Origin of the sequence: Streptomyces sp. NPDC048185 (genome assembly GCF_043202495.1) — a bacterium.
Lineage (GTDB): Bacteria > Actinomycetota > Actinomycetes > Streptomycetales > Streptomycetaceae > Streptomyces.
The window spans coordinates 335,342-392,021 of the sequence record NZ_JBIDAN010000003.1; the positions used below are offsets into that span (position 1 = coordinate 335,342).

50 protein-coding genes and 1 pseudogene (1 of these 51 only partly in view) are annotated in these 56,680 nt (G+C 72.5%); 33 read left to right on the forward strand and 18 right to left on the reverse strand.

Annotated features, from left to right (window positions below; translation table 11 throughout):
- Window positions 1-13: 13 nt before the first annotated feature.
- From ACGF3H_RS12070 to ACGF3H_RS12125, 12 genes are all read left to right on the forward strand, one after another.
- Window positions 14-115, forward strand: coding sequence for a daptide-type RiPP (locus ACGF3H_RS12070; RefSeq protein WP_382551630.1), 102 nt, complete (start codon window positions 14-16; stop codon window positions 113-115).
- Window positions 116-284: 169 nt separating this feature from the next.
- Complete coding sequence (mpaP, locus tag ACGF3H_RS12075) at window positions 285-1,919, forward strand: daptide biosynthesis intramembrane metalloprotease (RefSeq protein WP_362486291.1); 1,635 nt, start codon at window positions 285-287, stop codon at window positions 1,917-1,919.
- 71 nt (window positions 1,920-1,990) lie between these two features.
- Window positions 1,991-4,516, forward strand: a complete 2,526-nt coding sequence (gene lanKC, locus ACGF3H_RS12080) for a class III lanthionine synthetase LanKC (RefSeq protein WP_362486294.1) — start codon at window positions 1,991-1,993, stop codon at window positions 4,514-4,516.
- Window positions 4,516-5,790 carry a YcaO-like family protein gene (locus tag ACGF3H_RS12085; protein ID WP_393816477.1) on the forward strand — a complete coding sequence of 425 codons (1,275 nt, stop codon included), beginning with the start codon at window positions 4,516-4,518 and terminating at the stop codon, window positions 5,788-5,790. Before lanKC ends, ACGF3H_RS12085 begins: the two co-directional genes overlap by 1 nt.
- Window positions 5,791-5,845: 55 nt before the next feature.
- Entirely contained in the window at window positions 5,846-6,730 is an 885-nt protein-coding gene (locus ACGF3H_RS12090) for an ATP-binding cassette domain-containing protein (protein ID WP_362486300.1), read from the forward strand.
- Complete coding sequence (locus ACGF3H_RS12095; protein ID WP_362486303.1) at window positions 6,727-8,022, forward strand: ABC transporter permease; 1,296 nt, start codon at window positions 6,727-6,729, stop codon at window positions 8,020-8,022. Before ACGF3H_RS12090 ends, ACGF3H_RS12095 begins: the two co-directional genes overlap by 4 nt.
- A gap of 175 nt (window positions 8,023-8,197) precedes the next feature.
- Window positions 8,198-8,386, forward strand: coding sequence for a hypothetical protein (locus ACGF3H_RS12100; protein WP_362486306.1), 189 nt, complete (start codon window positions 8,198-8,200; stop codon window positions 8,384-8,386).
- Between the two features lie 84 nt (window positions 8,387-8,470).
- A complete protein-coding gene (locus ACGF3H_RS12105; RefSeq protein WP_362486309.1) occupies window positions 8,471-8,707 on the forward strand; it encodes a hypothetical protein in 237 nt (78 codons plus the stop codon).
- Window positions 8,708-8,810: 103 nt separating this feature from the next.
- The gene (locus ACGF3H_RS12110; RefSeq protein ID WP_161166738.1) at window positions 8,811-9,140 is read left to right on the forward strand and encodes a rhodanese-like domain-containing protein; all 330 of its coding nucleotides are present in this window, start codon (window positions 8,811-8,813) and stop codon (window positions 9,138-9,140) included.
- 202 nt (window positions 9,141-9,342) lie between these two features.
- On the forward strand, window positions 9,343-10,356 hold the full coding sequence (locus ACGF3H_RS12115; RefSeq protein ID WP_362486312.1) for a DUF5819 family protein: 1,014 nt from the start codon (window positions 9,343-9,345) through the stop codon (window positions 10,354-10,356).
- Window positions 10,353-11,570, forward strand: coding sequence for an HTTM domain-containing protein (locus tag ACGF3H_RS12120; RefSeq protein WP_362486315.1), 1,218 nt, complete (start codon window positions 10,353-10,355; stop codon window positions 11,568-11,570). Before ACGF3H_RS12115 ends, ACGF3H_RS12120 begins: the two co-directional genes overlap by 4 nt.
- A complete protein-coding gene (locus tag ACGF3H_RS12125) occupies window positions 11,567-12,346 on the forward strand; it encodes a TrmH family RNA methyltransferase (RefSeq protein WP_362486318.1) in 780 nt (259 codons plus the stop codon). Before ACGF3H_RS12120 ends, ACGF3H_RS12125 begins: the two co-directional genes overlap by 4 nt.
- Window position 12,347: 1 nt before the next feature.
- Here the strand turns inward: ACGF3H_RS12125 and paaN are convergent, their stop codons facing one another.
- Window positions 12,348-14,039, reverse strand: coding sequence for a phenylacetic acid degradation protein PaaN (gene paaN, locus ACGF3H_RS12130; protein WP_362486321.1), 1,692 nt, complete (start codon window positions 14,037-14,039; stop codon window positions 12,348-12,350).
- A gap of 160 nt (window positions 14,040-14,199) precedes the next feature.
- Here paaN and ACGF3H_RS12135 point away from each other — a divergent pair, with 160 nt between their 5' ends.
- Window positions 14,200-15,717 carry a 3-hydroxyacyl-CoA dehydrogenase gene (locus tag ACGF3H_RS12135; RefSeq protein ID WP_362486324.1) on the forward strand — a complete coding sequence of 506 codons (1,518 nt, stop codon included), beginning with the start codon at window positions 14,200-14,202 and terminating at the stop codon, window positions 15,715-15,717.
- On the forward strand, window positions 15,714-16,316 hold the full coding sequence (locus tag ACGF3H_RS12140) for a TetR/AcrR family transcriptional regulator (RefSeq protein ID WP_362486326.1): 603 nt from the start codon (window positions 15,714-15,716) through the stop codon (window positions 16,314-16,316). Before ACGF3H_RS12135 ends, ACGF3H_RS12140 begins: the two co-directional genes overlap by 4 nt.
- A gap of 24 nt (window positions 16,317-16,340) precedes the next feature.
- On the opposite strand, the gene ACGF3H_RS12145 is transcribed toward ACGF3H_RS12140, so the two are convergent.
- On the reverse strand, window positions 16,341-16,844 hold the full coding sequence (locus tag ACGF3H_RS12145; RefSeq protein ID WP_362486648.1) for an Lrp/AsnC family transcriptional regulator: 504 nt from the start codon (window positions 16,842-16,844) through the stop codon (window positions 16,341-16,343).
- Window positions 16,845-17,033: 189 nt separating this feature from the next.
- On the opposite strand from ACGF3H_RS12145, the gene pdhA (ACGF3H_RS12150) reads away from it, so the two are divergent.
- The 6 genes from pdhA (ACGF3H_RS12150) (at window position 17,034) to ACGF3H_RS12175 (ending at window position 24,244) form a co-directional block, all read left to right on the forward strand.
- Window positions 17,034-18,188: a pyruvate dehydrogenase (acetyl-transferring) E1 component subunit alpha gene (pdhA, locus tag ACGF3H_RS12150; RefSeq protein ID WP_362486328.1), complete on the forward strand. Its 1,155-nt coding sequence runs from the start codon at window positions 17,034-17,036 to the stop codon at window positions 18,186-18,188.
- Entirely contained in the window at window positions 18,185-19,189 is a 1,005-nt protein-coding gene (locus tag ACGF3H_RS12155) for an alpha-ketoacid dehydrogenase subunit beta (protein ID WP_362486331.1), read from the forward strand. The genes pdhA (ACGF3H_RS12150) and ACGF3H_RS12155 overlap by 4 nt, the downstream gene beginning before the upstream one ends.
- Window positions 19,189-20,598, forward strand: a complete 1,410-nt coding sequence (locus ACGF3H_RS12160; RefSeq protein WP_362486334.1) for a dihydrolipoamide acetyltransferase family protein — start codon at window positions 19,189-19,191, stop codon at window positions 20,596-20,598. The genes ACGF3H_RS12155 and ACGF3H_RS12160 overlap by 1 nt, the downstream gene beginning before the upstream one ends.
- Before the next feature lie 78 nt (window positions 20,599-20,676).
- Window positions 20,677-21,633, forward strand: a complete 957-nt coding sequence (locus ACGF3H_RS12165) for an NTP transferase domain-containing protein (RefSeq protein ID WP_362486336.1) — start codon at window positions 20,677-20,679, stop codon at window positions 21,631-21,633.
- Entirely contained in the window at window positions 21,633-23,150 is a 1,518-nt protein-coding gene (locus ACGF3H_RS12170; RefSeq protein WP_362486339.1) for a molybdopterin molybdotransferase MoeA, read from the forward strand. The genes ACGF3H_RS12165 and ACGF3H_RS12170 overlap by 1 nt, the downstream gene beginning before the upstream one ends.
- Entirely contained in the window at window positions 23,147-24,244 is a 1,098-nt protein-coding gene (locus ACGF3H_RS12175; protein WP_362486342.1) for a potassium channel family protein, read from the forward strand. The genes ACGF3H_RS12170 and ACGF3H_RS12175 overlap by 4 nt, the downstream gene beginning before the upstream one ends.
- 68 nt (window positions 24,245-24,312) lie before the next feature.
- On the opposite strand, the gene ACGF3H_RS12180 is transcribed toward ACGF3H_RS12175, so the two are convergent.
- Together ACGF3H_RS12180 and ACGF3H_RS12185 are read right to left on the reverse strand one after the other, a co-directional pair.
- A complete protein-coding gene (locus tag ACGF3H_RS12180; protein ID WP_362486345.1) occupies window positions 24,313-25,164 on the reverse strand; it encodes an ABC transporter permease in 852 nt (283 codons plus the stop codon).
- The gene (locus tag ACGF3H_RS12185; protein WP_362486349.1) at window positions 25,161-26,177 is read right to left on the reverse strand and encodes an ATP-binding cassette domain-containing protein; all 1,017 of its coding nucleotides are present in this window, start codon (window positions 26,175-26,177) and stop codon (window positions 25,161-25,163) included. The genes ACGF3H_RS12180 and ACGF3H_RS12185 overlap by 4 nt, the downstream gene beginning before the upstream one ends.
- Before the next feature lie 173 nt (window positions 26,178-26,350).
- Between ACGF3H_RS12185 and ACGF3H_RS12190 the strand changes: the two genes are divergently transcribed.
- On the forward strand, window positions 26,351-27,334 hold the full coding sequence (locus tag ACGF3H_RS12190; RefSeq protein ID WP_362486351.1) for an NAD(P)H-quinone oxidoreductase: 984 nt from the start codon (window positions 26,351-26,353) through the stop codon (window positions 27,332-27,334).
- A gap of 23 nt (window positions 27,335-27,357) precedes the next feature.
- On the opposite strand, the gene ACGF3H_RS12195 is transcribed toward ACGF3H_RS12190, so the two are convergent.
- Window positions 27,358-28,017 (reverse strand): hypothetical protein, encoded by a 660-nt coding sequence (locus tag ACGF3H_RS12195; protein WP_362486354.1) that lies wholly within the window; start codon window positions 28,015-28,017, stop codon window positions 27,358-27,360.
- Between the two features lie 562 nt (window positions 28,018-28,579).
- Here ACGF3H_RS12195 and ACGF3H_RS12200 point away from each other — a divergent pair.
- Window positions 28,580-29,122, forward strand: coding sequence for a bacterial proteasome activator family protein (locus ACGF3H_RS12200; RefSeq protein ID WP_362486357.1), 543 nt, complete (start codon window positions 28,580-28,582; stop codon window positions 29,120-29,122).
- 72 nt (window positions 29,123-29,194) lie between these two features.
- Here ACGF3H_RS12200 and ACGF3H_RS12205 read toward each other — a convergent pair whose 3' ends face one another.
- Window positions 29,195-30,847, reverse strand: coding sequence for a protein kinase (locus ACGF3H_RS12205; RefSeq protein ID WP_362486360.1), 1,653 nt, complete (start codon window positions 30,845-30,847; stop codon window positions 29,195-29,197).
- A 340-nt stretch (window positions 30,848-31,187) separates the two neighbouring features.
- On the opposite strand from ACGF3H_RS12205, the gene ACGF3H_RS12210 reads away from it, so the two are divergent.
- Window positions 31,188-32,792 carry a protein kinase gene (locus ACGF3H_RS12210; RefSeq protein WP_393816478.1) on the forward strand — a complete coding sequence of 535 codons (1,605 nt, stop codon included), beginning with the start codon at window positions 31,188-31,190 and terminating at the stop codon, window positions 32,790-32,792.
- A gap of 136 nt (window positions 32,793-32,928) precedes the next feature.
- Here the strand turns inward: ACGF3H_RS12210 and ACGF3H_RS12215 are convergent, their stop codons facing one another.
- Entirely contained in the window at window positions 32,929-33,585 is a 657-nt protein-coding gene (locus ACGF3H_RS12215) for a response regulator transcription factor (protein WP_362486366.1), read from the reverse strand.
- Window positions 33,586-33,908: 323 nt separating this feature from the next.
- On the opposite strand from ACGF3H_RS12215, the gene pdhA (ACGF3H_RS12220) reads away from it, so the two are divergent.
- Genes pdhA (ACGF3H_RS12220) through ACGF3H_RS12230 form a run of 3 tightly spaced genes read left to right on the forward strand, consistent with a single transcriptional unit; the run spans window position 33,909 to window position 37,546 of the window.
- On the forward strand, window positions 33,909-35,129 hold the full coding sequence (gene pdhA, locus ACGF3H_RS12220) for a pyruvate dehydrogenase (acetyl-transferring) E1 component subunit alpha (RefSeq protein ID WP_362486369.1): 1,221 nt from the start codon (window positions 33,909-33,911) through the stop codon (window positions 35,127-35,129).
- Window position 35,130: 1 nt separating this feature from the next.
- Window positions 35,131-36,111 carry an alpha-ketoacid dehydrogenase subunit beta gene (locus tag ACGF3H_RS12225; protein ID WP_239765041.1) on the forward strand — a complete coding sequence of 327 codons (981 nt, stop codon included), beginning with the start codon at window positions 35,131-35,133 and terminating at the stop codon, window positions 36,109-36,111.
- 19 nt (window positions 36,112-36,130) lie between these two features.
- Complete coding sequence (locus tag ACGF3H_RS12230) at window positions 36,131-37,546, forward strand: dihydrolipoamide acetyltransferase family protein (RefSeq protein WP_362486650.1); 1,416 nt, start codon at window positions 36,131-36,133, stop codon at window positions 37,544-37,546.
- A gap of 67 nt (window positions 37,547-37,613) precedes the next feature.
- Here the strand turns inward: ACGF3H_RS12230 and ACGF3H_RS12235 are convergent, their stop codons facing one another.
- Complete coding sequence (locus ACGF3H_RS12235; protein WP_362486372.1) at window positions 37,614-38,549, reverse strand: D-alanyl-D-alanine carboxypeptidase; 936 nt, start codon at window positions 38,547-38,549, stop codon at window positions 37,614-37,616.
- Between the two features lie 196 nt (window positions 38,550-38,745).
- Between ACGF3H_RS12235 and ACGF3H_RS12240 the strand changes: the two genes are divergently transcribed.
- Both ACGF3H_RS12240 and ACGF3H_RS12245 read left to right on the forward strand, forming a co-directional pair.
- Window positions 38,746-39,396 carry a GntR family transcriptional regulator gene (locus ACGF3H_RS12240; RefSeq protein WP_362486375.1) on the forward strand — a complete coding sequence of 217 codons (651 nt, stop codon included), beginning with the start codon at window positions 38,746-38,748 and terminating at the stop codon, window positions 39,394-39,396.
- Window positions 39,393-40,703, forward strand: a complete 1,311-nt coding sequence (locus ACGF3H_RS12245) for an MFS transporter (protein ID WP_362486377.1) — start codon at window positions 39,393-39,395, stop codon at window positions 40,701-40,703. The genes ACGF3H_RS12240 and ACGF3H_RS12245 overlap by 4 nt, the downstream gene beginning before the upstream one ends.
- Before the next feature lie 130 nt (window positions 40,704-40,833).
- On the opposite strand, the gene ACGF3H_RS12250 is transcribed toward ACGF3H_RS12245, so the two are convergent.
- A complete protein-coding gene (locus ACGF3H_RS12250; protein ID WP_362486380.1) occupies window positions 40,834-41,658 on the reverse strand; it encodes a maleylpyruvate isomerase family mycothiol-dependent enzyme in 825 nt (274 codons plus the stop codon).
- 182 nt (window positions 41,659-41,840) lie between these two features.
- Here ACGF3H_RS12250 and ACGF3H_RS12255 point away from each other — a divergent pair, with 182 nt between their 5' ends.
- Complete coding sequence (locus ACGF3H_RS12255; RefSeq protein WP_362486383.1) at window positions 41,841-42,635, forward strand: carbon-nitrogen family hydrolase; 795 nt, start codon at window positions 41,841-41,843, stop codon at window positions 42,633-42,635.
- 15 nt (window positions 42,636-42,650) lie between these two features.
- On the opposite strand, the gene ACGF3H_RS12260 is transcribed toward ACGF3H_RS12255, so the two are convergent.
- From ACGF3H_RS12260 to ACGF3H_RS12275, 4 genes are all read right to left on the reverse strand, one after another.
- A complete protein-coding gene (locus tag ACGF3H_RS12260) occupies window positions 42,651-43,157 on the reverse strand; it encodes an LURP-one-related/scramblase family protein (RefSeq protein WP_362486385.1) in 507 nt (168 codons plus the stop codon).
- Window positions 43,158-43,237: 80 nt separating this feature from the next.
- Window positions 43,238-43,489 (reverse strand): DUF6458 family protein, encoded by a 252-nt coding sequence (locus tag ACGF3H_RS12265; RefSeq protein ID WP_189230114.1) that lies wholly within the window; start codon window positions 43,487-43,489, stop codon window positions 43,238-43,240.
- Window positions 43,490-43,613: 124 nt separating this feature from the next.
- Window positions 43,614-44,912 carry a M18 family aminopeptidase gene (locus tag ACGF3H_RS12270; protein ID WP_362486388.1) on the reverse strand — a complete coding sequence of 433 codons (1,299 nt, stop codon included), beginning with the start codon at window positions 44,910-44,912 and terminating at the stop codon, window positions 43,614-43,616.
- A gap of 109 nt (window positions 44,913-45,021) precedes the next feature.
- Window positions 45,022-46,848: an acyl-CoA dehydrogenase gene (locus tag ACGF3H_RS12275; protein ID WP_362486391.1), complete on the reverse strand. Its 1,827-nt coding sequence runs from the start codon at window positions 46,846-46,848 to the stop codon at window positions 45,022-45,024.
- 150 nt (window positions 46,849-46,998) lie between these two features.
- On the opposite strand from ACGF3H_RS12275, the gene ACGF3H_RS12280 reads away from it, so the two are divergent.
- The 3 genes from ACGF3H_RS12280 to ACGF3H_RS12290 all read left to right on the forward strand — a co-directional run bounded on the left by ACGF3H_RS12280 (window position 46,999) and on the right by ACGF3H_RS12290 (window position 49,749).
- Entirely contained in the window at window positions 46,999-47,466 is a 468-nt protein-coding gene (locus ACGF3H_RS12280; RefSeq protein WP_362486394.1) for an SseB family protein, read from the forward strand.
- A 124-nt stretch (window positions 47,467-47,590) separates the two neighbouring features.
- Window positions 47,591-48,568 (forward strand): pirin family protein, encoded by a 978-nt coding sequence (locus ACGF3H_RS12285; RefSeq protein WP_362486397.1) that lies wholly within the window; start codon window positions 47,591-47,593, stop codon window positions 48,566-48,568.
- A 71-nt stretch (window positions 48,569-48,639) separates the two neighbouring features.
- Window positions 48,640-49,749, forward strand: a complete 1,110-nt coding sequence (locus ACGF3H_RS12290) for an AI-2E family transporter (RefSeq protein WP_362486400.1) — start codon at window positions 48,640-48,642, stop codon at window positions 49,747-49,749.
- Here the strand turns inward: ACGF3H_RS12290 and ACGF3H_RS12295 are convergent.
- Window positions 49,656-51,845, reverse strand: coding sequence for a SpoIIE family protein phosphatase (locus ACGF3H_RS12295; RefSeq protein ID WP_362486402.1), 2,190 nt, complete (start codon window positions 51,843-51,845; stop codon window positions 49,656-49,658). The two genes, ACGF3H_RS12290 and ACGF3H_RS12295, sit on opposite strands and share 94 nt — an antisense overlap.
- Window positions 51,846-52,037: 192 nt before the next feature.
- Here ACGF3H_RS12295 and aspS point away from each other — a divergent pair, with 192 nt between their 5' ends.
- Window positions 52,038-53,801, forward strand: coding sequence for an aspartate--tRNA ligase (gene aspS, locus ACGF3H_RS12300; protein WP_362486405.1), 1,764 nt, complete (start codon window positions 52,038-52,040; stop codon window positions 53,799-53,801).
- Window positions 53,802-53,858: 57 nt separating this feature from the next.
- On the opposite strand, the pseudogene ACGF3H_RS12305 reads toward aspS, so the two are convergent.
- The 4 genes and pseudogenes from ACGF3H_RS12305 to ACGF3H_RS12320 all read right to left on the reverse strand — a co-directional run.
- Window positions 53,859-54,450 (reverse strand): annotated as a pseudogene (locus ACGF3H_RS12305) (Uma2 family endonuclease).
- A gap of 208 nt (window positions 54,451-54,658) precedes the next feature.
- Window positions 54,659-55,594 (reverse strand): hypothetical protein, encoded by a 936-nt coding sequence (locus ACGF3H_RS12310; protein ID WP_362486408.1) that lies wholly within the window; start codon window positions 55,592-55,594, stop codon window positions 54,659-54,661.
- Complete coding sequence (locus tag ACGF3H_RS12315) at window positions 55,591-56,175, reverse strand: DUF6932 family protein (protein ID WP_362486411.1); 585 nt, start codon at window positions 56,173-56,175, stop codon at window positions 55,591-55,593. The genes ACGF3H_RS12310 and ACGF3H_RS12315 overlap by 4 nt, the downstream gene beginning before the upstream one ends.
- Window positions 56,176-56,246: 71 nt before the next feature.
- Window positions 56,247-56,680 carry the final stretch of a helix-turn-helix domain-containing protein gene (locus ACGF3H_RS12320; RefSeq protein WP_362486414.1) on the reverse strand. Its footprint extends 469 nt past the window's final position, so the window shows 434 of its 903 coding nt (coding positions 470-903); its start codon lies beyond the right edge, outside the window — the gene reads right to left on this strand; it ends in the stop codon at window positions 56,247-56,249.

A 56,680-nucleotide genomic window follows, 5' to 3' on the forward strand; every position in this document is an offset into this window, starting at 1 on the left:
CGTGGAGCTGGAGATGCAGGAGCTGGAGGCGCTGGAGGCCCCCGGTTTCTGGACCGGTGTCTCCATCGGTGCCACGGTCTCGTCGGCCGTCGCCACCTCGATCGCCCTCACCTGATCGAGGAACCGCGACGAGGGACGCGACCCCCAGTGAGTAGTCCTCACTAGGTCTTCGGCACCAACCGCAGATCCTGCCTCGGCCCTGCTTCCGGCAAACGAATGAGCTGGGCCGAGGCGGGGGGCGCCCCACCCACCGACCGATTCCCTCCCGCCGTAAGGACACCACCGTGAGCGCCACCACCGCGTCACCCGCTGCGCCCGCCGCGCACACGCAGCGGCCGAACCGCGCACCGGGCACCGAGATCCACCCGCCCATGGGCGACGGCGGCACGTGGGTGCTGCAGCGTGGCCCGCGCTACATCCGGGTGAGCCCCGAAGTCGCCGCCCTCGCCGGCCACTTCGACGGCAGCCGCGACCACGAGGAGCTGGCCCGCCTGATGGGCGGTGGCTGGAACACCGAGATGGTCGGCTTCGCCGTCCGGCGCCTGGACGACCTCGCCCTGATCGACAACGGCGAGATGAAGGCGCCCCGCCGTCAGGGCCGCTTCAAGATGGTCCCGCCGTTCACCTTCCAGTTCACCCTGCTGCGGCCGGGCCGCACCATGCAGTCCCTGCAGCCCCTCTTCGCCCGCATGGGCAACCGGTACCTGGTCGGCGGCGCCCTGCTGATCGCCCTGACCGGGCTGATCGCCCTCGCCGTCCAGAACGCCTACGTCACGGCCTCGCTGTCCGGCCCGCTGTCGCCCCTGACCTACCTGGGCATCCTCGCCGGACTCATCGTCGGCACCTCGATCCACGAGCTCGGCCACGCCGCCACGCTCATCCGCTACGGCGGCAAGCCCTCGCGCATCGGGATCATGCTCTTCTACCTGATGCCGGCGTTCTTCTGCGACGTGTCCGACGCCTGGCGCCTGCCGCAGCGCCGCCAGCGGGTCCACGTCGCCCTCGCCGGCCCCGCCGTGCAGACCTTCCTCGCCGGTGCCTCCGCCCTCGCGGCCTGGCCGCTGGCCGACTCCGGGGCCAAGACCGCCCTGGTCTTCTTCGCCCTCGGCAGCTACATCACCGGCCTGCTGAACCTGCTGCCCTTCATCAAGCTCGACGGCTACATCGCCCTGATGAGCCACGTCGACATCCCCTACCTGCGCGACCGCGCCATCACCGACGCCCGCCGCTCCCTGGCCCGCCTGCTGTTCGGCGGCACCTACGAGCGCGAGCTCAAGCAGCGCTGGACCACCGTCTACGGACTGGCCTGCATGATCTTCCCGCTGTACCTGCTCTCCACCGCGCTCCAGCTCTGGATCGACCTGCTGCGCCGCGGCGGCGTCATCGGCATCTGCCTGGCCGCCTGCGGGGTGTCGTACGGGCTGTACTTCCTGGGGCGCGGAGTCCGCAGGCTGGCGGGGGAGGTGCGCGCGGCCGGTGCCGGGCGGCCCCGCATCGCCCTGGTCACGACGGCGGTGACCGCCGCGGTGGGCGCGCTGATGTTCCTGCCCGTTCCGCACACGGTGTCCGCCGCGTACGTGAGCCGGCCCGGCGGGGTCGACCTGGTCCTCCTCGACGGCGCCGACACCGATCGCATCGGGCCCGGCCAGAAGGTCACCCTCACCACCAACGGCCCCGTGCTGCATCCCACCACGGGCACCGCGACCATCGGCGACGCCCCCGCCGGGACCGGTGACGCACCGCTCGACGCCTTCTTCCCGATCGATCTGGACGGCGCCCTGAAGATGCCGGTCACCACCTACCGGCTCGACCTCGACGGCACCCCGGACGAGCCCGCCGGGGCCGCCCAGGTGGACACCGGCCGGCTGCCGCTGTGGGAGGTCGGCTACCGCACCTACATCAGCCCCTTCCTCCCGTAGCCCCCAGCCCGCCCCCACCCGCCGCGCGGCCACCGCCGCGCCCACCCGAACCCACGGTCAGGAGACGTATCGTGCTCGACTTCCGCTTCCTCGACTTCTGCCGCGAGGACTCCCTCTTCTACGACGCCCCCGATCACGACGGCGCCACGGACCAGGACTTCCACGCGGGCCGCGTCCCCGGAACCGGCTGGACGGTGACCCGGGGCAGAGAGTGGACGTTCTGCACACCACCGGACCTGGACGTCCCCGACCAGGGCTGGAAGATCCACGTCTCCGCCTCGCCGGACAACGCCGCCGAACTCCTGGACATCGTCGCCCCGTACTGCGCGGAGCGCGGGCTGATGTACAAGTACATCTCCAACCGGGAGATCCTCGGCCGGCGTGGCAGCAAGTACGGCGACCGCAGCGCCAGCGGCAAGTTCGTCACCATTTACCCGCCCACCGAGGAGATCCTCGAGCGCACCCTGCGCGAGCTGGACGAGCTGGTCGGCGGCACGCCCGCCCCGTACATCCTCAGCGACCTGCGCTGGAACCAGGGCCCGCTGTTCGTTCGCTACGGCGGCTTCGTGCTGAAGATGGCCCGGGCCGAGAACGGCGCCCTCGTCCCCGGCATCCGCAACCCGCAGGGCGAGATGGTGCCCGACCTGCGGCGCCCCGCGTTCCGCCCGCCGGAGTGGGTGACCCTCCCGGAGTTCCTGGCCGAGGCGCACGCCAAGCGCAGGCAGGGCACCCTGAAGAACTTCCCGTTCCGCGTCTACAAGGCGCTGCACTTCTCCAACGGCGGCGGTGTCTACCGCGCCGTCGACCAGCGCACCGGCGCCGAGGTGCTGCTGAAGGAGGCCCGTCCGCTGGCCGGCCTGGACGCCAGCGGTGCCGACGCGATCACCCGCATGGAGCGCGAGCACTGGGCGCTGACGACGCTGGCCGGCCTGCCCACCGTGCCGGCGCTGATCGACTACCGGGACGGACACGAGCACCGCTTCCTCGCCCGTGACTTCGTCGACGGCGAGGCCCTCATCGACGTGCTGCGCCGCCGGCACCCCTTCACCTCCGGCGACAACACCCCCGAGGCCCGCGCCGCCTACACCGAGTGGGCGCTGGGCATCCTCGACCAGGTCTCCCGAGGCGTGGCCGACATGCACGAGCGCGGTGTGGTCTTCGGCGACCTCCACCCGGGCAACATCCTGCTCAAGGCCGACGACACGGTCGCGTTCATCGACATGGAGACGTGCACCCCGGTCGAGGCCGGCTACCAGCAGGCGATGGGCGCCCTCGGCTTCCACGCGCCGCACCACCTCACCGGCACCGCGGTCGACCTGTTCGCCCTCAACGTGCTGCGGCTGACGATGTTCATGCCGCTGCCGCAGGTGGTGCCGTGGGGCGTGGCCAAGGTGCGCACGCTGCTCAAGGCCGCCACGGAACACTTCGACCTGCCCGAGTCGCTGGTCCGCGCCATCGCCGACGGACTCGGCCCCGAAGTGCTCACCGGCGAGCGGGACTTCCGCGCCGAGTGGCCCGCCGTCCCCGACGCCGGACTGCGTTCCAGGATCGCCCGTTCCATCGTCGAGGCCGCCTCCCCCGAGCGCGACGACCGCCTCTACCCGGGCGACGCCATGCAGTTCCTCATCCCGGACGGCGGCACCACCTTCGCGTACGGCGCCGCGGGCGTGCTGTGGGCGCTGTCCCGCACCGGGCACCGGCCGCCGGCCGAGCACGTGCAGTGGCTCGCCGACCACGTCCGTGACGCCGAGACCGACGGGCCCGGCTTCTTCACCGGCCTGGCCGGGCCGGCGTTCACCCTCGACCACCTGGGCCGCCGGGAGGAGGCCGACGCGTTGATGCGGCGGGCCTTCGCCACCCCGGTCGCCAACGTCAGCGACTCGCTGTGCAACGGCTGGGCCGGTCTCGGCCTGGTCGCCCTGCACCTGGCCGAGCGGCACGGTGACCCGGCGTACCTGGAGATGGCCCGCACCCTCGCGGGCCGGCTGGGCGGCCCGGAGAGCGCGTCCGCCGGTCCCAAGCGGGTCGGCCTGGTGCACGGGCGCACCGGTCACGCGCTGTTCCTGCTGCGGCTGTTCGAGCAGGGCGGCGACATCCGCCACCTGGACGCCGCCGAGGCCGAACTGCGGGCCGACCTGGAGACCATCGACCTGGACCAGGAGGACAGCCGGCTCCGGCTCGGCCCCGGCCTCATCGGCAGCGCCGGGATCGCCCTGGTGATCCGGGCCCTCCAGCGGCACCGGCCGAGCGCCGACCTGGCGGCGGCCCGGGAGCGGTTGCTGGAGACCGTGCACACCCACTTCGCCATATCCTGCGGCCTGTTCACCGGCCGGGCGGGCGCCCTGCTCGCGCTGACCGGCGAGGACCGCGACCCGGAGCTGATCCGCACCCACCTGGACGCGCTGGGCTGGGAGGCCATGGCCGCCGAGCCGGGCCGCGTGGACTTCCTGGGCGACCACGGCTACCGGCTCTCCACCGACCTCGCGACCGGCTCGGCCGGCGTGCTGCTGGCGCTGGCCGCGCTCGCCGACGACGACACGGCCGCCCTGCCCTTCCTGGGCGGCACGCCGGTGCGTGAATACGCGGAGGCGGCCTGATGATCGACGTCCCGCGCACCCTCGCCCCGGCCACCGGCATCGCCTCCCGCTACTCGCTGCTGCCCCCGCAGGGCGACAACCCGCTGTGGAGCACCGCCGTGGCGCTGGCCCCGGTCGCCGGAGTGGACGAGACCGAGGTGCCGCTGTCCGCGCTGGTGGCGGGCGCCAACGGCCACTCCCGGGCCGACGCGCTGCTGCGCGGCGCCGGCGAGGCCGTCGAGCGGCGCGCGCTGCACCCCGACGACCGGCTCGGCACCGTCCACGGCACCGCCTCCCGGCTGGGCCGTCCGGCCCTGGCCGCGCACGACCCCCGCCACGCCCTGGCCCACCCGGACGCCGCCGACGCGGAACTCGCCTGGTACCCGGCGCGGCGGCTGAGCGACTCGGCCGAGGTACTGGTCCCGGCCCACCTCGTCGACTGGCCGACCACGGAACCGGCCTCCCTGTTCGACCCCGGCCCGTCCGGTGCCGCGTCCGGCGGCAGTGCGGACATGGCGCTGCGCTCGGCGCTCGTCGAGATCGTCGAGCGGGACGCGTTCACCGTCGCCTGGGGCCGCCAGCTGGGACTGCCCTGCTGGAGCGACCCCTTCGCGGCGGTGGCCGGCGAACCCGACCGGCCCACCGGAGAGGCGCTGCGCACCCTGTGGCGGCGCGCGCTGGACCGGGGCGCGGAGGCGGTCTTCGCCCGGATCCCGACGGCCGTCGACGGCCTGTGGTGCGTGGTGGCCTGCCTGCTGGAACCGGAGCGTCCCGGCGCCCTGGTGACCGTGGGCATGAAGGCCTCCGACCGCCCTTACGACGCGCTGCTGGGCGCCCTTCAGGAGGCCTGGCAGGTCCGGGCCGCGCTGGAGGTCACCCTGCTGGACGGACCGGTCGCGGACGTGCCGGACCCGCTGGTCACCGAGCACGACCGGATCCGGTACATGCTGACCGCCCGCGCCCGCCGGGCCGTACGCGACTGGGTCGCCGGATTCGTCCCGGGCGGCGAACCGATGACCCCGGCCGAGGTGAGCACCGACGCGATCGTCGCCGCGCTGCTCGCCGACGGCGCCGACCCGCTGGTCGTCGACCTCACGCCCCGGCTGCCCGCCACCGTGGCCGCGATGGGCTGGCGCGCGGTGAAGGCCGTACCGGCCGGCTACCAGAACCTGCGGATGGACGAGACGCACCGGTGGAGCTGGAACCGGTCCCGTCTGGACTCCGCCCCCCGGCGTACCGGCTGCCCGGCACGCCTGACCGACCACCGGGCCGCGGCCCCCCACCCCCTGCCCTGACGAAGCGGCCCGCCAGGGCACGCCCGACCCCCTCGAAACGGGAGGAACGCACGCGATGCTGGAACTGGACAACGTCGTACGGCGCTTCGGCGACCGCTGCGTGGTCGACCAGGTGTCGTTCCGCGTCGACGACGGCCGGATGACCGGCTTCGTCGGCGGGAACGGCGCGGGGAAGACCACGACGATGCGCATGATCATGGGCGTGCTGGCGCTGAACGGCGGCGAGATCCGCTGGAACGGCGCGCCGGTCACCGCCGTCGACCGCCGCGGCTTCGGCTACATGCCCGAGGAGCGCGGCCTCTACCCCAAGCAGACCGTGCTGAGTCAGCTGGTCTATCTGGGCCGGCTGCGCGGACTGAGCGCCCGTGCCGCCCAGGACTCGGCCTCCGCGCTGATCGAACGACTGGCGCTGGCCGAGAAGCGGGACGCCCGCCTGGAGTCGCTGTCGCTGGGCAACCAGCAGCGCGTCCAGATCGCCGCCGCGCTGATCGGCGAACCGCGTCTGCTGGTGCTGGACGAGCCGTTCTCCGGACTCGACCCGCACGCCGTGGACGCGATGGCCGACCTGCTGCGCGAGCACACCGAGCGCGGCGTCCCGGTGCTCTTCTCCTCGCACCAGCTGGAACTGGTCGAGCGGCTCTGCGACGACCTCGTCGTGCAGTCCGCCGGCCGCGTGCTGGCCCAGGGCACCGCGGCCGACCTGCGCCGCCGCGGGCGGGTCAGGCACCGTCTGGTGACCGCCGGCCCCACCGGCTGGCTGCGCGACGTCAAGGGCGTCGACGTCATCGAGCAGCGGGAGGGCACCGCCCTGCTCGAACTGGCCACCGACGAGGTGGCCGACCGGCTTCTGGCGGAGGCACTGCGCCGGGGCCCGGTACGGGAATTCGCCGAGATCGTCCCCAGTGTCGCCGACGTGTTCAGGGAGATGACGGCAGCATGACCACGCTCACGACCGAGAAGACACCGCACACCGACGAGCAGGGGACCACCGTCACCGGCGGCCCGGACCACCCTGCCGAGTCCGCCCGCTCCGGCCGGCCCGGACGCCGGGAGGAAGGGGCGCGGCGCGAGGCGGCCTGGCTGATCGTCGCGGCGCGCGAGATAGCGGTGAAGATCCGCGACCGGGGCTTCCTGCTCTCCACGGTCGCCACCCTCGCCGTCATCCTCGGCGCGGTCGGCCTCCAGGTCTACCTCGCCTCCACGGCCGGCAAGATCACGGTCGCGGCGGTCGCCTCCGAGGGCGACGCCCTGGTGCGGCAGGCGGAGGCGATGGCCGGCCGGGCCGACCAGGACGTCGAGATCACCGTGCACGAGGAGTCCTCGGCGGACGCGGTGCGTGAGGCGGTCCGGGCCGGAGACGTCGACGCCGGACTGCTGCGCACGCCCGAGGGCTGGACCCTGCTCGGCGACACCGGCAGCGACTCCACCGCCGCCACCTGGCTCGGCGCCGCCGTCCAGAGCAGCGCCATGGAGGCCAACGCCACCGCCGCGGGCACCGACATGGCGAGCCTGACCCAGGGCGCCACGCTGCAGCACACGCTGCTGTCGCCGGACGAGACACCCGAGTCCGTGGTGCGCATGGCCACCTACTTCTTCGGTTTCCTGTTCTACCTGGCGGCCGTCCTGCTGGGCGTCTCGCTGGCCACCAGCATCGTGGAGGAGAAGCAGAACCGCATCGTCGAGATCATCGCCAGCTCGATCCGTTTGCGGGACCTGCTGGTGGGCAAGATCGTCGGCAGCACGACGCTGGCCCTGGCCCAGATGGTGGCGTTCACGGCAGCGGCGGCGATCGGTCTGGTCGCCACCGGCGAGACCGGCACGCTGGGACAGGTCACGGTGGGCCTCGGCTGGTTCCTGGTCTACTACGTCGTCGGAATCGCCGTGCTCGCCTGCGTCTTCGCCGCCGCCGGCGCCATCGCCACCCGCACCGAGGACATCCAGTCCACCACGACCCCGGTGAACGCCCTGGTCGCCGTCGTCTTCGTCGTCGGCATCGCGGTCAGCGGAACGGTTCAGAGCGTGCTGTCCTTCGTCCCCCTCACCTCGACCATCACCATGCCGGCCCGGATCATCGCGGGCGACACGGCCTGGTGGGAGCCCGTGGCCTCCCTGCTCGTCTCACTGGCCGCGGCCGCCCTGATCGTCCTGGCCAGCGAGCGCGTCTACCGCAGGGCGCTGATGCAGACCGGTCGCAAGCTGTCGTTCCGTCAGGCGCTGAAGCTGGGCGACTGATCCGGCGCCGGCGACCCCGGGGCCGCCCGCTCTGGCCGGGAACCGCTCGTACGGTTCCCGCCGGGCGGGGACGCCTCTCTACGATCCACTCGACCTCCGGCCGAAGCCCCCGGGCGAAGGCCGGCCCACCCATCCGACCGGCCCCCGGGCCGCCCCCCACAGAGGAGACAACGCCATGAGCGAGAACAACCGCACGAACAACACCGTCCTGATCGCCGCCCTCGTCGCCATCCTGTGCGGCGCCGAGGTCGCCGTGCTCACCAGCGACATGGGCGACGGCGCCCGCTACGGCATCGGCGGTGTCCTTCTGATCGCGCTGCTGGCGAGCGTCTTCCAGCTGAGCCGGGCCCGCAGTTCCCGCTGACCGCACACGACACGCCAAGGTCCCCGGCCGGGGCCGTTCCGCCCCCCAGCGGCCCCGGCGGGCACCGCACCCTCTGGAGGCTCCATGCCCACCGAGCACCCCGTCCGCATCAGCGGTCCGGCCGACGCTCCCCCGGAAACCGCGGCGATCCGGCTGATCGCCCTGTTGCCGACGGACTGGCGGGCCACTCTCGTCAGCTGTCGGGGCACTGTCGCGGAGCTGTCCGTCACCGCGCCGGACGGGCTGACGCCCGCGGCGGTCGAACTGGCTCTCGACGACGTCCTCGCCAATCCCGCGCTGCGCGGCTGGACCCGGTCCTGACGTGCGGCGACGCCTGGGACCCGACGTAGCCGACGGGACCGGCGGGCGGGCCGGGCGGTCCGTCGTGTCGGGTAGCGTCGGAGGCATGAGTTTTGGAGCTGGTGTGCCCACGGTCGAGGTCACGGACCTCAAGGACGGCGACTTCCTGCTGGACGTGCGCGAGGACGACGAGTGGCAGGCGGGCCACGCCGCCGGGGCCCTTCACATTCCCATCAGCGAGTTCGTCGCCCGCTACGGCGAGCTGACCGAGGCGGCGCCCGAGGACGGCCGGGTCCACGTGATCTGCCGCTCCGGCGGGCGCTCGGCCCAGGTCACCATGTACCTGGTCCAGCAGGGCATCGACGCCGTGAACGTCGACGGCGGCATGCAGGTGTGGGCCGCCGCCGGCCGGCCCGTCGTGGACGGCAAGGGCGAGCCGGGGCACGTTCTCTAGCGACCCCCCGCGCAGGGCACGGCCCACGGCCGCGGCCGGGATGTGGTGTCGGCCACGGTGCGGCCGGTCCACCGGGGGCTGTGCCGAGGGGCCGTCCTGAGTACCGTTCCCGTTCGAGCGTCGTGCAGCATCCGCACCGGTGGTGTCACGCGGCGCCCCCCGCGGCAGGCGGGCGGAGAGACGGACCGGGGAACGGGGCGGAATGGACGCGCACGACACAGGCTCGGACGCCCGGCGGGGGCCGGACGAGCCGAGCCGGCCCGCCGAACCGCCCGCCCTGCGCGCCGGACCACCCACGGGACCGTCCGGCGCAGCCGCGCCCGGGTCGTCCGGTGTTCCCGCGCCGGGACCCTCCGACGCCGCCGTTCCTGGGGCGTCCGGTGTCCCCGCGTCCGGGCCGCCCGATGCCGCCGCGTCCGGGCAGTCCGGTGTCCCCGCGTCCGGGCCGCCCGATGCCGCCACGCCCGGGCAGTCCGGTGCCTCCGTGCCTGGGCAGTCCGGCGCCTCCGTGCCCGTCGGGCCGCCGGCGCCGCAGGCCGTCGCCCCCGCGGCGGGCACCGGGTCTCCCCGTACCGGGGTCGCCGCCCTCTCGCCGCGCTACCAGGTCGGTGCCGTGCTCGCCCTCGCCGTCGTCGCGGCCGCCGTCTGCGCCCACATCGGGCTGACCTTCCTGCACGTCGCCCCGGCGAACACCCTGTCCAAGCAGCACGGCTCCGTGGTCGACGAGTGGGTCTACCCGGAGTTCGAGCAGAACTGGAAGCTCTTCGCGCCCAACCCGCTCCAGCAGAACATCTCCGTCCAGGTCCGCGCCGAGGTGAGTACGTCGGACGGCGGGATACGGACCACCGGCTGGTACGACCTGTCCGCCGAGGACGGCCGGGCCATCGACGGCAACCTGCTGCCGAGCCACACCCAGCAGAACGAGCTGCGCCGCGCCTGGGACTTCTTCGTCGCCACCCACGACTCCGACAACCGCCCGGTGGGCCTGCGGGGCACCCTCTCCGAGACCTATCTGCGCCGCGTCGCGGTCCTGCGGCTGGACCGCAACGGTGCCGCGGGCCCGGACGGTGCCGTCCAGCGCGTCCAGTACCGTTCCCGCACGACCAATGTGCCACCGCCCGAGTGGAGCGGTGAGAAGGTCTCCGACCGGCCGGTGTACCGGGAGCTGCCCTGGTGGCAGGTGCCCGCCGACGAGGCGGAAGGGGGCGTCGCGTGAACGGCCTCGCCCTGTCGGTCTCGCGCGGTATCGCCCGCGTCACCGGCTCCGCGCTCGGTCCCTACCAGACCGCCGTGATCCGCATCGGCTTCAGCGCGACCTGGCTGCTCTTCCTGCTGCGGGAGTTTCCCCACCGCCACGAGCTGTACGGACCGGACGGCCCGTGGAGCCACGGCCTCGCCGAGCAGCTGATCTCGGACAACGGCGCGTTCACGGCGTTGATGTGGTCGGACGGAGCGGCCTGGTTCGAGGCCGTCTACGCGCTGTCCGTGCTGAGCAGCCTGCTGATGCTGCTGGGGTGGCGGACGCGGACCATGTCGGTGCTCTTCATGGTCGGCGTGCTCTCGCTGCAGAACCGCAGCATCTTCATGGGGGACGGCGGCGACAACGTCCTGCACCTGATGAGCATCTACCTGGTCCTCACCCGTTGCGGCGTGGTGTGGTCGCTGGACGCGCGCCGGGCACGGCTCGCGGCCGGGGCACGCGCGCGGGGGGAGCGCGTCGTGGACCGGACGGGACCGGCCCTGTGGGCGGTGCTCGGCTTCGCGCTGTTCCTGGTCACGCTGGCGGGCCGGCTCGACGGCGACTGGTTCGTCCCGGCGCTGCTGTGGGCGGTGTGGTCGGCGCAGGGCCTGTGGTGGAGCGTGGGCCGGTGGGCCAGGAGTGGTCAGCCGCGCATCCTGCTCGACGTCGTCGCCGACATCGTGCACAACGGTGCCCTGCTGGTGATCATGGCGGAGGCCTGCCTGATCTACGCGACCGCGGGCTGGTACAAGATCCAGGGCTCGCGCTGGCAGGACGGCACCGCGGTCCACTACCCGCTCCACCTGGACTACTTCTCGCCCTGGCCCGGCCTGTCCGACGCGCTGGCCGCCAACGGCACGATGGTCATGCTCATCACGTACGGCACGGTCGCCGTACAGGTCGCCTTTCCGTTCACCCTGTTCAACCGGCGGGTCAAGAACGTCCTGCTGGCCGCCATGATCACCGAGCACGCGGTGATCGCCGTGGTGCTCGGGCTGCCGTTCTTCTCGCTGGCGATGATCGCCGCCGACGCGGTCTTCCTGCCGACCTCGTTCCTGCGCCGCCTGGGCGGGTGGGCGGCTCGTGCGCGGAGCCGGCCGGTACGGCGCGGGGGCGGGCCGGAGAAGGTGCCGGCGCCCCGCGCCGCCCAGGAGGACGCCGCGCAGGCGCACGTAGGCTTCACGGCATGACCGACGCCCCCGGGGCCCACCCCGACGCCCTGGCCGTCTGGCGCGGGCACGCCGACGCGTGTGTGCTGCTCGACGGCTTCCACGCCCTCAAGCACGCGCTGCGGTTCGGCGCCGACGTCCCGGTGGCCGTCACCAGCGACCGCGCGGGGGCCCTCGCCCTCGCCGACGAGCTGGCCCCGGACGTCCGGGAGGCGCTGGACGGCCTGCTGGCCGAGGTGCCGCACGCGGCGTACGCCTCCCTCGTCGCGCGCCCGCACCCCACCGCGGTGGCCGCCCTGGCCGTCCGTCCCTCCCGCGCGGCCGCGCTGCGGGCGCTGGCGCACACGCCCCGCACCAGCCCCGTCGTGGTCCTCGACCAGCCGCGCAACCTCGGCAACGCGGGCGCGGTGATCCGGCTGGCCGCCGGTTTCGGCGCGACCGGCGTGGTCACCACCGGCCCGCTCGACCCGTGGCACCCCACTGTGGTGCGCGGCGGGGCGGGGCTGCACTTCGCGACCGCCGTCGAGCGGCTGGACGTGGCGCGGCTGCCGCCCGGGCCGGTGTTCGCGCTGGACCCGGAGGGTGAGGACATCCGCGGGCTGAAGCTGCCCGACGACGCGCTGCTCGCGTTCGGCTCGGAGCGCAGCGGGCTGTCGGCGGAGCTGCGCGCGCGGGCCGATCACCTGGTGGCGCTGCCGATGCGCCCCCAGGTCTCCAGCTACAACCTCGCGACCAGTGTGGCCATGACGCTGTACCACTGGAGCGCCACCGGGGGCGCGCCGTCCGGCACTCCCTAGATCACGCCTGGCGCCGGACCTCCACCACCCGGAAGCGGTTGGCGACGAACGCGCCGTCGCACAGGGCCGCGTTGGCGGCCGGGTTGCCGCCCGAGCCGTGGAAGTCGGAGAAGGCGGCCGTCTGGTTGACGTACACCCCGCCGGTGAGGTTGAGGGACAGCTGGGCCGCCTCGTCCAGGCACACCTCCTGCACGGCCTGCTCGACCTCGGGGTCGGTCGTGTAGGCGCCGACGGTCATCGCGCCCTTCTCCCGGATGCTGTGGCGCAGCAGGTCCACGGCGTGGGCGGCCGAGTCGACGGCGACGGCGAAGGAGACGGGGCCGAAGCACTCGCTGGTGTAGGCGGCCTCGTCGTCGGGCTTGGCGCCGTCCAGCTTGACGATCACCGGGGTGCGCACCACGGCGTCCGGGAAGTCCGGGTTGGTCACCTCGCGGGAGGCGAGGGCGACCTCGCCGAGACCGGCGGCGGCCTCCAGGCGGGCCTTGACGTCCGGGTTGACGATCGCGCCGAGCAGGGCGTTCGCCCGGGTGTCGTCGCCGAGGAGGCCGTCGACGGCGCGCGCCAGGTCGGCCGTCACCTCGTCGTAGGACTTGTCGCCCTGGTCGGTGCGGATGCCGTCGCGGGGGATCAGCAGGTTCTGCGGGGTGGTGCACATCTGGCCGCTGTAGAGGGACAGCGAGAACGCCAGGTTGGCGAGCATGCCCTGGTAGTCGTCGGTGGACTCGACGATCACCGTGTTGACGCCGGCCTTCTCGGTGAAGACCTGGGCCTGGCGGGCGTTGGCCTCCAGCCAGTCGCCGAAGGAGGTCGAGCCGGTGTAGTCGATGATCCGGATCTCGGGCCGGGTCGCCAGGGTCTTCGCGATGCCCTCGCCGGGGCGCTCGGCGGCGAGCGCGACCAGGTTCGGGTCGAAGCCGGCCTCGGTGAGGACGTCGCGGGCGACCTGGACGGTGAGGGCGAGCGGCAGCACCGCGCGCGGGTGGGGCTTGACCAGGACCGCGTTGCCGGTGGCGAGGGAGGCGAACAGACCCGGGTAGCCGTTCCAGGTCGGGAAGGTGTTGCAGCCGATGACCAGGCCGATGCCGCGCGGGACCGGCGTGAACTGCTTGGTCAGCGCCAGCGGGTCGCGCTTGCCCTGCGGCTTGGTCCACTCCGCCGTGTCGGGGGTGCGGACCTGCTCCACGTACGCGTAGGCCACCGCCTCCAGGCCGCGGTCCTGTGCGTGCGGGCCGCCCGCCTGGAAGGCCATCATGAAGGCCTGGCCGGAGGTGTGCATGACCGCCTGCGCGAACTCCATGGTCCGGTCGGCGATCCGCTTGAGGATCTCCAGGCAGACCGTCGCGCGCAGCTCCGCGCCCGCGTCCCGCCACGCCGTCTGCCCGGCCTTCATGGCGGGCAGCAGCACGTCGAGGTCCGCGTGCGGGTACTCCACGCCCAGGTCGATGCCGTAGGGGGAGACCTCGCCGCCGGTCCAGCCGTCGGTGCCGGGCTGGCCGAGGTCGAGGCGGGTGCCGAGCAGCGCGTCGAAGGCGGCCTTGCCCGCCGCCATGTCCAGGCTGCCGTTCTCCCCGTAGGCCTTGGGGTGCTCGGGGTGCGGGGACCAGTACGCGCGGGTGCGGATCGTCTCCAGCGCCTGGTCCAGTGTCGGCCGGTGCCGGTCGATCAGCTGGTGCGCGGTGAGTTCGGCGGCCATGCGGGACCAACTCCTCGTCTCACGAGCTCTCCGTCGAGTCGTGACCTCGGGGGGAAACCTGGGCGGAAACAGGCGGACACGGCTAGAGTAACCGAACGATCGGTCGGGACAAGGGGGACCGCCGCATCCGTGGAAAACGCCGTGCGGGAGGATCGCGCACATGACAGCACTCGACCTCAGCAGCCCCGTGGCCGTCGTCGGCACCGGCACCATGGGCCAGGGCATAGCCCAGGTGGCGCTGGTCGCGGGCCACCCCGTACGGATGTACGACGCCGCACCCGGGCGCGCCGGTGAGGCGGCCGACGCGATCGGCGCCCGGCTCGACCGGCTCGTCGAAAAGGGACGCCTCGGCGCCGACGACCGCGACGCGGCCCGTGCCCGTCTGAAGCCCGCCGGGACCCTCGCCGAGCTCGCCGACTGCGCGCTGGTCGTCGAGGCGGTCCTGGAGCGGCTGGACGTCAAACAGGAGCTGTTCCGCGCGCTGGAGGACGTCGTCGCGGACGACTGCCTGCTCGCCACCAACACCTCCTCCCTGTCCGTCACCGCCATCGGCGGCGCGCTGCGCGTCCCCGGCCGCTTCGTCGGACTGCACTTCTTCAACCCGGCCCCGCTGCTGCCGCTGGTGGAGGTCGTCTCCGGGTTCGCCACCGACGTCACGTCGGCCACGCGCGCGTACGAGACGGCCCGCGCCTGGGGCAAGACGCCGGTCGCCTGCGCGGACACCCCCGGCTTCATCGTCAACCGCGTCGCCCGGCCCTTCTACGCCGAGGCCTTCGCGGTCCACGAGGACCAGGGCGCGGACCCGGCCACCGTCGACGCCGTGCTGCGCGAGTCGGGCGGCTTCCGGATGGGCGCCTTCGAGCTGACCGACCTCATCGGGCAGGACGTCAACGAGTCCGTCACGCACTCCGTGTGGCAGGCGTTCTTCCAGGACGTGCGCTTCACGCCGTCGCTCGCCCAGCGCCGCCTGGTCGAGTCCGGCCGCCTCGGCCGCAAGAGCGGGCAGGGCTGGTACGACTACCGCGACGGCGCCGAGCGGCCCGAGCCGCACACCGCCGACCCGGCGGACCCGCCCGCGTACGTCGTGGTCGAGGGCGATCTGGCCCCGGCCGGCGAGCTCGTCGCGCTGATCCGCGAGGCGGGCATCGAGGTCCGCCAGGAGGACGAGGACAACGGCACGCGGATCGTCCTGCCCAGCGGCGGCCAGCTCGTGCTCGCCGACGGGCAGACCTCCGTGGAGTTCCGGGACGTCGTCTACTTCGACCTCGCCCTGGACTACCGCAAGGCGTCCCGCATCGCCCTGTCCGCCGCGCGGTCCACCTCCCCGCGCACCCTCGCCCAGGCCACCGGACTGTTCCAGGCGCTCGGCAAGAAGGTCAGCGTCATCGGCGACGTCCCCGGCATGATCGTCGCCCGCACGGTCGCGCGGATCATCGACCTGGCGGTCGAGGCGGTCGCCAAGGGCGTGGCCACCGAGGAGGACATCGACACCGCGATGCGGCTCGGCGTCAACTATCCGCTGGGGCCGCTGGAGTGGAGCCGCCGCCTCGGTGGCGACTGGGCCTGCTCGGTCCTCGACAACCTGCACGAGTGCGCGCCCACGGGCCGGTACGCGCCCTCCCTGGCGCTCTACCGCCACGCGTACGCCGCCGGCAAGCAGGAGGGCAGTTCCTCATGACCACCGCCAAGCGCGACACGTACACGCCCGAGACGCTGCTGTCCGTCGCGGTGCAGGTCTTCATCGAGCGCGGCTACGACGGCACCTCCATGGAGCACCTCTCCAAGGCGGCCGGCATCTCCAAGTCCTCGATCTACCACCACGTGACGGGCAAGGAGGAACTGCTGCGCCGCGCCGTGAGCCGGGCGCTGGACGAGCTGTTCGGCATCCTCGAGGAGGAGCACGCGCGCGTGGGGACGGCCGCCGGCCGGCTGGAGTACGTCGTGCGGCGCATGGTCGAGGTGCTCATGGCCGAACTGCCGTACGTGACGCTGCTGCTGCGGGTGCGCGGCAACACCGGCACCGAGCGCTGGGCGCTGGAGCGTCGGCGCGAGTTCGACCACCGGGTCGCCGAGCTGCTCAGGGCGGCGGCGGCCGAGGGCGACGTGCGCGCGGACGTGGAGGTGCGGCTCGCGACGCGGCTGGTCTTCGGCATGATCAACTCGATCGTCGAGTGGTACCGCCCGGACGGGCCCGACGGCCGGGGCGGCGCGGGCGAGCGCGAAGTGGTCGACGCGGTGGCGCGGTTGGTGTTCGCGGGGCTGCGCGGGACCTCCTGAGCCGGCCGGGCACCGGCTCCGTGCTCAGCCCTGCGGTTCCAGGTCCTCCGTCTCGAACACCAGCAGCGTGCGCGTGCTGAGCACCTCCGGGATGGCCTGGAGGCGGGTGAGGACCAGCTCCCGCAGGGCCCGGTTGTCGGGGGTGTGCACCAGCAGCAGCACGTCGAAGTCGCCGCCTAGCAGGGCCATGTGAGAGGCGCCGGGGAGCTTCCTGAGGTGCGCGCGGACCGTGCGCCAGGAGTTCTGGACGATCTTCAGCGTGATGTACGCCGAGGTGCCGTGCCCCGCGCGTTCGTGGTCGACGCGGGCGCCGAAGCCGCGTATCACGCCGTCCTCGACGAGCCGGTTGATGCGCGCGTAGGCGTTCGCCCTCGAGACGTGCACCCGTTCGGCGACCGACCGTATCGAGGCGCGGCCGTCCGCCTGGAGCATGCGCAGGATGTCCTGATCGATCGCGTCCAGCGGGCGCGGGGGCGGCGGGGTGACGGCGTCCTCCGGGCCGGTGGCCTCCCCCGGGCGCTCGGCCATTTGTTCAGATGCCATGTGCCCCCGCCTTCCTACCATGGACGTACTGCGTCCATCTCAGGCTGTGGAGAACCGTTTGTCCACAGCCTGGGGGCGCCTGTAGCCAAAATGTGCCGACGACCGAACAATCGGTAGGTGAGGCCCGTCACACCCGTGCCGGGCCCGAAGCCGCTCCCACGAGGAGGTGCCGTCATGACGGTCATGGAGCAGCGGGGCGCGTACCGGCCCACACCCCCGCCCGCCTGGCAGCCCCGTACCGACCCCGCGCCGCTGCTGCCCGACGCGGAGCCGTACCGCGTCCTCGGCACGAAGGCCGCGGAGCAGGTGGACCCCGAGCTGCTGCGCACGCTGTACGCCCGGCTGGTGAGCGGCCGGCGGTACAACGCGCAGGCCACCGCCCTGACCAAGCAGGGCAGGCTCGCGGTCTACCCGTCCAGCACCGGCCAGGAGGCCTGCGAGGTCGCCGCCGCGCTGGCGCTCGAGGAGCGCGACTGGCTCTTCCCCAGCTACCGCGACACGCTCGCCGTCGTCGCCCGCGGAGTCGACCCCGTCGAGGCCCTCACCCTGCTGCGCGGTGACTGGCACACCGGCTACGACCCCTACGAGCACCGGGTCGCCCCCCTGTCCACACCGCTCGCCACCCAGTTGCCGCACGCCGTGGGCCTCGCGCACGCCGCCCGCCTCAAGGGCGACGACGTGGTCGCGCTGGCCATGGTCGGCGACGGCGGCACCAGCGAGGGCGACTTCCACGAGGCGCTGAACTTCGCCGCCGTCTGGCAGGCCCCGGTCGTCTTCCTCGTCCAGAACAACGGCTTCGCGATCTCCGTGCCCCTCGCCAAGCAGACCGCCGCCCCGTCGCTGGCCCACAAGGCCGTCGGCTACGGGATGCCCGGCCGCCTGGTCGACGGCAACGACGCCGCCGCCGTCCACGAGGTCCTGTCCGACGCCGTGCGCCGTGCGCGCGCGGGCGGCGGGCCCACGCTGGTGGAGGCGGTGACGTACCGCGTCGACGCGCACACCAACGCGGACGACGCGACCCGCTACCGCGGCGACGCGGAGGTCGAGACCTGGCGCCGGCACGACCCCCTCGAGCTGCTGGAGCGGGAGCTGACCGAGCGCGGCCTGCTCGACGAGCAGGGCATCTCGACCGCCCGCGAGGACGCCGAGACCATGGCCGCCGACCTGCGCGCACGCATGAACCAGGACGCGGAGCTCGACCCGATGGACCTCTTCGCGCACGTCTACGCCGAGCCCACCGGGCAGCTCCGCGAGCAGCGGGACCTGCTGCGGGCGGAGCTGGCGGCGGAGGCCGAGGCCGGGTCCGGACCGGAAGGGACCCACCGATGACCACCGTCGCCGTCAAGCCGGCCACCATGGCGCAGGCCCTCACGCGGGCGCTGCGCGACGCCATGGCCGCCGACCCGGCCGTGCACGTCATGGGCGAGGACGTGGGCACCCTCGGCGGTGTCTTCCGGGTCACCGACGGGCTCGCCGAGGAGTTCGGCGAGGACCGCTGCACGGACACCCCGCTCGCCGAGGCCGGCATCCTCGGCACCGCGGTCGGCATGGCGATGTACGGGCTCCGTCCCGTCGTGGAGATGCAGTTCGACGCCTTCGCCTACCCGGCGTTCGAGCAGGTCGTCAGCCACGTCGCCAAGATGCGCAACCGCACGCGCGGCCGGATGCCCCTGCCGCTGACCATCCGCGTCCCCTACGGCGGCGGCATCGGCGGCGTCGAGCACCACAGCGACTCGTCCGAGGCGTACTACATGGCGACTCCGGGGCTCCATGTCGTCACGCCCGCGACCGTCGCCGACGCCTACGGACTGCTGCGCGAGGCCATCGCCTCCGACGACCCGGTGGTCTTCCTCGAGCCCAAGCGGCTGTACTGGTCGAAGGACTCCTGGAACCCGGAGGCGCCGGCGCCCGTTGACCCCATAGGCCGCGCGGTGGTGCGGCGCTCCGGCCGGAGCGCCACGCTCATCACGTACGGGCCGTCGGTGGTCGTCTGCATGGAGGCCGCCGAGGCGGCCCGGGCCGAGGGCTGGGACCTCGAGGTCGTCGATCTGCGCTCCCTGGTGCCGTTCGACGACGAGACGGTGTGCGCCTCGGTGCGGCGGACGGGACGCGCGGTCGTCGTCCACGAGTCGGGCTCCTTCGGGGGACCGGGCGGGGAGATCGCGGCCCGGGTCACGGAGCGCTGCTTCCACCACCTGGAGGCGCCGGTGCTGCGTGTGGCCGGGTTCGACATCCCGTATCCGCCGCCGATGCTGGAGCGTCACCACCTGCCCGGTGTGGACCGGATCCTGGACGCCGTGGGGCGCCTGCAGTGGGAGGCCGAAAGCTGATGGCACAGGTGCTGGAGTTCAAGCTCCCCGACCTCGGTGAGGGGCTCACCGAGGCGGAGATCGTGCGCTGGATGGTCGAGGTCGGTGACGTGGTCGCCGTCGACCAGCCGGTCGTCGAGGTGGAGACGGCCAAGGCGATGGTCGAGGTGCCCTGCCCGTACGGCGGTGTGGTCACGGCCCGCTTCGGCGAGGAGGGGGCGGAGCTGCCGGTCGGGGCACCCCTGCTGACGGTGGCGGTGGGCGAGGAGGCCTCCGGCGGGGGCGGGCGGGACTCGGGCACCGGGGGCGAGGGTGCCGGGGAGCCGCCGGTCCGGCAGCCCGGAGGCGAGCGCGCCGAGGGGTCGGGCAACGTCCTGGTCGGGTACGGCACCTCCGAGGCGCCCGCGCGGCGCCGCCGGGTACGGGCGGACGGGCGGGCCGTCACGGCGTCCCCCGCGGCCGGCGGGGCGAACGGCCGGGTCCGTGCCGCCGAGCCGGTGGACGGGCCGGTCCCCGTGATCTCCCCGCTGGTGCGCAGGCTGGCCAGGCAGAACGACCTGGACCTGCGCGAGCTGACCGGCTCCGGCCCCGACGGTCTGATCCTGCGCGCGGACGTGGAGTACGCGCTGCGTGCCGCCGCCGCGCAGGGCGGCCGTCAGGCGCCCCCTGGGACCGCCACCGCACCGCACCCGGACGACAGGCCCCGGGCGTCGGCGCCCGCCCTCGTGGCAGGGCCGCCGGCCGAGATCCGCACCCCGCTCAAGGGCGTCCGGGGCGCCGTCGCCGACAAGCTCTCCCGCAGCCGGCGCGAGATCCCGGACGCGACCTGCTGGGTGGACGCGGACGCGACGGAGCTGATGAGGGCCCGCACCGCGATGAACGCGGCGGGCGGACCGAAGATCTCCCTCGTCGCCCTGCTGGCCCGGATCTGCACCGCCGCGCTCGCCCGCTTCCCCGAGCTGAACTCCACCGTCGACACGGAGGCGCGGGAGATCGTCCGCTTCGGCCACGTCCACCTCGGCTTCGCCGCGCAGACGGACCGGGGCCTGGTCGTGCCGGTCGTGCGGGACGCGCACGCGCGCGACGCCGAGGGACTCACCGCCGAGTTCGCCCGGCTGACCGAGGCGGCCCGGGACGGCCGGCTGACCCCGGGCGAGCTGACCGGCGGCACCTTCACGCTGAACAACTACGGCGTGTTCGGCGTCGACGGTTCCACGCCGATCATCAACCACCCCGAGGCGGCCATGCTCGGCGTCGGCCGCATCGTCCCCAAGCCCTGGGTGCACGAGGGCGAGCTGGCGGTCCGTCAGGTCGTCCAGCTCTCGCTGACCTTCGACCACCGGGTGTGCGACGGCGGCACGGCGGGCGGTTTCCTCCGGTACGTGGCGGACTGCGTCGAACAGCCGGCGGTGCTGCTCCGCACCCTGTGACGGCGGTGCCCGCGCACACTCTGATTGCGCGGGCTCCCCCGCGTTCCCTGTGATCGCGCGGGCACGCATACTCGGGGGGTGACCGCGTACGAACCCCCGGGTGAGCCCGGCGCAGGCACCGATCCCGCGCCGGGGACGGCCCCTGCCGTGTACGACGCCGTCGTGCTCGCGGGCGGGGCCGCCCGCAGGCTGGGCGGCGCGGACAAGCCCGGCCTGCGCGTGGGCGGACGTGCCCTGCTCGACCGGGTGCTCGCCGCCTGCTCCGGGGCCCGCACCACCGTGGTCGTCGCCGATCCCCGGCCCACCGCGCGGCCGGTGACCTGGGCCCGCGAGGAACCGCCCGGCGGCGGACCCCTCGCCGCCCTCGCCGCCGGGCTGCGGCGCACCACGGCGGAGCACGTCGTGGTGGTCTCGGCCGACCTGCCGTTCCTCGCCGGGCCGACCGTCGGGAGGCTGACGGCCGCCCTCGCCGCGAGCGACGCCGACGGGGTGCTGCTCACCGACGCCGACGGCCGTGACCAGCCCCTCGTCGCCGCGTACCGCGCGTCGGCGCTGCGCCGCGGACTCACCGCGGTCTCCGGCGGCCGGACGGATCTCACCGGGCTGCCGCTGCGCCGGCTGACCGACGGTCTGCGCCTCACCCGCGTCCCCGACGCCGTCGCCTCGTTCGACTGCGACACCTGGGACGACATCGCCACCGCCAGGGCACGCATCAGGGAGCATGGGCACGTGTTGGATGAATGGATCTCCGCAGCCAAGGACGAGCTGGGCATCGACCTGGACGTCGACACCCGCGTCCTGCTCGACCTCGCCCGGGACGCCGCCCACGGGGTGGCCCGGCCCGCGGCTCCGCTGACCACCTTCCTCGTCGGCTACGCCGCCGCGCGGGCCGGGGGAGGCAGTGAGGCCGTCGCCGAGGCCGTCCACAAGGCCGCGGCGCTCGCCCGGCGCTGGGCGGAGGAGGCCGCCGGCTCCGCGACGGACACGCCGGACGTGGCCCCCGACGCCACCCCCGACGCCCGCCCGGACGCCTGATGACCTCCCCCGGCACACGGGCCGGCGAGGAGGCGGAGGACCTCGACGTCGAGGAGGCGCTCGCCCTCGTGCGGGAGAACCCCGGCCCGCCGCCCGGCGACCGCGCCTCCGGCGGACGCGGCGACCGCGCCTCCGCCGGACCCGCCGACCGTGCGCCCGCCGATGACGCGTCCCCCGGGCATGACGCCCACCCCGGCTGCCACCCGCACCAGGACCGCGCACCCCGCCCCGGCGGACCCGCGCGCCCCGGCGGTGACGCGCACGCCGGTGACCGCTCCGGCCCGCGCACCCCGGCGGAGCCCCGGCACCGCGCGACCCCGTGGCCCGAGGCCCGGTCGGTCGCCGAGCGGGCCGGACGGGCCGCCGCCCGTGCGGGCCGCCGCACCCCGGCCCCCGTGCCGCTCGACACCGCGCTCGGCCTCACCCTGGCCGCGCCCCTCACCGCTCTCACCGACCTGCCCTCCTTCGACACCTCCGCGATGGACGGCTGGGCGGTCGCCGGCCCCGGGCCCTGGACCGTGCGCGAGGAAGGCGCCCTGGCCGGGCATGCCGAGCCCGCGCCCCTCACCGACGGCGAGGCCGTCCGCATCGCCACCGGCGCCCGCGTCCCCCTGGACACCACCGCGGTCCTGCGCAGCGAGCACGGCCGCACCGACGAACGGGGCCGCCTGCACCCCACCCGCGACGTCGTCCACGGCCAGGACATCCGGCCGCGCGGCCAGGAGTGCCGCAGCGGCGACCAGCTCCTGGCCGTCGGCACCCTCGTGACCCCGGCCGTCCTGGGCCTCGCGGCGGCCGCCGGGTACGACACGCTGACCACCGTTGCCCGCCCCCGCGTCGACGTCCTGGTCCTCGGCGACGAGCTGCTCACCGAGGGCCTGCCGCACGCCGGCCTCATCCGGGACGCCCTCGGCCCCATGCTGCCGCCGTGGCTGCGGGCCCTGGGTGCCGAGGTCGGCGCGGTCCGGCGGGTCGGTGACGACGCCGATGCCCTGCACCGGGCCGTGACGACGTCCGGGGCCGACCTGATCGTGACGACCGGCGGCACGGCCGCGGGCCCCGTCGACCACGTCCACCCGACGCTGCGACGCATCGGTGCCGAGCTCCTCGTGGACGGCGTCAAGGTGCGTCCCGGTCACCCCATGCTGCTGGCCCGCATCGCGGAGGGGCGGCACCTCGTCGGCCTGCCCGGCAACCCCCTCGCTGCCGTCTCCGGCCTGATCACGCTCGCCGAGCCGCTGCTGCGCACCCTCGCGGCCCGCCCGGCGCCGGAGCCGTACACCCTGCCGCTGCGGGACGCCGTGCACGGGCACCCGCACGACACCCGGCTGGTCCCCGTCGTGCTGCGCGGCGAGGGCGCCGTGCCGCTGCACTACAACGGTCCGGCCATGCTGCGCGGCATCGCGGCGGCCGACGCCCTGGCCGTCGTACCGCCCGGTGGGGTGCGGCCGGGAGAGGAGACCGAGTTGCTCGACCTTCCTTGGGCCGCCGGCGGAATCGGAGTGTGTTTCACGTGAAACTTCCGGGCCAGGACGCGATCGCCCGCCAAGCGGACGAGCACCTCGTGACCCATCGGGTGAAGCTCCCGAGGAAGCTGGTGGAACACCCGATCAGGCAGGTCGCCAAGCGGCTGTCCCTGGCCCTGGTGGTGCTCCTGGTGACCGCGGTGATCGTCTACGCCGATCACGACGGTTACAACGACAACTCGGACGGTTCCGTCGACCTCCTCGACGCCTTCTACTACGCCACCGTCACCCTCTCCACCACCGGGTACGGCGACATCACCCCGGTCAGCGACGCCGCCCGGCTGACCAACATCTTCGTCATCACGCCCCTGCGCGTGCTGTTCCTGATCATCCTGGTCGGCACCACGCTGGAAGCCCTCACCGAGCGCACTCGAGAGGAGTGGCGCCTGAACCGCTGGAGGTCCACCTTGCGCGATCACACCGTCGTCGTCGGTTTCGGCACGAAGGGACGGTCGGCGATCGAGACCGTGTGCGCCACGGGCCTGCGCAAGGAGCAGGTCGTCGTGGTCGACCCCAGCGGCAAGGCGATCGACGCGGCGACGGCCCACGGGTTCGCGGGAGTGATCGGCGACGCGACGCGCAGCGACGTGCTGAACCGGGCCGAGGTCTACCGGGCGAAGCAGATCATCATCGCCACCCAGCGCGACGACACCGCGGTCCTGGTGACGCTGACGGCCCGCCAGCTCAACCGCGCCGCGAAGATCGTGGTCGCGGTGCGGGAGGAGGAGAACGCCCCGCTGCTCAAGCAGTCCGGTGCGGACGCCGTGATCACCAGTGCCAGTGCCGCGGGCCGCCTGCTCGGGCTCTCCGTGCTCAGCCCCGCCGCCGGCATGGTGATGGAGGACCTGATCAGCCAGGGCAGCGGACTCGACCTCGTCGAACGGCCCGTCATAAAGGCGGAGGTGGGCAAGCGCCCGCGCGAGACGGACGACCTGGTGGTGAGCGTTCTGCGCGGGCACCGGGTGCTCGGGTACGACGACCCGGCCGTCGGCGGTCTGGAGTTGACGGACCGTCTGATCACCATCGTGCGGGCGACGCCGGGCACGCAGGTGGCCCCGGACGTCCGCCCGCTGCCCCGCGACTGACGGAAGCCCGCTGCCGGCCGACGGGACCACCGCGTGCCCCGGGTCGGCCCGCGGGGCCCGGGCCCCGGCTACTTGCGGTTGTACAGCCGCATGGTGACCGGCCCGAAGACGAGCAGGAACAGCGCCGCCCAGCCCAGGGTCCAGCCGATCTCGCCGCCCGGCCACTCACCTGCCATCAGCTCCCGCACGGCGGAGGCGAGATGCGTGATGGGGCTGTTGTTGACGAACGCCTGGAGCCAGCCCGGCATGGTCCTCGGGTCCACGAAGACGTTGGACAGGAAGGTGAGCGGGAAGATCACCATCATGCTGACGCTCATCACGGACTTCTCGGTCCGCAGCATCAGGCCGAACATCGTCCAGATCCACGAGAAGGCGAACGAGAACACCAGCAGCAGCGCCACCCCGGCGACCACGCCGACGAAGCCTCCGTCCGGCCGGTAGCCGAGGAGCAGGCCCACGGCCAGCATGACGACCGACGCGATCGTGTAGCGCAGCGCGTCGCCGAGCAGATAGCCGACCATCGCCGACGGCCGCCAGATCGGCAGCGAGCGGAAGCGGTCGAAGACGCCTTTCTCGATGTCGATGTTCACCGAGACCCCGGTGTACATCGTGATCATCACGACCGACATCACCAGGATGCCCGGCAGCACGAACTGGATGTAGTCACTCGGCGAACCCGCCAGCGCACCGCCGAAGAGGTACGTGAACATCAGCAGGTTCATGATCGGGAAGGCGGTGACGTCGAAGAGCTGCTCGGGCACGTGCTTGATCTTGAGGATCGCGCGCCAGCCGAAGGTCAGGGACGTCGACAGGGAACCGGGCCGCGGCGGGCGCTCCCTGGCGACGAGCAGCGTCGCCAGGGACTCGGCGCTCACGGGGGCGAGGTCCTTGCCGTTCTCGGTTCTCGTGGCCGTGCTCATGCCGCCACCTCGTCCTTCGTGTCGTCGGCGGTGCGGCCGCTGTGGCCGGTGTCGTGTCCGGTGAGCGCCAGGAAGACCTCGTCGAGACTGGGCTGGCCGAGGGAGAAGTTGTCCACCGTGATGCCGTTCCGGGCCAGCTCGCCCAGCGCCTTCGCGGCCTGGCCGGCCGCCGTGTCGCCGGTCTCCGCGCCGAGGCGGGCGGTCAGGGCCAGCGGATCGGCTTCCCGCTGCACCTCGGCGGACAGCAGGTCGCGCAGCACCCGCTCGGCCTGGGGCCGCCGGCCGGCGTCCCGCAGCCGCACGTGGACGGAACCCGCGCCGACGGAGGCCTTCAGTTCACCCTTGGTGCCCTCGGCGATCACCCGCCCCTTGTCGATGACGGCGATCCGCGCGGCCAGCTGATCGGCCTCGTCCAGGTACTGCGTGGTCAGCAGCACGGTGGTGCCCTGGGCGACGACCGCGCGGACGATGTCCCACACCTGGTTGCGGCTGCGCGGGTCGAGCCCGGTCGTCGGCTCGTCCAGGAAGAGCAGGTCGGGGGTGTTGAGGATGGACGCGGCGATGTCGATCCGGCGCCGCATGCCGCCGGAGTAGTGCTTGACCTGCCTGGCGGCGGCGTCCGTGAGCCCGAAGGCCTCCAGCAGCCGGTCGCCCCGCTCCCGCGCGGCCTTCTTGCCGTGCCCGAGGAGCCGGCCCAGCAGGACCATGTTCTCGGTGCCGGTGAGGTCCTCGTCCACGGAGGCGTACTGACCGGTGAGGCTGACCCGGCCGCGCACCTCGTCGGCCTCGCGTACCACGTCGTGACCGAAGACGTGGGCCTGGCCGCCGTCGGGCCGCAGCAGGGTGGCGAGCATCTTCACCGTGGTGGTCTTGCCGGCGCCGTTGGGGCCGAGGACGCCGTACACCGTGCCGGCGGGCACCGCGAGGTCCACCCCGTCCACGGCCCGGGTCTCGCCGAACGTCTTCACCAGGCCCGCGGTCTCGATCGCCAGGCCCGACGTGTGCGTACTCATACGTGGTGGTCCCTTCCGCGCTCTTGGGCTACGCATGGGAAGACCTTTACCGTCGCGCAAACTCATCGGTTCCGCACGGGCTTTTCCGGCGGGCGGGTCCGGAGCCGGACGAGGCCCGGCTGCGGACGCGGGCCGAGGGGCCCGGCCGGGGACCGAGGAGTAGCGTCGCCCTCATGCATGCGATCACGATTTCCGAACCCGGAGGCCCCGAGGCGCTGGTCTGGACCGAGGTCCCCGACCCGGTGCCCGGCGAGGGCGAGGTCCTGGTCGAGGTGACGGCAGGCGCCGTCAACCGGGCCGACATCATGCAGCGCCAGGGCTTCTACGACCCCCCGCCCGGCGCTTCCCCCTACCCCGGCCTGGAGTGCTCCGGGCGCATCGCCGCACTCGGTCCGGGGGTGTCGGGCTGGTCCGTCGGCGACGAGGTGTGCGCGCTGCTCGCCGGCGGCGGTTACGCCGAGAAGGTGGCCGTCCCGGCCGGCCAGCTGCTGCCGGTGCCCGAGGGCGTCGGCCTCGAGCAGGCGGCGGCCCTGCCCGAGGTGGTCTGCACGGTCTGGTCGAACGTCTTCATGGTCGCCCACCTCCGTCCCGGTGAGACGCTGCTCGTGCACGGCGGCTCCAGCGGCATCGGCACCATGGCGATCCAGCTCGGCAAGGCCGTCGGTGCGAAGGTCGCCGTGACGGCGGGCACCAAGGAGAAGCTGGAGCGGTGCGCCGAGCTGGGTGCCGACATCCTGATCAACTACCGGGAGCAGGACTTCGTCGCCGAGGTGAAGGAGGCCACCGGCGGGGCGGGCGCCGACGTCATCCTGGACAACATGGGCGCCAAGTACCTGGACCGCAACGTCCAGGCCCTGGCCGTGAACGGGCGGCTCGCGATCATCGGCATGCAGGGCGGCCGGAAGGGCGAGCTGAACATCGGCACGCTCCTCGCCAAGCGCGCCGCCGTCAGCGCGACCTCGCTGCGGGCCCGCCCGCCGGCGGAGAAGGCGTCCATCGTCGCGGCCGTGCGCGAGCACGTCTGGCCGCTGCTCGCCGGGGGCCACGTCCGTCCGATCGTCGACCGCGAACTCCCGATGAGCGAGGCGTCCGCCGCGCACCGGGTCGTGGAGGAGAGCGGTCACATCGGCAAGGTGCTGCTGCTCGCGGCGCCGTAGCCGGGGCGGGGCCGCGTCCCGCCCTACGCTCCGCCCCGGCGCAGGCGGAGGCCGACGAAGGCCAGGGCCAGCCCGAGGCCGACGAGGACCAGCCCGCTGCCCAGGGGCAGGACCTTCAGCACCGGTCCGGCGGCCCCCTCGGTCCGCGCGGCGGACGTCGCTTCAGGCCGCGGCGCGGCCGTCGTGGCCGGCGGGGCGGTCGTCCCGGGCGGGACGACGGCGGCCGGACTGCCGGCGCGGTCGGGGAGGACCCGGATGCCGACGCCCTCCCGGTCGCCGCGGCCCAGCGTGCCGTTCTGCTCCGCCTTCTCCGCCTTCTCCGCCCTCTCCCTTTCCGCCTCCGGCCGCCCCGGCCGCTGACGGCCCTCGCCCGCCCTGCTGCCCGCCCGGGAGGGCTCGCCGTCGGGAGCGGAGGCGGACGGAGCCGGTTTCGAGGGCGCGGACGTCCTGGACCCGCGGCCGGCGTCGGAGGCGTGACCGGACGGCGGACGGCCGCCCTCCGTGCGGGACGCGTGGGCGGTCGCGGAGGCGGCGGACGAGGGACGCGTCCCGGGGCCGTCCGGACGCCCCGGACCGCCGGAGCGGCCGGGGCCGGCCGGGCGCTCCAGGTGCTCGGCAAGACCGGGACGGTCGGGATCACCGGGCCCACCCGGTCCCGACCCCACCGCCCCCGCGGCGGGCACACGCCCTCCGGCGGACGGAGACACCAGCGCCCCCGACACCACGGGCCCCGATACGCCGGGCCGGTACGTCCCGGCTCCCGACACCGCGGGCCGTGAGACCGCGGCTCCCGACACCGCGGGCCGTGAGACCGCGGCCCCCGACACCGCGGGCCGTGAAACCCGCGCCCCGGACAGCAAGGGCCCAGAAGCCCTGGCCCCCGACACCGCGGGCCCCGACCTCAGGGTCTCCGGCGCCGTGAGCCCGGCGCCCTGGGCCGGCCCCGCCGCGCACGGCGACATCAGTACGCCCGCCCCCAGAACCCCCGCCAGCCCCGTCGCACGCACGGTGCGCAGCCATGGAGTCACGTCGGTGACCCCCTCCCGGTGAGTCGCCAGAACGAGCCGTTGCCGACACCGACGGCGCCGGATCGGGGGGTGCCGACACCGACGCGCCGAAAAATCGACGGAACAAGCCTCACACCTACCCGTTCTTCCGGCATTCCGGACTCCGCCGTACGCGGTGGATCACGCTTCTCCGGGGGCACCACACGGATGCGGCACGCGGGTGCGAGAGAATGGCGGTATGGAGATGCCGAGGAACGACAGGTCGCCGGACAATCCCCAGATCCTGGTCGTCGGCCAGGACGGAATGGCGCTGAGCGGGGGCGGTGACGGGGACGGTGAGCCCCGTGAGATCCCGGTGACGGAGCAGGTGGAGCAGCCTGCGAAGGTCATGAGGATCGGCAGCATGATCAAGCAGCTGCTGGAGGAGGTGCGCGTCGCTCCCCTGGACGAGGCGAGCCGGGCCCGGCTCAAGGAGATCCACGCCAGTTCGGTGAAGGAACTCGAGGACGGCCTCGCCCCGGAGCTGGTGGAGGAGCTGGAGCGCCTCTCCCTGCCCTTCACGGACGACGTGACGCCCACCGACGCGGAACTGCGCATCGCCCAGGCCCAGCTGGTCGGCTGGCTGGAGGGCCTGTTCCACGGGATCCAGACCACGCTGTTCGCCCAGCAGATGGCCGCACGGGCGCAGCTGGAGCAGATGCGCCGTGCCCTCCCGCCCGGCGCGGGCCACGACGGCGAGGAGCCCCACCCGGGCCCCCGCTCGGGCGGCCCCTATCTGTGAGCCGGCCGGGACACCGAGTCGGCGAAGGGCCCGGCAGCACCGGCTGCCGGGCCCTTCGCCGTGCGCGTGGGGTCAGGACGTCGGGGGATTGCCCGTCGACACCTTGAGCTGGATCTCCGGCGGGTTCTTCGGGTCGATGTCCGTGCCGGCCGCGGGGAACTGCTCCCTGACCGAACCCTCGCCGTACGTGTTCTCGTCGACCTCGACGATCTTCATCGTCCAGCCGGCCGCCTGGAAGCACTCCTTGACCGAGCCGATGTACTTGAAGGTGAAGTCGGGGATCTGCACCTTGTTGGGGTCGTTGTACGACTCGTCAGGCTCCGTGCACTCGTCCGTCTCGATCGTCTTCGACGTGTCCGGCCCGCGGTAGCCCTCCGGCTTGGCCCCGGACGCGGAGGCGCTGGCGCTGCTCCCGCCGCCCCCGGCCTCGGGATCGTCGCCGCCGTTCATCAGCAGCGCCGCGACCAGACCGCCCACCGCGAGGACGGCTACCACCGCCGAGCCTATGATCACCAGCTTGTTGCTCTTGCCGCCGCCCGAGGCCCCGGAGCCCTGGGACTGGGGCGTGAGGGTGTACGGCGGCGGAGTGTGCGTCCCCTGCTGCGGCGCGTACGCCGACGCGGCCGGCGTCGGGTAGCCGCCCTGCTGCGGATAGCCGTACGCCGGGGAGGGCGCCGCCGGCGCCGGGGTGCCGTACGGGTGCGGCGCGGGCGTCGGCTGGTACGGGGTCTGGACGTGGCCCGCGGGCGCCTGGCCTGCCTGGTCGACCGGCGGGAACACCGCGGAGCCGACTCCCGAGCCGCTCGGCGTGTGCGCACCCGGCACGATGCTCGGCGGCGCGGCCTGGAAGGAGGCCGCCACCCGCAGGCACTCGTCGCGCATGGCCTCGGCGCTGGGGAAGCGCTCGTTGGGGTTCTTCTTCAGAGCACGGGCCACCAGCGCGTCCACGGCCGGCGGCAGGGCGCGGTTGACCGCCGAAGGAGCGACCGGCTCCTCCTGCACGTGCGCGTAGGCGATGGCCAGCGGCGAGTCGGCGTCGAACGGCAACCGACCGGTGACCAGCTGGAACAGCATGATGCCGACCGAGTACAGGTCGGAGCGGGCGTCCACGCCGCGGCCGAGGGCCTGCTCCGGTGAGAGGTACTGCGGGGTGCCGACGACCATGCCGGTCTGCGTCATCGACGTGACCCCGGACTGCATGGCGCGGGCGATGCCGAAGTCCATCACCTTGACCACGCCGCGCTTGGTCATCATCACGTTGCCCGGCTTGATGTCCCGGTGGACCAGGCCCATCTCGTGGCTGATCTCCAGCGCCGCCAGCACGTCCGCGGTGATCTTCAGGGCCTTGTCGGCGGGCATCGCGCCGAACTGGCGGACGTCCTCGTCGAGCACCGAGCCGAGCGGCCGGCCCTCGACGTACTCCATGACGATGTACGGCATCGTCGCGCCGCCAAGGTCGTCCTCGCCGGTGTCGAAGACCGAGACGATGTTGGTGTGCGTGAGCTTGGCCACGGCCTGGGCCTCGCGGCGGAAACGCTCGCGGAAGGCCTGCTCCCGGCCCAGCTCGGTGTGCAGCGTCTTGATCGCGACCTGGCGGTCCAGCACCGAGTCGTAGGCCAGGTGCACCGAGGCCATGCCGCCCTCGCCGAGCAAGTCGCGCAGCTGGTAGCGGCCGCCGGCGAGTGCACGCCCCGCGTACCGGCCCTGTCCGGCGTCCTGGCTCATGTCTCTGCTTCCCCCGTAGGCGCCGGCGGCAGCGGCGCGAGCGCATGTTGATCCAAAGTGCTATTCCCGGCCAAGTCTGCCCCAGGGCAGTGACACGTCAAGCGCGGTGCCCGTTCCGTGACCGTACGCGAAAGAAGCGTCGCGCAAGCGTTACAGCGGGCGTACGGCCGGTACACAGAATTTGCACGACAGTACGGAACCAGGGTTTCATGACCGGTCCGTCTCGATGCCGGTCCCGGCGCCCATCTCGGACCGGAGGCTTGCGCGGAGGCTGTAGCGTGGCCGACGGAGACCGTAACAACACCGCGCGCACCGCGGGCAGAAACGACGGCGAGGACTGATGGCACAGCAGCAGCGCGCCCAGGGCCCGTCCGAACCCGAGGCTACTGGCGGCGGTATGTCTGACGCACCGGAGACCTGGGGCAACGGCGGCCTGGTCGGCGACGGCCGGTACCGGCTGACCCGCAGACTCGGGCGGGGCGGCATGGCCGAGGTGTTCGCGGCCGAGGACGTCCGTCTCGGCCGCACCGTGGCGGTCAAGCTGCTGCGCGCCGACCTCGCAGAGGACCCGGTCTCCAAGGCGCGCTTCACGCGCGAGGCGCAGTCGGTGGCCGGGCTCAACCACCATGCCATCGTGGCCGTGTACGACTCAGGCGAGGACTTCGTCGGCGGCCAGTCCGTGCCCTACATCGTGATGGAGATCGTCGAGGGCCGCACCATCCGCGACCTCCTCCTCAACGCCGAGGCGCCCGGCCCCGAGCAGGCGCTGATCATCGTCTCGGGCGTCCTGGAGGCGCTCGCCTACTCGCACCAGCACGGCATCGTGCACCGCGACATCAAGCCGGCCAACGTCATCATCACGCACAACGGTGCGGTGAAGGTGATGGACTTCGGCATCGCCCGCGCCCTGCACGGCGCGTCCACGACGATGACGCAGACCGGCATGGTCATGGGCACCCCGCAGTACCTCTCCCCGGAGCAGGCGCTCGGCAAGGCCGTCGACCACCGCTCCGACCTGTACGCGACGGGCTGCCTGCTGTACGAACTCCTCGCGCTGCGCCCGCCGTTCACCGGCGAGACCCCGCTGTCGGTGGTCTACCAGCACGTCCAGGACATCCCGACGCCCCCGTCCGAGGTCTCCGACGCGGTCCCGCCGGAGCTGGACGGCCTGGTGATGCGCTCGCTGGCCAAGGAGCCCGACGACCGCTTCCAGACCGCCGAGGAGATGCGCGGCCTGGTCCAGTACGGGCTGCAGATGCTCTACGAGCAGGGTGGCCACACCGGCACCTGGAACACCGGCCCGGTCGGCATGCACGACGGCCGGCACACCCCGGCGGCCGGGATGGCGGGCACGACGGTGATGCCGCACCCCGACCACGGCTCGGGCACCACGCAGATCCCCCAGCCGATCCTGCCGGGCGGCTACGGCGGCGGGGACGACGGTGGCTTCGAGGGCCACGGCAACAAGGGCAGCGGCCGGGGCAAGCTGTGGATCCTGGCCTTCCTCGCGGTGGTCGCCGTCGTCGCGGGCGTCGCGCTCGCCCTGAACGGCGACGGGGGCGGCGGCGGGGGCGGCGGTACGAAGACCACGCCGACGCCGACCGTCTCGCAGAGCACCGAGGACGACCGGGCCAGCGAGTCGCCGAGCGACGAGGCGACCGAGGAGTCCACCGACCCGGACACGGGCGAGGACCACAACGGCGGTGGCGGCACCGGCGGGGACTGGGACCAGCCCTACACGCCGTCGGAGACCGCCTCGCAGGACCCGACCGGCGACCCGACGGACGGGCAGACGGAGCCGTCCACGCCGACGGACGACGGTGAACCGACGGACGGCGGTGAGCCGACGGACGGTGGTGAGCCGACCGGCGGCGGTGAGCCGACGGGTGGTGGTGAGCCGACCGGCGGTACGACCGGCGGCGCTTTGGACCCCGTGACCGGCTGACCGGCCTCACGTCCCGACCGGCGCGCGTGCGTCCCCGACCCAGGGGCCACGCGCGCCGTCGCGTTCCAGGCGTTCCGGGTTCCGTGCGGGTGGTCTCACGGCCGTCCGCCCGCCGCGCGCACGCGGCCGGGCGGCGTCAGCGGTTCTCCGCCTGCAGACGGGCCACGAAGGCGGCCGCCTGGGACCGCCGCTGCATGCCGAGTTTGGACAGCAGGCTCGACACGTAGTTCTTGATCGTCTTCTCGGCCAGGTGCAGCCGTTCGCCGATCGCCCGGTTGGTGAGCCCCTCGCCGATCAGCTCCAGGATGCGGCGCTCCTGCTCGGTCAGGCGGGCGAGCCGGTCGTCGCCCCTGGTGCCTCCGTCGCGCAGCCGTTCCAGCACCCGCGCGGTGGCCGCCGGGTCGATCAGCGACTTCCCGGCGGCGACGTCCCGCACGGCGGACAGCAGCTCGGCGCCCCGGATGTCCTTGAGGACGTAACCGGAGGCACCCGCCATGATCGCGTCGAAGAGGGCCTCGTCGTCGGCGAAGGACGTGAGCATCAGGCACCGGACGGACTCGTCGCGGGAGCGGATCTCGCGGCACACCTCGACGCCGCTGCCGTCGGGGAGGCGGACGTCGAGCACCGCGACGTCCGGGCGGGTGGCGGGGACACGGGCGAGCGCGTCGGCGGCCGTGCCGGCCTCGCCGACGACCTCGATGTCGGCCTCGCCCGCCAGCAGATCGTGCACACCCCGACGGACGACCTCATGGTCGTCGAGGAGGAATACTCGTATTTGTCCGTCTTCGCGCACGCGCTCAGTCAAACACACCAGCTCTTCCCGTGCCCGGGGTGGCCGGGATAACGTGCCGTTGTTCCGGCCCCCTGCGAGGCTGTGACCAGTAAAACTTCCCCACTTCGCCGATTTACTTGGAAATCCGAGTAAAAACGCAGGTCAGGAGGGGTTTCACAGAAATGTGGAGCACTGGGTAACGTGCCTTTTGCAGGGACGCTCGCCGGGGCACCTGTCACGCCTGTCCCCGACCGGGCCGCACCCACCCTGTGCGACCGACGGGCCACAGGTGAGCCGCACTGGCGCCCGGCGAACCCGGGGGCCGGACCGACGGAGGAGCACACGTGACCGTGGAGAGCACTGCCGCGCGCAAGCCGCGACGCAGCGCCGGAAGCAAGGCAGCCGGTACCACCGGCACCGAGGCCGGCACCACCGGCGCCAAGCGCACCACCCGCACCGCTGCCGGGAAGGGCTCCGGGACGGAGCTCGTGCAGCTGCTGACGCCCGAGGGCAAGCGCGTCAGGAAGGCGGCCTACGCGGAGTACGCCGAGTACGTCGCCGACATCACCCCCGACGAGCTGCGCGGTCTGTACCGCGACATGGTGCTCACCCGGCGCTTCGACGCCGAGGCCACCGCACTGCAGCGTCAGGGCGAGCTGGGCCTGTGGGCCTCGCTGCTGGGCCAGGAGGCCGCGCAGATCGGCTCCGGCCGCGCCACCCGGGAGGACGACTACGTCTTCCCCACCTACCGCGAGCACGGCGTCGCCTGGTGCCGCGGGGTGGACCCGACCAATCTCCTCGGCATGTTCCGCGGCGTGAACAACGGCGGCTGGGACCCCAACAGCAACAACTTCCACCTGTACACCATCGTCATCGGCTCCCAGGCGCTGCACGCCACGGGCTACGCGATGGGCATCGCCAAGGACGGCGCGGACTCCGGCGTGATCGCCTACTTCGGCGACGGCGCCTCCAGCCAGGGCGACGTCAGCGAGGCGTTCAACTTCGCCGCGGTCTACAACGCCCCGGTGATCTTCTTCTGCCAGAACAACCAGTGGGCGATCTCGGAGTCCAACGAGAAGCAGACCCGCGTGCCGCTGTACCAGCGCGCCCAGGGCTTCGGCTTCCCCGGCGTCCGGGTCGACGGCAACGACGTGCTGGCCTGTCTGGCGGTCACCCGGTGGGCGCTGGAGCGCGCACGGCGCGGCGAGGGCCCGGCGCTGATCGAGGCGTACACCTACCGCATGGGCGCCCACACCACCTCGGACGACCCCTCCCGCTACCGGCACGACGACGAGCGGGCCGCCTGGGAGGCGAAGGACCCGATCCTGCGCCTCCGCCGCTTCCTGGAGTCCGCACACCACGCGGACGAGGAGTTCTTCGCGGAACTTGAGACGGAGAGCGAGGCGTTGGGCAAACGAGTGCGCGAAGTGGTCCGTGCCATGCCGGACCCGGACCGGTTCGCCATCTTCGAGAACGCGTACGCGGACGGGCACGCGCTCGTCGACGAGGAGCGCGCCCAGTTCGCCGCCTACCAGGCGTCGTTCGCAGAGGCCGAGGGGGTCTGAGATGGCAGCGGAAAAGATGGCGCTGGCCAAGGCGATCAACGAGTCGCTGCGCAGCGCGCTGGAGTCGGACCCCAAGGTCCTGATCATGGGCGAGGACGTCGGCAAGCTCGGCGGCGTCTTCCGCGTCACCGACGGGCTGCAGAAGGACTTCGGCGAGGACCGGGTCATCGACACCCCGCTGGCCGAGTCCGGCATCGTGGGCACGGCCATCGGCCTGGCCCTGCGCGGCTACCGTCCGGTGGTGGAGATCCAGTTCGACGGCTTCGTGTTCCCGGCCTACGACCAGATCGTCACGCAGCTGGCGAAGATGCACGCCCGCTCGCTCGGCAAGGTCAAGATGCCGGTCGTCATCCGCATCCCCTACGGCGGCGGCATCGGCGCGGTCGAGCACCACTCCGAGTCGCCCGAGGCGCTCTTCGCGCACGTGGCGGGCCTGAAGGTGGTCTCCCCGTCGAACGCGGGGGACGCGTACTGGATGATGCAGCAGGCCATCCAGAGCGACGACCCGGTGATCTACTTCGAGCCCAAACGGCGCTACTGGGACAAGGCCGAGGTCGACACCGAGGCGATCCCGGGCCCGCTGCACAAGGCACGGGTCGTCCGCGAGGGCACCGACCTCACGCTGGCCGCCTACGGCCCGATGGTGAAGCTCTGCCAGGAGGTCGCCGACGCGGCGGCCGAGGAGGGCCGGTCCCTGGAGGTGGTGGACCTGCGGTCCATCTCCCCGCTGGACTTCGACACGATCCAGGCGTCGGTGGAGAAGACCCGCCGCCTGGTCGTGGTCCACGAGGCGCCGGTGTTCCTGGGCTCGGGCGCGGAGATCGCGGCGCGGATCACCGAGCGCTGCTTCTACCACCTGGAGGCCCCGGTGCTCCGGGTCGGCGGCTACCACGCGCCGTACCCGCCGGCCCGCCTGGAGGAGGAGTACCTGCCCGACCTGGACCGGGTGCTGGACGCCGTCGACCGCTCGCTGGCGTATTGAGGAGAGGGCGTTGACGACGATGACTGAAGGCTCCGTGCGCGAGTTCAAGATGCCCGACGTGGGCGAGGGACTCACCGAGGCCGAGATTCTCAAGTGGTACGTCCAGCCCGGTGACACGGTCACCGACGGACAGATCGTGTGCGAGGTCGAGACGGCCAAGGCCGCGGTCGAGCTGCCCATCCCCTACGACGGGGTGGTCCGCGAGCTGCACTTCCCCGAGGGCACCACGGTCGACGTGGGCACGTCGATCATCGCGGTCGCCGTCGGGGACGGCGCGGCCGCCGCCGCTCCGGCACAGGAGGCCGCACCGGAACCGGCGCAGGCCCCCGCCCCCGTGGCGGACACACCGGCACCGGCCGAGGAGGAGAAGCCGCAGGGCCGCCAGCCGGTCCTGGTCGGCTACGGAGTCGCCACCTCCTCGACCCGCCGCCGCCCGCGCAAGAGCCCCGGCGCCCCGGCGCAGGAGGCGTCGGCCGCGATCCAGTCCGAGATGAACGGCCACGGACCCGTCACCCGCGAGCGCCCGCTGGCCAAGCCGCCGGTGCGCAAGCTGGCGAAGGACCTCGGCGTGGACCTGACGACCGTCGTGCCCTCGGGCCCGGACGGCGTCATCACGCGCGAGGACGTGCACGCGGCGGTGGCCACCGCGCCCGCACCGGCCGAGGCGCCCGAGGCGGCGCCCGCCGCCACGCCCGCGCCCGCGGCCCCGGCGCCCGCGGCGTCGTACGACACGGCGCGCGAGACCCGCATCCCGGTCAAGGGCGTGCGCAAGGCGACGGCCGCGGCGATGGTCGGCTCGGCGTTCACCGCGCCGCACGTCACGGAGTTCGTGACGGTCGACGTGACGCGGACGATGAAGCTGGTCGAGGAGCTCAAGCAGGACAAGGAGTTCACGGGCCTGCGGGTGAATCCGCTCCTGCTGATCGCCAAGGCCCTGCTGGTCGCGATCCGGCGCAACCCGGACATCAACGCGTCCTGGGACGAGGCGGCGCAGGAGATCGTGGTCAAGCACTACGTGAACCTGGGCATCGCGGCCGCGACCCCGCGCGGCCTGATCGTGCCGAACATCAAGGACGCCCACGCCAAGACGCTGCCGCAGCTCGCCGAGTCGCTGGGCGAGCTGGTCTCGACGGCCCGGGAGGGCAGGACGTCCCCGGCGGCCATGCAGGGCGGCACGGTGACCATCACCAACGTCGGCGTCTTCGGCGTCGACACCGGCACGCCGATCCTCAACCCCGGCGAGTCCGCGATCCTCGCGGTCGGTGCGATCAAGCTCCAGCCGTGGGTGCACAAGGGCAAGGTGAAGCCGCGTCAGGTGACGACCCTGGCGCTGAGCTTCGACCACCGCCTGGTCGACGGGGAGCTGGGCTCCAAGGTCCTCGCCGACGTCGCGGCGATCCTGGAACAGCCGAAGCGCCTGCTCACCTGGGCGTGACGCACCGCAGGCACACACGACGGAACCGCGCGTCCCGCCCCGGGGCGCGCGGTTCCGTATGCGGGTCCTACTTGGCGAAGCCGTAGTTCAGGAGCTTCGTTGCGTCCGTGGCGCGCTGTGTGGTGGACGTCGAGGCCAGGACCGTGCCGATCACCGTCTTGCCCTTGCGGGTCGCGGCGAAGACCAGGCAGTACTTGGCCTCCGGGCCCGATCCGGTCTTCAGGCCGACCGCGCCGCTGTAACTGCTCAGCAGCGTGTTGGTGTTCGTCCAGGCGGCCATGGTGCGGGTGCCGCCGCTCTTCGTGGTCGTCTTCGCCGTGTACTTCTTGGTCTTGACGATCGCTCGGAAGTTGGCGTTCTTCATCGCGCTGCTCGCGAGCTTCGTCAGGTCGCGCGGCGTCGAGTAGTTGCTGCCGTTGCCGATGCCGTCGAACGAGTCGAAGTGGGTGTTCTTGAGGCCGAGGCTCCTGGCGGTGGAGTTCATCTTGCCGATGAACGACTTCACCCGCTCCGCCCGCGTCCGGCCCGTGCCGAACTTGTCGGCCAGCGCGTAGGCGGCGTCGCAGCCGGACGGCAGCATCAGGCCGTACAGCAGCTGCCGGACGGTCACCTTGTCGCCGACGATCAGGCGCGCGGACGAGGCGTTCTTCGAGACGATGTAGTCGCTGTAGGCCTTCTGGATCGTGACCTTGGCGTCGAGATTCAGCTTGGGCTGGGAGAGCACGACCTTGGCGGTCATGATCTTGGTCGTGGACCCGGTGGAGCGCCTGGTGTCCGCGGCCTTGGTGTAGAGGGTCCTGCCGTTCGCGTCGTTCATCACGAAGCCGCCCTTGGCGGCGATCGCGGGCACGGCGACGGCCTGCACGGGCGCGGCGACGGGCTGCGCGGGCGCGGCGGCCTGCGCGGGCGCGGTGGCGAGGGCTCCGGACGCGAGCACGGCGCCGGCGGACACGGCGACGGCGACGGCGCGGCGAAGGCGGGCGCCCTGAATACCGTTTATCAAGTGAGATACCCCGATTGTTGTGAAATCCCCGGTGGTGAGGCCCAGTTGCGGTCGGTCCAGCATGGGCCGCGCCTGTGGGACACGTGAATAGCACGAACGGTTGTGCCGTAGGCGGGTACGTCCCCCGGACGAGTGGCGCGCGTCCGGATACTGGACGGCGCCCCACTTGCGTCCCTGTTGTATCTATCCTGTGGACATGACCATGGCCGTGAAGCAACCCCCCGCCGCCGACCGCGTGTACGCCCACGTCAAACAGGCCGTCCTCGAGCGCCGCTACGAGGGCGGGACCCTGCTCACCGAGGGCGAGCTCGCCGAGGCCGTGGGCGTCTCGCGCACCCCGGTGCGGGAGGCGCTGCTCCGGCTCGAGGTCGAGGGGCTGATCCGCCTCTACCCGAAGAAGGGGGCGCTGGTCCTGCCCGTCTCCGCCCAGGAGATCGCGGACGTGGTGGAGACCCGGCTGCTGGTCGAGGCGCACGCGGCGCGCAAGGCCGTGCCCGCCCCGCCCGGGCTCATCGAGCGGCTGGAGGACCTGCTCGCCCGCCAGCGCGAGCAGGCCGCCGCCGGCGACCTCGCCGCCGCCTCCGTCACCGACCGCTGCTTCCACGCCGAGATCGTCCGCAGCGGCGGAAACGAGATCCTCTCCCGTCTCTACGACCAGCTCCGCGACCGGCAGCTGCGCATGGGCGTCGCCGTCATGCACTCCCACCCCGACCGGATCGCCAAGACGCTCGCCGAGCACGAGGAGATCCTCGACGCGCTGCGCTCCGGGGACGCGGAGGCGGCCGTCGGCGTGGTCCACCGGCACGTGAGCTGGTTCTCGCACCTGGCGCGGGGTGAGGTCCGATGAGTTCCGCCGCGCCGGTCGGGAACACGCTGCCGGGCGACCCGCCCGGAGGGCGGCGCGCGATCGCCGTCTGGAGCATCGGCGTCGCCGTCTACTTCGTCGCCGTCATCTTCCGCACGTCCCTGGGGGTGGCCGGTCTCGACGCGGCCGACCGCTTCCACGTCAACGCCTCCGCCCTGTCCACGTTCTCCATCCTCCAGCTGCTGGTCTACGCCGGCATGCAGATACCCGTCGGCCTGCTGGTGGACCGGCTCGGCACGAAGCGGGTGCTGGGCATCGGGGTCGTCCTGTTCACGGTGGGGCAGCTGGGCTTCGCCTTCTCACCGACGTACGCCACCGCGCTCGCCTCACGGGCGCTGCTCGGCTGCGGCGACGCCATGACGTTCATCAGCGTGCTGCGGCTCGGCACCCGCTGGTTCCCCGCCCGGCGCGGGCCGATGGTCGCCCAGCTCGCCGGTCTGGTCGGCATGGCGGGCAACCTGGTCTCCACGCTGGTCCTGGCCCGCCTGCTGCACGGCATCGGCTGGACGGCGGCCTTCGCGGGCAGCGCGCTGGCCGGCGTGGTCGTCCTCGTCCTGCTGGTGCTCTTCCTGAAGGACCACCCCGAGGGGTACGAGCCGGAACCGGTGTCCCACCGGGGGGCCGCGTACGTGCGGCGGCAGATCGCCGCCTCCTGGCGGGAGCCGGGCACCCGGCTGGGGCTGTGGGTGCACTTCACCACCCAGTTCCCGGCGATGGTGTTCCTGCTGCTGTGGGGCCTGCCCTTCCTCGTGGAGGCGCAGGGGCTGTCCCGGGGCACGGCCGGCGGGCTGCTCACCCTGGTGGTGCTGTCCAACATGACGGTCGGCCTCGTCTACGGCCAGATCATCGCCCGCCACCACGCCGCCCGGCTGCCGCTGGCGCTCGGCACGGTGGGCGCGACGGCGGTCCTGTGGGCGGCGACGCTGGCCTACCCCGCCGAGCACGCGCCGATGTGGCTGCTGGTCGTGCTGTGCGCGGTGCTCGGCGCGTGCGGACCGGCCTCGATGATCGGCTTCGACTTCGCGCGGCCGGCGAATCCGCCGGAGCGGCAGGGGACGGCGTCCGGGATCACGAACATGGGCGGTTTCGTGGCGTCGATGACCACGCTGTTCGCGATCGGGGTGCTGCTGGACGCGACCGGGGACGACTACGCCGTGGCGTTCTCGTCGGTGTTCGTGCTGCAGGCGGTGGGTGTCACGCAGATCCTGCGGTTGCGGAAGCGGGCGGCGCGCAGGGAACGGGAGCGGTCGGTCGCCAGCCGGGTGGAGACGGTGCACGTTCCCGTGTAGGCACCCGGCGGGGGTGCGGGCCGTGCCGCCGGGTACTGCCGCCCCCGCGCCCCCGCTGCGGCCTGACGGCCCCGTCCCCGAACTCCCCCGCAGCGGGTGCCCCCAGGACGGGCTGACGTCACCACCGGCGTTACCGCGTCACCGTGAAGTTCCTCAGGATCGCCGCCGTCAGGTCCGGGTCGCCCTCCGTCTTGATACGGTCCGTGACCGCCTCCGGCGTCACCCGGCCGCAGGCCAGGCGGACGTACGTCTCCCAGTCGAGGGAGAGGGTGGCGGCCGGGCCGAGGGCGGGGGCCGTCTCCAGGGTGCCGCGCCCCTGGATGTCGACGCGGATCGTGCGCAGGAACTCGACCGGGCCGTGGACGTCGAAGACGACCGCCGAGCTGCGCGGCGCGTCCGCCCGCTCGGCGACGACGCCGGGCAGCTCGGCGAGCAGCACGTCACGGGCGACGAGCGCACCGGGGGAGTCGAGGTTGCCGGGGCGGCCGAGGGCCGTGCGCAGGTCCTGCTCGTGTGCCCACACGGCGAACGCGTGCCGGCGCATCGACTCCTCCAGCGTCAGCTCCGCGCCGTACGGCCCGCGCACCTTGGTGCCCGGGTCCCGCGACTCGTTCCGCAGCTGCCGGTTCCGCCGGATGATCATGTACTCGAGCTCGGAGGTGATCTCCGGCGCCGTGTGGTGGCGGCGGACGTCGACCTGCATCTCCATGTACCGCTGCTGGTCGTTGGTGACGTGGAACAGGTCGCGCGGGAGCGTGTGGATGGGGCGCGGGTCGCCGAGCATCTCGGAGTCCAGGCCCATGACGTGCGAGACGACGTCCCGCACCGACCATCCCGGGCAGGGGGTGCGACGGTTCCACTCTGCTTCCACAAGCGGCTGGACCAGCTCGGATATCGCCTCGATGGAGTGAGTCCAGGCGTCGGCGTAGGGCTGGAGGGTGGGATGCAGACTCACGGAACGGGACCCCTCGGCGGTCGGTACACGGGCAGGTGGTGGCGGCGGTGCCAGTGGGAGGTGGCTGCGGTCGGCGGGCGTCTTGGGACGCTAAGTTACGCTGCTGTGCGGCACCCCGGCAGTGCTTTCGTGTGACGATCGTAGGCCCGAGTGGACGGCTCGAATGCCAGGACGGTGGTAGTGTGCGCGCCTCATTGATCCAAATCGCCGTGAACGAGGGCGAATCCGTCGAAGCGCGCCGCCTGCGCGCGGCGTCGCTGGTCCGGGACCAGGCGGGCGCCGACCTGGTCGTCCTGCCCGAACTGTGGACCACGGGCGCCTTCGCCTTCGAGGAGTTCGGCGCGCGGGCCGAGCCGCTCCAGGGGCCGACGTACGAGGCGATGGCCAAGGCGGCGAGCGACGCGGGGGTGTGGCTGCACGCGGGATCCGTCCCCGAGCGCGGGCCCGACGGAGAGCTCTACAACACCTCCCTCGTCTTCTCCCCCGCCGGCGATCTGGCCGCCGCCTACCGCAAGATCCACCGCTTCGGCTTCGACAAGGGCGAGGCCGTGCTGATGGGCGCGGGGAGCGAGCTGGTGACGGTCCGTCTGCCGGAGACGACCCTGGGCGTGGCGACCTGCTACGACCTGCGCTTCCCCGAACTCTTCCGCGGCCTCGTCGACGCCGGTGCCGAGACGCTCGTCGTCCCGGCGGGCTGGCCGGAGCGCCGCCGGTCCCACTGGACGCTCCTGGCCCGGGCACGGGCGGTGGAGAACCAGGCGTTCGTCCTCGCCTGCGGAACGGCCGGGACGCACGCCGGGGTGCCGCAGGCCGGTCACTCGATCGTGGTCGACCCCTGGGGCGAGGTGCTGGCGGAGGCCGGCGCGGACGAGGAGGTCCTGGGCGTGGAGTTCGACCCGGCGAAGGTGGCGCGGACCCGGGAGCAGTTCCCGGCCCTCAAGGACCGGGTGCTCGGCCTGCGCACACCGCGCCGGTGACGGGAGGGCGGAGGGTCACTCGCCCTCGTCGCCCTTCTCCCGCTCCTTCTCCGCCAGGTGGATCACGCACACGGTCAGGGCGATCAGCAGTGCCGGGTCCGCGTCGTCGCGGACGACGTCGACACCGTAGGTGTCCCGGAGGGTCAGCAACCGCCGGGAGACGACGGCCAGCAGTTCGCCGTCGTACTCGATGGCGAACTCCCGGTCGAGGATCTTGCCGCTGACGTCCAGTTCGGTGCCGTCGGCCAGCGAGACCCGGTAGTGGTTGCGCAGCAGCGACAGCCGTTTGCGCTTCAGGGTCGCCAGCGGTTCGCCGCCGCGCTCGATCACCATCGTGTCGCGCAGGGCGAACATCTTCTGGTGGATGTCGATGAGCACCCGCCCCTGGGCGTCCTTCAGCTCCCAGGTGTCCCGCAGCCGCATCGCCTTGCCGTCGACGAGGTACACCTTGTTGCCGTGGCCGTCCTCGATCCAGTAGTCGTCACCGAAGCCGAGGAGCCGGTCGTACACGAGGAATCTCATGCTCTGACCGCTTCCCCGCCGGCCGCTCCGGGACGCGGACGGTAGGCCGACAGGCTGAGCGCGGCCCGCTCGGGGCGTGCTCAGGCGCCGTAGCCGTCGCTGTAGCCGTCACGTGTGTGGTGGTGGGGCCGGTCCTCGACGACGGGGGTCGTCGGTGGCATCACGACGCGGCGGCGCCGGGCGATGCTGCTGAAGGTCGCGACACCGATCAGGCCGACGATCATGAAGATGACACCGACCAGATCGAGGTTGACCCCCTGCATGTCCCAGTCGGTCGCGAACGTGAGGATGGCTCCCACGGCGATGAGGATGATGCACCCGCCGAGGCCCATGAGTGTCGCCTCCCTGTAGATCCGGTCGGTTCCGGCTTTCCGGTCGATCCGGTTCCGTTCGGGTACCCCCGGCGGGAACAGGCATGCGGCACAAGGGTGTTCCGGCCGGGAGCGCGGGGCCGGCTCAGCCCTCCAGGAACGCCACCAGCGCGTTCGCCAGCAGGTGCGGGTCGTCGGCGCCGCACAGCTCCCGGGCGCTGTGCATCGACAGGATGGCCGCGCCGATGTCGACGGTGCGGATGCCGTGCCGGGCCGCGGTGATCGGGCCGATGGTCGTGCCGCAGGGCATGGAGTTGTTGGACACGAAGGTCTGGAAGGGGACGTCCGCCTTCTCGCACGCGGCGGCGAAGACGGCCCGGCCCGAACCGTCCGTGGCGTAGCGGTTGTTGACGTTGACCTTGAGGATGGGGCCGCCGTTGACGCGCGGGTGGTGCGTCGGGTCGTGCCGCTCCGCGTAGTTGGGGTGGACGGCGTGGCCGGTGTCGGAGGACAGGCAGATCGTGCCCGCGAAGGCCCGTGCCCGGTCCTCGTACGAGCCGCCGCGCGTGAACACCGAGCGCTCCAGCACGCCGCCGAGCAGCGGTCCGTCGGCACCGGTGTCCGACTGGGAGCCGTTCTCCTCGTGGTCGAAGGCGGCGAGCACGGGGATGTGGGGGAGACCGCCGCCCGAGGCGGCGGCCGCGACCAGCGCGGCGGTCCCGGCGTGCACGGACAGCAGGTTGTCCATGCGGGGGCCGGCCACCAGCTCCCGGTCCCGGCCCAGGTACGCCGGCGGCTCCACGGAATGGGTCATCAGGTCCCAGCCGGTGACCGTGCCCGGCTCCAGGCCGGCCTCCTCCTCCAGGAAGGAGATGAGGTCGCCGTCGCGCACGGTGTCGCCGAGGCCCCAGACGGGCTGGAGGTGGCGCTGCTTGTCGAGCTTGAGGCCCTCCGCGGACACGTTGCGGTCCATGTGGATGGCGAGCTGGGGGACGCGGAGCAGCGGGCGGTCGACGTTGACCAGCCGGGTCGAGCCGTCCCGCAGGGAGAGGCGGCCCGCCAGCCCCAGGTCGCGGTCGAGCCAGGAGTTCATCAGCGGCCCGCCGTAGATCTCCACGGCGATCTGGCGCCAGCCGTGCGCACCGCTGTCCGGCCGCGGCTTCACGCGGAGGTTCGGGGAGTCGGTGTGGGCGCCGACGACGCGGAAGGGCGTGTGCGGCGCGGCGCCCTCGGGGACGTACCACGCCACGATCGCGCCGCCGCGCAGCACGTACGTGCCGCCGGTCGTCCCCTCCCAGGCGTCCGTCTCCGCGACCTGCCGGAAACCGGCCTTCTCCAGCCGTTCGGCGGCGTTCGCCACGGCGTGGTACGGCGTGGGGCTCGCCGCGAGGAAGGACATCAGGTCGTCGGTGTGGCCGCGGTCGAAGCGGGAGGGTGCGCTCATGGGTTCACCTTAACGACGTGCGAGGGCCCGCTTCCCGTCTGCCGGAAGCGGGCCCTCGCGAGGGTGTGTGGGGGCTGTGGAGACGAGCCTCCGTGAGCCCCGTGAGCCTTTAGAAGGCGGCCTCGTCCAGCTCCATCAGGTCCAGCTCGACACCCTGGGCCACCTTGCGGGCCAGGGTGACGCCGGGCAGGACGTTGGCGGCGAAGAACTTCGCCGCGGCGATCTTGCCGGTGTAGAAGGCCTTGTCCTTGGCGGACGCCGTCGGCAGCTTCTCGGCTGCGATCGCGGCGCCCTTGAGGAGCAGGTAGCCGACGACGACGTCGCCGGAGGCGAGCAGCAGGCGGGTGGTGTTGAGCCCCACCTTGTAGATGTTCTTGACGTCCTGCTCGGTGGCCGCGAGGTCGGTGAGCATCAGGCCGACGATGGCCTCCAGCTCGACGGCCGCCTTGGCCAGGTGCTCGCGGGCCCCGGACAGCTCCTCGCCGCCGGTGGCGAGCGCCAGGAACTTCTTGATGTCCTCGGCGAGCGAGTTCAGCGCGGCGCCCTGGTTCCGGACGATCTTCCGGAAGAAGTAGTCCTGGCCCTGGATCGCCGTCGTGCCCTCGTACAGGGTGTCGATCTTGGCGTCGCGGATGTACTGCTCGATCGGGTACTCCTGCAGGAAGCCGGAGCCGCCGAAGGTCTGGAGCGACTGGGCGAGCTGCTCGTAGGCCTTCTCCGAGCCGTAGCCCTTGACGATCGGCAGGAGCAGGTCGTTGAGGGCGTGCTCGGCCGAGGCGTCCTCGCCGTTCGCCTCCTTGACCTGGATCTCGTCCTGGACGGAGGCGGTGTACATCACCAGCGCGCGCATGCCCTCGGCGTACGCCTTCTGCGTCATGAGGGAGCGGCGGACGTCCGGGTGGTGCGTGATGGTGACCTTGGGGGCCGTCTTGTCCATGAAGTTGGCCAGGTCGGGGCCCTGGACGCGCTCCTTGGCGTACTCCAGGGCGTTGAGGTAGCCCGTGGAGAGGGTGGAGATCGCCTTCGTGCCGACCATCATGCGGGCGAACTCGATGATGCGGAACATCTGGCGGATGCCGTCGTGCCGGTCGCCGATCAGCCAGCCCTTGGCCGGGTGGCGGTCGCCGAAGGTCATCTCGCAGGTGTTGGAGGCCTTCAGGCCCATCTTGTGCTCGACGTTGGTGGCGTAGACGCCGTTGCGCTCGCCGAGCTCGCCGGTCTCGAAGTCGAACTCGTACTTCGGGACGAGGAAGAGGGACAGGCCCTTGGTGCCCGGGCCGGCGCCCTCGGGGCGGGCGAGGACGTAGTGGAGGATGTTCTCCGACATGTCGTGCTCGCCGGACGTGATGAAGCGCTTCACGCCCTCGATGTGCCAGGAGCCGTCCTCCTGCTGCACGGCCTTGGTGCGGCCGGCGCCGACGTCCGAGCCGGCGTCCGGCTCGGTGAGGACCATGGTGGAGCCCCACTGCTTCTCGACGGCTATCGAGGCGATGTGCTTCTGGACCTCGTTGCCCTCCTCGAAGAGGATGCCGGCGAAGGCGGGGCCGGAGGAGTACATCCACACCGCCGGGTTGGCGCCGAGGATCAGCTCCGCGTAGGCCCAGATGAGGGAGCGCGGGGAGGTGGTGCCGCCGATCTCCTCGGGCAGGCCGAGGCGCCAGTACTCGGAGTCCATGAAGGCCTGGTAGCTCTTCTTGAAGGACGCCGGGACCGGCGCGGTGTTGGTCTCCGGGTCGAAGACCGGCGGGTTGCGGTCGGCGTCCGTGAAGGACTCGGCCAGCTCGTTCTCCGAGAGGCGGCACAGCTCCTCGAGGACGCTCCTGGCGGTGTCCGTGTCCATCTCCGCGAACGGACCCGTGCCGTACACCTTGTCACGGCCGAGCACCTCGAAGAGGTTGAACTCGATGTCCCGGAGATTCGGCTTGTAGTGCCCCATGGCGACGGCTCCGTCGATAGATCGGCGAGGCACTGACTCCTCGCGCTCGATACACGTACCAACTAGTAGCTCCGATGATGCTACCCGTCGGTAATAAGAAGCAACCCCGCACCGCCCATCTGTGACTCGTTACTCGTTACGCTGTGCGCCATGTACGGCTACGACCAGACCGCGGGTCCTCAGCAGCAGCAGTACGCGCCGCCGCAGCAGCCGATGTCCGGCGGGTACGGGCAGCAGCCGCCGCTGTACCCCGAGCCGTCGCCGCCCTCGCTCGCGGACGCGGTGCGCGCCTTCACCACGGGGCAGATGGCCGCCGAGGACTTCCAGCAGATCTTCGCCACCTCGAAGGTCTACTGCCCGCGCGGCGACAACCCGGGCTTCCTGGCGCTGCACAACACCCAGCAGCCGGTCATCCCGATGTTCACCTCGCTCAAGGAGCTGCGCCGCTACGCGGGCAAGGAGTCCAAGTACTTCGTGATCACCGGCGCGGAGGTGATCGACCTGCTGCCGACCGGCTACGGCTTCGTGCTGGACATGGAGGGCGAGCACCGGATGGTCTTCGACGCCAAGGCGGTCGAACAGATGGTCGAATTCGCCATGCGCCGGATGTACGGCTGAACGCAGGGCCGGCCCATGGCCGCCACCGCGAGCCCGGAGGGAATGCCCTCCGGGCTTTCGTGGTTCAGGGTGGCAAGAAGTTCAACGCTCAACTAAAGTGGGGCGTACCCGAGGAGGTACCGACATGCCTGCAGTGACCGTCGAGAACCCGTTGACGCTGCCCCGTGTATCCGCATCCGCCGACGCCGTAGCACGTCCCGTGCTCACCGTCACGACCGCGCCGAGCGGCTTCGAGGGCGAGGGCTTCCCGGTGCGCCGTGCCTTCGCCGGGATCAACTACCGCCACCTCGACCCGTTCATCATGATGGACCAGATGGGTGAGGTGGAGTACGCGCCCGGAGAGCCCAAGGGCACGCCCTGGCACCCGCACCGCGGCTTCGAGACCGTCACCTACATCATCGACGGGATCTTCGACCACCAGGACTCCAACGGCGGTGGCGGCACCATCACCAACGGCGACACCCAGTGGATGACGGCGGGCTCCGGCCTGCTGCACATCGAGGCGCCGCCGGAGCAGCTGGTCATGTCCGGCGGTCTCTTCCACGGCCTGCAGCTCTGGGTGAACCTCCCGGCCAAGGACAAGATGATGGCCCCGCGCTACCAGGACATCCGCAGCGGTTCCGTGCAGCTGCTCACCTCCCCCGACGGCGGCGCGCTGCTGCGCGTCATCGCCGGCGAGCTGGACGGCCACGAGGGTCCCGGCATCACGCACACGCCGATCACCATGGTCCACGCCACGCTCGCGCCGGGCGCCGAGGTCACGCTGCCCTGGCGGGAGGACTTCAACGGCCTCGCGTACGTGCTGGCCGGGCGCGGGTCGGTGGGTGCCGAGCGGCGCCCGGTCCACCTGGGGCAGACCGCGGTCTTCGGGGCCGGTGGTTCGCTGACCGTCCGCGCGGACGAGAAGCAGGACGCGCACACCCCCGACCTCGAGGTCGTCCTCCTGGGCGGGCAGCCGATCCGCGAGCCCATGGCCCACTACGGCCCGTTCGTCATGAACACCAAGGACGAGCTGATGCAGGCCTTCGAGGACTTCCAGAAGGGCCGGCTGGGCACCGTCCCCGCGGTGCACGGCATGTCCGCGGAGGGCCCCGGCGCCTGACGGCCGCGTGGCCTCACCCGGGCGGGCCGTCCGCACAGGACAGCCCGCCCGGCGCGTGATCGGCTGGAGCGGTGCACCTGCTTCCCGGTCCGGTACGCCGTTTCGCCGCCTGGTGCGTCGTCATCCTGCTCGCCGGCGGTGTCGGCTACGTCGCGATCCGGCTGTGCGCCGAGCTCCGCACCGCGGTGACGCCGGCGCTGCTCGCGCTGCTCGGCACCGCCCTGCTCAGACCGCTGCACCGGCGGCTGGTGAAGGCGCACGTGCAGCGGTCGCTGGCCGCGGGGCTGACCTGCGTCGCCGTCGTGGCCGTGGTCGGCGGGGCCGTCTACATCGTGGTCGCCGCGCTCATCGACACCGGCGACCAGATCGTCGCCTCGCTCAAGGACGCGGCCCGAGGCGTCGCCGACCACTTCGGGACGGCCGGGACCTCCCTGGACGACCTCGCGTCCAACTCGCGCGAGCTGCTGGGCAAGTTCGGCGGCACGGCCGCCTCCGGGGTGATCACCGGGGTGAGCGTGGCCGGCGAGATGATGGCCATGGCGGTCCTCGCGCTGCTGCTCGTCTTCTTCTTCCTGCGCGACTCCGACCGCGCCGTCGGCACGGTGCGGTCCGTCGTGCCCCGGCGGAGCGCCGACGCCGTCGAGGCGATGGCCCGGCGGGCCTTCGGCGCCGTCGAGGGTTTCATGCGGGGCACCACCCTCATCGCCCTCATCGACGCCGTCTGCATCACCGTGGGGCTGCTGGTGCTCCGCGTGCCCGGGGCGGTCGGGCTCGGCGCGCTGGTCTTCGTCGGCGCCTACATCCCCTATCTCGGCGCCTTCATCTCCGGGGCGGTCGCCGTGCTGGTCGCGCTCGCCGACCGCGGGTTCGTCATCGCGTTGTGGGCCCTCGGGGTGGTGCTGGCCGTGCAGGTGCTGGAGGGGCACGTGCTCCAGCCGGCGATCCAGAGCCGGACCGTGCAGATGCACCCGGCGGTCGTGCTGCTGGCGCTCACCGCCGGGGCCTCGGTGGCGGGCATCCTGGGCATGCTCCTCGCCGTTCCGCTCACCGCCGCCGCGTTCGGGATCGTCCACGAACTCCAGAACCGCTACTCGGCCTCGGAGGAGACGTCCACGAGCCCCAGGGCGGCGCCCGGCCCGCCCTCGGACTCCTCCTCGGACCCCTCGACCGGGGACTCGTAGAACTCGAACCAGATGCTCTTGCCCTCGCCGCGCGGGGCGACGCCCCAGGCGTCCGAGAGCAGTTCGATCAGCATCAGGCCGCGCCCGGAGGACGCCATCTCCCCCGGGCGCCGCTTGTGCGGCAGGTCGTCGCCGCTGTCGGTGACCTCCACCCGGATGTGCCGCTCGCCCGGGGTCCCGCTGACCTCGGCGACCAGCAGCGCGTTGGCGTCGGTGTGGACGAGGACGTTCGTCAGCACCTCGGACAGCAGCAGGACCGCCGCGTCCCGCTGCTCCTCGTCGGGCCAGTCGTGCAGCAGGTCCCGCAGATGCTGCCGGGCGACCCCGATCCGCTCCGGCTCGGCCTGCGCGACCGTCAGCATCGTGCGCCGTACCGGCGGCCGGGTGACCGTGCTGACGCCGTGGCCGCAGCTCTCGTCCCGCCAGCACAGCAGCAGCAGGGCGATGTCGTCCTCCCGCCGGTCGGCCAGGGGACCGGTGGTGTGGTGCGAGGTCGGCCCGTGCACCGCCTGGACGAGTGCGTCGGCCAGCTCCTCCATGTCGCCCTCGTGCTCCTCCAGGACGACCCGCAGGCGGTGCCAGCCGGTCTGGAGGTCGTGGCCGCCCGTCTCGACCAGGCCGTCCGTGCACAGCATCAGGGTGTCGCCGGGCTCCAGGGCGATCCGGGAGGTCGGGTAGTCGGAGTCCGGGTCGACACCGAGCGGCAGCCCGCCCTCGGTGGCGAGGATCAGCGCCGTGCCGTCGGCCATCCGCACCACGGGGTCCAGGTGCCCCGCCCGGGCGCTCTCCACGATGCCGGTCACCGGGTCCACCTCCGCGTAGAAGCAGGTCGCGAAGCGCGTGTCGGCGGGATCCGCGGTGGAGTCGGCCAGGCTGTGGAAGAAGTAGGAGGCCCGGGAGAGCACCGCGTCGGGGCGGTGGCCCTCCGACGCGTAGGCCCGCAGGGCGATGCGCAGCTGGCCCATCAGCCCGGCGGCCCGTACGTCGTGTCCCTGGACGTCGCCGATGACCAGCGCGAAGCGGCCCCGGGGCAGCGGGATCATGTCGTACCAGTCCCCGCCGACCTGGAGCCCGCCGCCGGTGGGGACGTAGCGGGCCGCGATGTTCATGCCCGGGATCTCCGGTCCCAGCGCGGGCAGCATGGTGCGCTGCAGCCCGTCGGTCAGCTCCCGCTGGGTCTCGGCGGCCCCCGCCCGGGACAGCGCCTGTGCCAGCATCCGGGCCACGGTGGTCAGCACCGACCGCTCGTCCGGCGTGAAGGCGACGGGATAGGCGAAGGCGGCCATCCAGGCGCCCATGGTGCGGCCCCCCGCGACCAGCGGCACGAAGGCCCAGGACTGGCGGCCGAAGGGCTCGGCGAGCGGCCAGGTGATCGGGTAGCGGGCGCGGTACTGCCCGGGGGAGGAGAGGTAGACGGCACGGCCGGTGCGGACCACCTCGGCGGCCGGGTAGTCGGTCTCCAGCGGCATGTCCACGAACGGGTTCATGTCGTTCTGCGGCTGGCCGTGGTGGCCGATGACCGTCAGGTGGTCGCCGGACACGCCGAACACCGCGAGCCCGTCCGGCGAGAACCCGGGCATCGCCAGGCCCGCGGCGACCCGCAGCACCTCCTCGGTGGAGCGCGCCTCGGCCAGGGCCCGGCCCGCGTCCAGCAGGAACGCCTCCCGCGAGCGGCGCCAGTCACCGGTCACCGCGCTGCGTCCCGCGGGTGTGCCGGGCGTCGGCTCGGCGACCTCCTGGAGCGTGCCGATCAGCTCGTAGGCCTTGCGCGCGGGGTCGAAGGACGGCTTCGAGCGGCTGCGGACCACCCGGACGTTGCGGCCGTCCTCGTCCATCACCCGGATGCGGACCTCGGCGAGCGTGCTCTCGGCGACGGCCCGCTGGACCACCCCGGTGACCTCGTTCCAGTCCACCGGGTGCAGCCGGGCCCGCACCTGGGCCTCGGTGAGCCGGGCTCCCCGGGCGGGCAGTCCGAGCAGCCGGGCGGTCTCCGCGTCGACCGTGACCTCTCCGGCGGCGGTGTCCCAGTGCCAGAGGCCGGTCGCGAGGGCGGTGAGGACCTCCCCCACCTCGGGCAGGGGCTCGCCAGTGCGCATTGCCCCACTGTAAGAAGAGGTGATCGGAGGCTGCCACCGCTCGCTCCCGCGGTATTGGTGAGGAACCGAGCCGCGGGTCCCCGGTACGCTGGGGTTGTTTCACGTGAAACACGGACCGCGAGACCACGCCAGGTGAGCCCCGTGACGTCCGTCGGACACAGCCCCCGATCCGCGAAGACTGGATGAACGACGATGCATCGGTACAGGTCCCACACCTGCGGCGAGCTCCGCTCCTCTGACGTCGGCACCGACGTCCGACTGAGTGGCTGGCTGCACAATCGGCGCGACCTGGGCGGCATCCTCTTCATCGATCTGCGCGATCACTACGGCATCACCCAGCTCGTCGCCCGTCCGGGTACGGAGGCGTACGAGGCGCTGGACAAGCTGACCAAGGAATCGACCGTCCGGGTCGACGGCAAGGTCGTCTCCCGCGGCGCCGAGAACATCAACGCCGACCTGCCCACCGGTGAGGTCGAGGTCGAGGTGGGCGAGGTCGAGCTGCTCGGCGCGGCCCAGCCGCTGCCCTTCACCATCAACACCGAGGACGGGGTCAACGAGGAGCGGCGCCTGGAGTACCGCTTCCTGGACCTGCGCCGCGAGCGCATGCACCGCAACATCATGCTGCGCACCGCGGTCATCTCGGCGATCCGGCACAAGATGACGGCGCTGGGCTTCAACGAGATGGCGACGCCGATCCTGAGCGCCACCTCCCCGGAGGGTGCCCGTGACTTCGTGGTCCCGTCCCGCCTGAACCCCGGCAAGTTCTACGCGCTGCCGCAGGCCCCGCAGCAGTTCAAGCAGCTGCTGATGATCTCCGGCTTCGACCGCTACTTCCAGATCGCGCCCTGCTTCCGCGACGAGGACGCCCGCGCGGACCGCTCGCCGGGCGAGTTCTACCAGCTCGACGTGGAGATGAGCTTCGTCGAGCAGGAGGACGTCTTCCAGCCGATCGAGAAGCTCATGACCGAGCTGTTCGAGGAGTTCGGCAACGGCCGCCACGTGACGTCGCCGTTCCCGCGCATCCCGTTCCGCGAGGCGATGCTGAAGTACGGCTCCGACAAGCCGGACCTGCGGGCCAAGCTGGAGCTCGTCGACATCACCGACATCTTCGAGGGCTCGGAGTTCAAGGCCTTCGCCGGCAAGCACGTGCGCGCGCTGCCCGTCCCGGACGTCTCCGGCCAGCCGCGCAAGTTCTTCGACCAGCTCGGTGACTACGCCGTCTCGCAGGGCGCCAAGGGCCTGGCCTGGGTCCGGGTCGGCGAGGACGGCACGCTGTCCGGTCCGATCGCCAAGTTCCTGACCGAGGACAACGTCGCGGAGCTGACCAAGCGCCTGTCGCTGGCCGCCGGGCACGCGGTGTTCTTCGGCGCGGGCGAGTTCGACGAGGTCTCGAAGATCATGGGCGCGGTGCGGGTCGAGGCCGCCAAGCGCGCCGGGCACTTCGAGGAGGACGTCTTCCGCTTCTGCTGGATCGTCGACTTCCCGATGTACGAGAAGGACGAGGAGACCGGCGCGATCGACTTCTCGCACAACCCGTTCTCGATGCCGCAGGGCGGCCTGGAGGCCCTGGAGACCCAGGACCCGCTGGACATCCTGGGCTGGCAGTACGACATCGTCTGCAACGGCGTCGAGCTGTCCTCGGGCGCGATCCGGAACCACGAGCCGGAGATCATGCTCAAGGCGTTCGAGATCGCCGGGTACGACCGTGAGACGGTCGAGGACAAGTTCGCCGGCATGCTGCGCGCGTTCCGCTTCGGCGCCCCGCCGCACGGCGGCATCGCCCCGGGCGTCGACCGCATCGTGATGCTGCTGGCCGACGAGCCGAACATCCGCGAGACGATCGCCTTCCCGCTCAACGGCAACGCCCAGGACCTGATGATGGGCGCCCCGACCGAGCTGGACGAGACCCGCCTGCGCGAACTGCACCTGACGGTGCGCAAGCCGCAGCCGAAGTAGGCGGACGCCCGAAGGGTCCGCCGGTGGAGCGATTCCGCCGGGGGGCCCTTCGCCGTTTCACGGAGCCGCGTAGCGGGGCAGGCCCTCGGTGGAGATCGTCCAGTCACCGATGGTGACGTCCTCGCCGTAGACGAAGTCCTTGCGGGTGGCGTAGCGGGGACCGTCAGGGGTGGCGTGGATGTCGGTGAGCACGGCGCCCTCGCCCTTTCGAGGATCGAAGATCACGTAGACGGGCACGCCCATGAGGGGGTAGTCGCGCATCTTGGTGACCCAGTCGTTCTCCGGGTTGGACTGGGAGACCACTTCGATGGCGGCGACAAGCGCGCGCGGGTCGATCGAGCCCTGAACATCCAGGTCCGCCCATGCGATCACCATGACGTCGGGATGGCGCATGATGCCCTCGGGCTCGTCCTCCACATCAGGCGGTATGGGCCAGCAACGCGTCTGGCAGCATTTTTTCCAGACGGCGGCTGATGCGTGCAGCTGTGACCTCGTGCGGCCCTCCGGGCGACAGCATGTCGTGGACGATTCCTTCCTTGGTGATCTCGAACTTCCCGGGCAGCGTGTCGTCCATGGCCTGAACGAAGTCCCGCATGGTCCGGTACAGGTGGGAGGCGCCCTGCTGCGGGTTGTCTGGGGCGATGGTCATGGCGCTCGCTCCTCGTCGTGTGTGCTCACGGGCTCGGGCAAGGATCGTCGAGTTCATGCTAGGCGTCCTCCGGGTGATCGGTTCGGCAGTCGCGGCAGCGACCGGGAGCCGCACTCCGGAAGGCGCGGTCGCAGCCGTCGCAGGTCTGGAGGGGGTGGCGGGGCTCGGGGCCGTTCGTGGTGCGGCCGGAGTAGGGCGGACGTCCCGGTCAGGACCCAAGCGGAAGCGAGGGCTGTTCCGCCGCCGGTCCCAGGTACGTGTACTCCGTGGACCGGGCGATGCCCACCGAGTCCAGGCACTGGCGGAAGCGGACCCGGAAGTGGATGTTGTCCCCGAGACCGGGGCGCATGCGGAGCAGTGTCTCGGGCTCCTCGAAGTGGACGTCGTAGGCCGGCGCGTTCCTGGACGTGCCCGTCTTGACCTTCACCCAGCCGCTTTCGCGGAGTTCCGTGATGCGGCCGGAGATGACCATCTCCTGGTCACGGGGTCGTGACGGTACGCGAAGCCGTTCCACATAACGCCTGCCACGCTCGGTGAGCCGGGCCCTGCGCATGTCCCCGTCGGCGCCGTACCAGGTCACTCCCAGGTCGAGCTCGTACTTGCCCAGAGCCCGGGCCAGGGTGTCCACCGCGTCGAAGAGGCGCGACCACTCGCGGACGTCCTGTTCGGCCTCCAACGCGACCAGCAGATGGGTGAGCGTGCGCATGCCGGTGCTCGTGGCGGAAGTGACGGGGGCGTCCATGGCCGGAGGCCCCGAAGGGGGGACAGCAGCCACGGGACGGGCATGGACCACGGTGCTGCCGGCGGAGATGCCGGTGAGCTCCAGCTGTACGGGAGTGCCCGCGGCGACGGAGATCGCGTTCTCCACCGGATTCAGCAGAGCGTCACCCCACTGGAAACGCAGAGCGCCGCCTTCGGTGTCCGGCCCGGTCAGACGGAGCCGCAGTTCCTCGTCGAGACGGGCGTTCGGCTGGTACGCACGCACCGCCGCGAGGCGGTTTGCCCGGTGCTCCGCCTCGATCTCCTCGTCGTCCCGTTCCTCGGTACCCATCTCTTCGAGGAGGCGCGCGGCAGCCTCGGCAGCTCCCCGATCGTTCCTGAGCGCCGCACGCCTGCGCTCGCGCCAGCTGTCGCCGGTGGTCACAGTCGCACCTCCAGGTATCCACGTGCCGGGGCGGCACTCTCGTGAGACGGGGAACGGTGCGCCTGCCCGGGCAGACGGCAGCGCTGCCACCAGTCGTCCCACACACCCCGTTCCATGAAGTATGTCCGCTCCTCGGCGGTGAAGTTCTCAGGCCGGAACACGTGGCCGACGGGCCGGTACCCGACTCTGACCGGTGAGACGCCGAACTTGCGGAGCATGTTGTCCCGGCTCTGGAAAGCGGTGGTCAGCCATTTGGAGCCGGGCCTGCCGCGAACGGCGCGCTCGGCGCCCACGTCGATCAGGAGCGTCGCGTCGATGTTCCCCGGATCGGTCTTCGCGCTCACGAAGCTGCCACCGAGCCACAGCCTGTGGATGAGCGTGCGCCCGCCCAGGACGGGCGCGTGCGAGTCCTCCAAGGCGAAGAACCGCTCCAGATAGTTGTTCAGTCCGTCCCACAGTTCCCAGCGTGTGTTGGAGCTCAGGAACTCCGGCGCGAGGACCAGCATGTCTTCCGCCTCGCCGAAGGAGACGGAGTAGCGGCCCAGGGGAAGAAATCCATTCGCGGCGAAGGAAGGCAGCACGTGAAGTCCTTGTCGGGTACAGATGGGCGCTGGGGCGGCGCGGGGCACGACGGTGAGTTCGACGGCACGGCTCATCCTGCCGTGCGCATCTCACCGACGTCAGGAGTTCCAGGCACTCGGTCGTCCACCGCTCGGCACTCACGGCACCTGCCCGGCTGAGGAGCCCGGAAGGCGCGGTCGCAGCCGTCGCAGGTCTGGAGGGGGTGGCGGGGCCCGGGGCCCGGTGGGGCCGGGGGCCGGTACGGCGGTGGCGGCGGCAGTTGGGCGGCCAGGCGGTGGGCGAGGAGGGCGGCCGGGCGGATCAGTGGCTCGTCCGGCAGGTTCGCGGTCAGGGCGTGGCGTACGGCGGTGGGGCTGACCTCGCGTTCCAGCCAGGCGGCGACGCCCGGGGCGAGGTGTTCGGCGTCGGTGGCGGACAGGAGCAGCCGTGGGTCGTGGCGGCGCAGGCCGGTGAGGACCTCGACGGCTGCCTGGAGGAGGGCGGGCCAGGGGCGTGATGGCTGGG

Coding starts and splice junctions, on each gene's coding strand:
- ACGF3H_RS12070 (WP_382551630.1), top strand. CDS start 14: ATGCAGGAGCTGGAGGCGCTGGAGGCCCCCGGTTTCTGGACCGGTGTC.
- ACGF3H_RS12085 (WP_393816477.1), top strand. CDS start 4,516: ATGATCGACGTCCCGCGCACCCTCGCCCCGGCCACCGGCATCGCCTCC.
- ACGF3H_RS12090 (WP_362486300.1), top strand. CDS start 5,846: ATGCTGGAACTGGACAACGTCGTACGGCGCTTCGGCGACCGCTGCGTG.
- ACGF3H_RS12095 (WP_362486303.1), top strand. CDS start 6,727: ATGACCACGCTCACGACCGAGAAGACACCGCACACCGACGAGCAGGGG.
- ACGF3H_RS12100 (WP_362486306.1), top strand. CDS start 8,198: ATGAGCGAGAACAACCGCACGAACAACACCGTCCTGATCGCCGCCCTC.
- ACGF3H_RS12105 (WP_362486309.1), top strand. CDS start 8,471: ATGCCCACCGAGCACCCCGTCCGCATCAGCGGTCCGGCCGACGCTCCC.
- ACGF3H_RS12115 (WP_362486312.1), top strand. CDS start 9,343: ATGGACGCGCACGACACAGGCTCGGACGCCCGGCGGGGGCCGGACGAG.
- ACGF3H_RS12125 (WP_362486318.1), top strand. CDS start 11,567: ATGACCGACGCCCCCGGGGCCCACCCCGACGCCCTGGCCGTCTGGCGC.
- paaN (WP_362486321.1), bottom strand. CDS start 14,039: ATGGCCGCCGAACTCACCGCGCACCAGCTGATCGACCGGCACCGGCCG.
- ACGF3H_RS12135 (WP_362486324.1), top strand. CDS start 14,200: ATGACAGCACTCGACCTCAGCAGCCCCGTGGCCGTCGTCGGCACCGGC.
- ACGF3H_RS12140 (WP_362486326.1), top strand. CDS start 15,714: ATGACCACCGCCAAGCGCGACACGTACACGCCCGAGACGCTGCTGTCC.
- ACGF3H_RS12145 (WP_362486648.1), bottom strand. CDS start 16,844: ATGGCCGAGCGCCCGGGGGAGGCCACCGGCCCGGAGGACGCCGTCACC.
- pdhA (WP_362486328.1), top strand. CDS start 17,034: ATGACGGTCATGGAGCAGCGGGGCGCGTACCGGCCCACACCCCCGCCC.
- ACGF3H_RS12155 (WP_362486331.1), top strand. CDS start 18,185: ATGACCACCGTCGCCGTCAAGCCGGCCACCATGGCGCAGGCCCTCACG.
- ACGF3H_RS12160 (WP_362486334.1), top strand. CDS start 19,189: ATGGCACAGGTGCTGGAGTTCAAGCTCCCCGACCTCGGTGAGGGGCTC.
- ACGF3H_RS12170 (WP_362486339.1), top strand. CDS start 21,633: ATGACCTCCCCCGGCACACGGGCCGGCGAGGAGGCGGAGGACCTCGAC.
- ACGF3H_RS12180 (WP_362486345.1), bottom strand. CDS start 25,164: ATGAGCACGGCCACGAGAACCGAGAACGGCAAGGACCTCGCCCCCGTG.
- ACGF3H_RS12185 (WP_362486349.1), bottom strand. CDS start 26,177: ATGAGTACGCACACGTCGGGCCTGGCGATCGAGACCGCGGGCCTGGTG.
- ACGF3H_RS12190 (WP_362486351.1), top strand. CDS start 26,351: ATGCATGCGATCACGATTTCCGAACCCGGAGGCCCCGAGGCGCTGGTC.
- ACGF3H_RS12200 (WP_362486357.1), top strand. CDS start 28,580: ATGGAGATGCCGAGGAACGACAGGTCGCCGGACAATCCCCAGATCCTG.
- ACGF3H_RS12205 (WP_362486360.1), bottom strand. CDS start 30,847: ATGAGCCAGGACGCCGGACAGGGCCGGTACGCGGGGCGTGCACTCGCC.
- ACGF3H_RS12210 (WP_393816478.1), top strand. CDS start 31,188: ATGGCACAGCAGCAGCGCGCCCAGGGCCCGTCCGAACCCGAGGCTACT.
- ACGF3H_RS12225 (WP_239765041.1), top strand. CDS start 35,131: ATGGCAGCGGAAAAGATGGCGCTGGCCAAGGCGATCAACGAGTCGCTG.
- ACGF3H_RS12230 (WP_362486650.1), top strand. CDS start 36,131: ATGACTGAAGGCTCCGTGCGCGAGTTCAAGATGCCCGACGTGGGCGAG.
- ACGF3H_RS12240 (WP_362486375.1), top strand. CDS start 38,746: ATGACCATGGCCGTGAAGCAACCCCCCGCCGCCGACCGCGTGTACGCC.
- ACGF3H_RS12245 (WP_362486377.1), top strand. CDS start 39,393: ATGAGTTCCGCCGCGCCGGTCGGGAACACGCTGCCGGGCGACCCGCCC.
- ACGF3H_RS12260 (WP_362486385.1), bottom strand. CDS start 43,157: ATGAGATTCCTCGTGTACGACCGGCTCCTCGGCTTCGGTGACGACTAC.
- ACGF3H_RS12265 (WP_189230114.1), bottom strand. CDS start 43,489: ATGGGCCTCGGCGGGTGCATCATCCTCATCGCCGTGGGAGCCATCCTC.
- ACGF3H_RS12270 (WP_362486388.1), bottom strand. CDS start 44,912: ATGAGCGCACCCTCCCGCTTCGACCGCGGCCACACCGACGACCTGATG.
- ACGF3H_RS12275 (WP_362486391.1), bottom strand. CDS start 46,848: ATGGGGCACTACAAGCCGAATCTCCGGGACATCGAGTTCAACCTCTTC.
- ACGF3H_RS12280 (WP_362486394.1), top strand. CDS start 46,999: ATGTACGGCTACGACCAGACCGCGGGTCCTCAGCAGCAGCAGTACGCG.
- ACGF3H_RS12285 (WP_362486397.1), top strand. CDS start 47,591: ATGCCTGCAGTGACCGTCGAGAACCCGTTGACGCTGCCCCGTGTATCC.
- ACGF3H_RS12295 (WP_362486402.1), bottom strand. CDS start 51,845: ATGCGCACTGGCGAGCCCCTGCCCGAGGTGGGGGAGGTCCTCACCGCC.
- aspS (WP_362486405.1), top strand. CDS start 52,038: ATGCATCGGTACAGGTCCCACACCTGCGGCGAGCTCCGCTCCTCTGAC.